This is a genomic window from Rhodopseudomonas sp. RCAM05734 (assembly GCF_052658035.1).
In genome coordinates, this window is sequence record NZ_CP199742.1 from 2,552,801 (window position 1) to 2,610,471 (window position 57,671).

General features: G+C 65.2%; 43 protein-coding genes, 1 other RNA gene, 4 pseudogenes and 1 riboswitch (2 of these 49 running past the window's edge). Of the genes and pseudogenes, 32 read left to right on the forward strand and 16 right to left on the reverse strand.

Annotation, left to right across the window (positions count from 1 at the left end):
- Positions 1-407, reverse strand: the 5' portion of a protein-coding gene (locus ACUXVA_RS12065) for an FAD-dependent oxidoreductase (protein WP_445492330.1). The gene continues 649 nt to the left of window position 1, outside the view; the window shows 407 of its 1,056 coding nt (coding positions 1-407); the start codon lies at positions 405-407; its stop codon lies off the left edge, out of view.
- A riboswitch (TPP riboswitch) is annotated at positions 395-534 on the reverse strand. It overlaps the preceding gene by 13 nt.
- A 100-nt stretch (positions 535-634) precedes the next feature.
- Positions 635-1,111: a lytic transglycosylase domain-containing protein gene (locus ACUXVA_RS12070; RefSeq protein WP_265080099.1), complete on the reverse strand. Its 477-nt coding sequence runs from the start codon at positions 1,109-1,111 to the stop codon at positions 635-637.
- 192 nt (positions 1,112-1,303) lie between these two features.
- On the opposite strand from ACUXVA_RS12070, the gene ACUXVA_RS12075 reads away from it, so the two are divergent.
- On the forward strand, positions 1,304-2,791 hold the full coding sequence (locus ACUXVA_RS12075) for a hypothetical protein (RefSeq protein WP_265080098.1): 1,488 nt from the start codon (positions 1,304-1,306) through the stop codon (positions 2,789-2,791).
- Positions 2,792-2,844: 53 nt separating this feature from the next.
- Here ACUXVA_RS12075 and ACUXVA_RS12080 read toward each other — a convergent pair whose 3' ends face one another.
- Both ACUXVA_RS12080 and ACUXVA_RS12085 read right to left on the reverse strand, forming a co-directional pair.
- Positions 2,845-4,179 (reverse strand): ATP-binding protein, encoded by a 1,335-nt coding sequence (locus ACUXVA_RS12080; protein WP_265080097.1) that lies wholly within the window; start codon positions 4,177-4,179, stop codon positions 2,845-2,847.
- A 2-nt stretch (positions 4,180-4,181) separates the two neighbouring features.
- On the reverse strand, positions 4,182-4,919 hold the full coding sequence (locus ACUXVA_RS12085) for a response regulator (protein WP_265080096.1): 738 nt from the start codon (positions 4,917-4,919) through the stop codon (positions 4,182-4,184).
- A 166-nt stretch (positions 4,920-5,085) separates the two neighbouring features.
- Between ACUXVA_RS12085 and ACUXVA_RS12090 the strand changes: the two genes are divergently transcribed.
- Together ACUXVA_RS12090 and ACUXVA_RS12095 are read left to right on the forward strand one after the other, a co-directional pair.
- A complete protein-coding gene (locus tag ACUXVA_RS12090; protein WP_265080095.1) occupies positions 5,086-5,640 on the forward strand; it encodes a hypothetical protein in 555 nt (184 codons plus the stop codon).
- Positions 5,641-5,889: 249 nt separating this feature from the next.
- Positions 5,890-6,438 (forward strand): PRC-barrel domain-containing protein, encoded by a 549-nt coding sequence (locus ACUXVA_RS12095; RefSeq protein ID WP_445492334.1) that lies wholly within the window; start codon positions 5,890-5,892, stop codon positions 6,436-6,438.
- Positions 6,439-6,527: 89 nt separating this feature from the next.
- Here the strand turns inward: ACUXVA_RS12095 and ACUXVA_RS12100 are convergent, their stop codons facing one another.
- Positions 6,528-8,075: a DUF4403 family protein gene (locus ACUXVA_RS12100; protein ID WP_265080093.1), complete on the reverse strand. Its 1,548-nt coding sequence runs from the start codon at positions 8,073-8,075 to the stop codon at positions 6,528-6,530.
- 638 nt (positions 8,076-8,713) lie between these two features.
- On the opposite strand from ACUXVA_RS12100, the gene ACUXVA_RS12105 reads away from it, so the two are divergent.
- Positions 8,714-10,813 (forward strand): methyl-accepting chemotaxis protein, encoded by a 2,100-nt coding sequence (locus ACUXVA_RS12105; protein WP_445492337.1) that lies wholly within the window; start codon positions 8,714-8,716, stop codon positions 10,811-10,813.
- Between the two features lie 6 nt (positions 10,814-10,819).
- Here the strand turns inward: ACUXVA_RS12105 and ACUXVA_RS12110 are convergent, their stop codons facing one another.
- The 5 genes and pseudogenes from ACUXVA_RS12110 to ACUXVA_RS12130 all read right to left on the reverse strand — a co-directional run bounded on the left by ACUXVA_RS12110 (position 10,820) and on the right by ACUXVA_RS12130 (position 15,896).
- Complete coding sequence (locus tag ACUXVA_RS12110; protein ID WP_445492339.1) at positions 10,820-11,515, reverse strand: L,D-transpeptidase; 696 nt, start codon at positions 11,513-11,515, stop codon at positions 10,820-10,822.
- Between the two features lie 260 nt (positions 11,516-11,775).
- Positions 11,776-12,565: pseudogene (locus ACUXVA_RS12115) on the reverse strand (ABC transporter permease).
- A gap of 67 nt (positions 12,566-12,632) precedes the next feature.
- A complete protein-coding gene (locus ACUXVA_RS12120; protein WP_265080090.1) occupies positions 12,633-13,427 on the reverse strand; it encodes an ABC transporter ATP-binding protein in 795 nt (264 codons plus the stop codon).
- A gap of 105 nt (positions 13,428-13,532) precedes the next feature.
- Complete coding sequence (locus ACUXVA_RS12125) at positions 13,533-14,546, reverse strand: ABC transporter substrate-binding protein (RefSeq protein WP_265080089.1); 1,014 nt, start codon at positions 14,544-14,546, stop codon at positions 13,533-13,535.
- A 192-nt stretch (positions 14,547-14,738) separates the two neighbouring features.
- Complete coding sequence (locus ACUXVA_RS12130) at positions 14,739-15,896, reverse strand: sensor histidine kinase (protein ID WP_265080088.1); 1,158 nt, start codon at positions 15,894-15,896, stop codon at positions 14,739-14,741.
- Between the two features lie 663 nt (positions 15,897-16,559).
- On the opposite strand from ACUXVA_RS12130, the gene ACUXVA_RS12135 reads away from it, so the two are divergent.
- On the forward strand, positions 16,560-17,771 hold the full coding sequence (locus ACUXVA_RS12135; protein WP_445492342.1) for an extensin-like domain-containing protein: 1,212 nt from the start codon (positions 16,560-16,562) through the stop codon (positions 17,769-17,771).
- A 13-nt stretch (positions 17,772-17,784) separates the two neighbouring features.
- On the opposite strand, the gene ACUXVA_RS12140 is transcribed toward ACUXVA_RS12135, so the two are convergent.
- Positions 17,785-18,426, reverse strand: coding sequence for a TetR/AcrR family transcriptional regulator (locus ACUXVA_RS12140; RefSeq protein WP_445492344.1), 642 nt, complete (start codon positions 18,424-18,426; stop codon positions 17,785-17,787).
- A 175-nt stretch (positions 18,427-18,601) separates the two neighbouring features.
- Between ACUXVA_RS12140 and ACUXVA_RS12145 the strand changes: the two genes are divergently transcribed.
- Both ACUXVA_RS12145 and ACUXVA_RS12150 read left to right on the forward strand, forming a co-directional pair.
- Positions 18,602-19,852: an HlyD family secretion protein gene (locus tag ACUXVA_RS12145; RefSeq protein WP_445492346.1), complete on the forward strand. Its 1,251-nt coding sequence runs from the start codon at positions 18,602-18,604 to the stop codon at positions 19,850-19,852.
- Positions 19,853-19,872: 20 nt separating this feature from the next.
- Entirely contained in the window at positions 19,873-21,459 is a 1,587-nt protein-coding gene (locus ACUXVA_RS12150; RefSeq protein ID WP_445492348.1) for a DHA2 family efflux MFS transporter permease subunit, read from the forward strand.
- A gap of 3 nt (positions 21,460-21,462) precedes the next feature.
- Here the strand turns inward: ACUXVA_RS12150 and ACUXVA_RS12155 are convergent, their stop codons facing one another.
- Together ACUXVA_RS12155 and rnpB are read right to left on the reverse strand one after the other, a co-directional pair.
- The gene (locus ACUXVA_RS12155) at positions 21,463-22,365 is read right to left on the reverse strand and encodes a DMT family transporter (RefSeq protein ID WP_445492350.1); all 903 of its coding nucleotides are present in this window, start codon (positions 22,363-22,365) and stop codon (positions 21,463-21,465) included.
- 92 nt (positions 22,366-22,457) lie between these two features.
- Positions 22,458-22,902: RNase P RNA component class A (rnpB, locus tag ACUXVA_RS12160), an RNA gene on the reverse strand.
- Positions 22,903-23,141: 239 nt separating this feature from the next.
- Between rnpB and ACUXVA_RS12165 the strand changes: the two genes are divergently transcribed.
- Complete coding sequence (locus tag ACUXVA_RS12165) at positions 23,142-24,107, forward strand: helix-turn-helix domain-containing protein (RefSeq protein WP_445492352.1); 966 nt, start codon at positions 23,142-23,144, stop codon at positions 24,105-24,107.
- Between the two features lie 94 nt (positions 24,108-24,201).
- On the forward strand, positions 24,202-24,930 hold the full coding sequence (locus tag ACUXVA_RS12170) for an alpha/beta hydrolase (RefSeq protein ID WP_445492354.1): 729 nt from the start codon (positions 24,202-24,204) through the stop codon (positions 24,928-24,930).
- 130 nt (positions 24,931-25,060) lie between these two features.
- On the opposite strand, the gene ACUXVA_RS12175 is transcribed toward ACUXVA_RS12170, so the two are convergent.
- A complete protein-coding gene (locus ACUXVA_RS12175; RefSeq protein ID WP_445492356.1) occupies positions 25,061-25,918 on the reverse strand; it encodes an N-acetylmuramoyl-L-alanine amidase in 858 nt (285 codons plus the stop codon).
- Between the two features lie 536 nt (positions 25,919-26,454).
- On the opposite strand from ACUXVA_RS12175, the gene rsmH reads away from it, so the two are divergent.
- The 10 genes from rsmH (at position 26,455) to murG (ending at position 40,170) form a co-directional block, all read left to right on the forward strand.
- The gene (rsmH, locus tag ACUXVA_RS12180) at positions 26,455-27,450 is read left to right on the forward strand and encodes a 16S rRNA (cytosine(1402)-N(4))-methyltransferase RsmH (protein WP_445492358.1); all 996 of its coding nucleotides are present in this window, start codon (positions 26,455-26,457) and stop codon (positions 27,448-27,450) included.
- A 2-nt stretch (positions 27,451-27,452) separates the two neighbouring features.
- The gene (gene ftsL, locus ACUXVA_RS12185; protein WP_445492360.1) at positions 27,453-27,833 is read left to right on the forward strand and encodes a cell division protein FtsL; all 381 of its coding nucleotides are present in this window, start codon (positions 27,453-27,455) and stop codon (positions 27,831-27,833) included.
- Positions 27,830-29,593, forward strand: a complete 1,764-nt coding sequence (locus tag ACUXVA_RS12190) for a peptidoglycan D,D-transpeptidase FtsI family protein (protein ID WP_445492362.1) — start codon at positions 27,830-27,832, stop codon at positions 29,591-29,593. Before ftsL ends, ACUXVA_RS12190 begins: the two co-directional genes overlap by 4 nt.
- 79 nt (positions 29,594-29,672) lie before the next feature.
- Entirely contained in the window at positions 29,673-31,130 is a 1,458-nt protein-coding gene (locus tag ACUXVA_RS12195; protein ID WP_445492364.1) for a UDP-N-acetylmuramoyl-L-alanyl-D-glutamate--2,6-diaminopimelate ligase, read from the forward strand.
- A complete protein-coding gene (locus ACUXVA_RS12200; protein ID WP_445492366.1) occupies positions 31,127-32,563 on the forward strand; it encodes a UDP-N-acetylmuramoylalanyl-D-glutamyl-2,6-diaminopimelate--D-alanyl-D-alanine ligase in 1,437 nt (478 codons plus the stop codon). Before ACUXVA_RS12195 ends, ACUXVA_RS12200 begins: the two co-directional genes overlap by 4 nt.
- Positions 32,564-32,572: 9 nt before the next feature.
- Positions 32,573-33,655, forward strand: a complete 1,083-nt coding sequence (gene mraY, locus ACUXVA_RS12205) for a phospho-N-acetylmuramoyl-pentapeptide-transferase (protein ID WP_265080074.1) — start codon at positions 32,573-32,575, stop codon at positions 33,653-33,655.
- A gap of 4 nt (positions 33,656-33,659) precedes the next feature.
- On the forward strand, positions 33,660-35,057 hold the full coding sequence (gene murD / locus ACUXVA_RS12210; protein WP_445492369.1) for a UDP-N-acetylmuramoyl-L-alanine--D-glutamate ligase: 1,398 nt from the start codon (positions 33,660-33,662) through the stop codon (positions 35,055-35,057).
- A gap of 196 nt (positions 35,058-35,253) precedes the next feature.
- Complete coding sequence (locus tag ACUXVA_RS12215; RefSeq protein WP_445492371.1) at positions 35,254-37,797, forward strand: sensor domain-containing diguanylate cyclase; 2,544 nt, start codon at positions 35,254-35,256, stop codon at positions 37,795-37,797.
- Between the two features lie 113 nt (positions 37,798-37,910).
- Complete coding sequence (gene ftsW, locus ACUXVA_RS12220; RefSeq protein ID WP_265080072.1) at positions 37,911-39,062, forward strand: putative lipid II flippase FtsW; 1,152 nt, start codon at positions 37,911-37,913, stop codon at positions 39,060-39,062.
- A 7-nt stretch (positions 39,063-39,069) separates the two neighbouring features.
- The gene (murG, locus tag ACUXVA_RS12225) at positions 39,070-40,170 is read left to right on the forward strand and encodes an undecaprenyldiphospho-muramoylpentapeptide beta-N-acetylglucosaminyltransferase (RefSeq protein WP_445492374.1); all 1,101 of its coding nucleotides are present in this window, start codon (positions 39,070-39,072) and stop codon (positions 40,168-40,170) included.
- A 72-nt stretch (positions 40,171-40,242) separates the two neighbouring features.
- Here the strand turns inward: murG and ACUXVA_RS12230 are convergent, their stop codons facing one another.
- Positions 40,243-41,148: a LysR family transcriptional regulator gene (locus tag ACUXVA_RS12230; protein WP_445492376.1), complete on the reverse strand. Its 906-nt coding sequence runs from the start codon at positions 41,146-41,148 to the stop codon at positions 40,243-40,245.
- A 110-nt stretch (positions 41,149-41,258) separates the two neighbouring features.
- On the opposite strand from ACUXVA_RS12230, the gene ACUXVA_RS12235 reads away from it, so the two are divergent.
- The 3 genes from ACUXVA_RS12235 to murB all read left to right on the forward strand — a co-directional run bounded on the left by ACUXVA_RS12235 (position 41,259) and on the right by murB (position 45,129).
- A complete protein-coding gene (locus ACUXVA_RS12235) occupies positions 41,259-42,431 on the forward strand; it encodes an MFS transporter (protein WP_445492378.1) in 1,173 nt (390 codons plus the stop codon).
- Positions 42,432-42,597: 166 nt separating this feature from the next.
- Complete coding sequence (murC, locus tag ACUXVA_RS12240; protein WP_265080069.1) at positions 42,598-44,001, forward strand: UDP-N-acetylmuramate--L-alanine ligase; 1,404 nt, start codon at positions 42,598-42,600, stop codon at positions 43,999-44,001.
- A gap of 210 nt (positions 44,002-44,211) precedes the next feature.
- Positions 44,212-45,129 (forward strand): UDP-N-acetylmuramate dehydrogenase, encoded by a 918-nt coding sequence (gene murB, locus ACUXVA_RS12245; RefSeq protein ID WP_265083823.1) that lies wholly within the window; start codon positions 44,212-44,214, stop codon positions 45,127-45,129.
- Between the two features lie 41 nt (positions 45,130-45,170).
- Here the strand turns inward: murB and ACUXVA_RS12250 are convergent, their stop codons facing one another.
- A complete protein-coding gene (locus ACUXVA_RS12250) occupies positions 45,171-45,992 on the reverse strand; it encodes a bestrophin-like domain (RefSeq protein ID WP_445492381.1) in 822 nt (273 codons plus the stop codon).
- Between the two features lie 153 nt (positions 45,993-46,145).
- Between ACUXVA_RS12250 and ACUXVA_RS12255 the strand changes: the two genes are divergently transcribed.
- The 10 genes and pseudogenes from ACUXVA_RS12255 to ligA all read left to right on the forward strand — a co-directional run.
- Positions 46,146-47,132, forward strand: a complete 987-nt coding sequence (locus tag ACUXVA_RS12255; protein WP_445492383.1) for a D-alanine--D-alanine ligase family protein — start codon at positions 46,146-46,148, stop codon at positions 47,130-47,132.
- 165 nt (positions 47,133-47,297) lie between these two features.
- Positions 47,298-47,436: pseudogene (locus tag ACUXVA_RS12260) on the forward strand (D-alanine--D-alanine ligase); the annotation flags it as partial.
- Between the two features lie 80 nt (positions 47,437-47,516).
- Positions 47,517-47,619, forward strand: a pseudogene (locus tag ACUXVA_RS12265) (cell division protein FtsQ/DivIB); the annotation flags it as partial.
- A 63-nt stretch (positions 47,620-47,682) separates the two neighbouring features.
- Positions 47,683-48,534 (forward strand): cell division protein FtsQ/DivIB, encoded by an 852-nt coding sequence (locus ACUXVA_RS12270; protein WP_445492385.1) that lies wholly within the window; start codon positions 47,683-47,685, stop codon positions 48,532-48,534.
- Complete coding sequence (gene ftsA, locus ACUXVA_RS12275) at positions 48,531-49,853, forward strand: cell division protein FtsA (protein WP_445492387.1); 1,323 nt, start codon at positions 48,531-48,533, stop codon at positions 49,851-49,853. Before ACUXVA_RS12270 ends, ftsA begins: the two co-directional genes overlap by 4 nt.
- 151 nt (positions 49,854-50,004) lie before the next feature.
- Positions 50,005-51,750, forward strand: coding sequence for a cell division protein FtsZ (ftsZ, locus tag ACUXVA_RS12280; RefSeq protein WP_445492389.1), 1,746 nt, complete (start codon positions 50,005-50,007; stop codon positions 51,748-51,750).
- A 340-nt stretch (positions 51,751-52,090) separates the two neighbouring features.
- Complete coding sequence (gene lpxC / locus ACUXVA_RS12285) at positions 52,091-53,044, forward strand: UDP-3-O-acyl-N-acetylglucosamine deacetylase (protein ID WP_265080065.1); 954 nt, start codon at positions 52,091-52,093, stop codon at positions 53,042-53,044.
- A 199-nt stretch (positions 53,045-53,243) separates the two neighbouring features.
- Positions 53,244-54,135, forward strand: a pseudogene (locus tag ACUXVA_RS12290) (outer membrane protein assembly factor BamD).
- 13 nt (positions 54,136-54,148) lie between these two features.
- Positions 54,149-55,819 (forward strand): DNA repair protein RecN, encoded by a 1,671-nt coding sequence (recN, locus tag ACUXVA_RS12295; RefSeq protein WP_265080063.1) that lies wholly within the window; start codon positions 54,149-54,151, stop codon positions 55,817-55,819.
- Positions 55,820-56,022: 203 nt separating this feature from the next.
- Positions 56,023-57,671 carry the 5' portion of an NAD-dependent DNA ligase LigA gene (ligA, locus tag ACUXVA_RS12300; protein ID WP_445492392.1) on the forward strand. It continues 514 nt past the right edge of the window, so only the first 1,649 of its 2,163 coding nucleotides appear in the window; the start codon lies at positions 56,023-56,025; its stop codon lies off the right edge, out of view.

Here is a 57,671-nt window from a genome sequence, read left to right on the forward strand (position 1 = left end):
AGTGCAGTGAGCCCCTGGGCATCAAGCCTGCGATGGTGCGACGTCATGGTGGCAAAACGCTCAAAATCGCTGCGGTCGCGCGGATGTGCCACCACCAGCGAGCCGTTGAACGGCGTCTCCGGCAGTTCCGCGCGCCACAGGTCGAGCGAGCGCAGGCCGAGCCGGGTGACCACGGGTTCCGCGACCTCCGCCTCGCACCACGGCGCCAGCATGCCGCCGGCCCAGTGGCTGGTGGCCTGGGTCATCTCCGGCGTATCGCGCTCGTACAATGTAACGTTATGGCCGGCCTGCGCGAAGGCGAGCGCCTGCCAGGCACCGGCAATGCCTGCGCCGATCACGGCAACCGGTGAATCGTTATGACGTGCGGCGGGCGCAAGCCCCCCTTGTGGAGTCGAACTCTGAAACATCCCTGTCCCTTCGCCGGCATGACCCGGATCAGGTTCAAAGGGTCACCGCGGTCTCGCTATTTGCCGGAACGGCAGATGCGAGCTTGCGGTATCTCAGCTCCTCGTCGGAGCTCCCCTCGGAACGGCTCCAATGTAAGCTCATGGGCCGGGGTGTCAACGTAGGCAGGGCGAATTGCGTCGCTTCGTGGCAGGGAACCGCCACGGCTTTGGAGATTTCGACGAGTGCTCTATTCCTTCGGCGCAACCTGCGCGCTGGCGCTGGTCAACTCGTCCAGCCGCGGCGGCAGGGCAATCGGCTCGCGATGATGGCGCTGCCGCTTGGCGGCATAGTAGTAGCCGCCGGCATAATAGGAGACGGCGCGGTTGAGGTCGCCACCCGCCGCGCGGAACGCACCGGCGAGATATTTCACCGCATAGGTCAGGTTGGTGGCGGGATCGCGCAGTCCCTCCGCGGTGCCGGTGTAGCCAAGGCCGCGCGCGGTGGCGAGCTTGATCTGCATCAGGCCGATGGTGCCGCCGCGACCGATCAGCGAGGCGTTGTACTTGCTCTCGCGCACGATCACCCGGTGCACCAGAGCCTCCGGAACGCCATTGGCCTGGGCATGGCTGGCGACCATCGCATCATAGGCGGCCTTCTGGGCCAGAGCAGGTTGGGCCGAGAGGGCGGTGATCCCGGCGAACGCCAGCAAGGTCAGGAATTTCATCAGGCAGCTTCCGAAAGGGTCTTGGATCATAGCGAATCGTTTGCGCCCGGGGGGCGTCATCCGCGGGGCGGTTTGACGGCCGAATAACGCCTTTCTGTGGCAACTTCGCTGCCGTTTTCATTCGGATTTACCAACAATTAGCCGCACCGTGGTTCCATCCGGCGCCATTTCCGGCTCGTGTCAGGTCCGCCGATGACCATTTCCATGACCCATCCCGTCGCGCTTCGCCGCACTGTGCGCGGCGGCCTGGCGCTGTGGGTCGGCGTCGGCCTCTACGGCCTGCTGCTCTATGCCGGCAACCGGCTGCTGCGCGATCCCGATACGCTGTGGCAGATCACCCTCGGCCAGTGGATCGTCGCGCACCGCGCGGTGCCGCAGGTGGACACGTTCTCCTTCACCATGCACGGCCAGCCGTGGATCTCGACCCAGTGGCTGGCGCAGGTGCTCTATGCGCAAGCGTGGTCGATCGCCGGCTGGGCCGGGCCGGTGGTACTGGCCGCGGCCGCGATCGCGCTGACCTTCGCGCTGCTGGCGCGCGAATTGACGCGGCGCCTCAGCGACAGCGCCGCGCTGATCTTCGTCGCGGCGGCGATCACGTTGACGGCGCCGCATCTGCTGGCGCGACCGCACGTGCTGGCCATGCCGGTGATGGTGACCTGGGTCGCCGGATTGATTGCCGCTGCGGACCGCCGCGGCGCGCCGTCCTTCGCGTTGCTGCCGCTGATGGCGCTGTGGGCCAACCTGCATGGCGGCTTTGTCCTCGGCCTTGCGCTGATCGCCCCAATCGCACTCGATGCCGTGTGGAATGCCGAGCGTGGTGCGCGCCGCGGGCTCATGCTGCGCTGGGCGCTGTTCGCCATCGCCGCGGTCGCCGCGAGTTGCATCACGCCCTATGGCTGGGACGCGCTGCTGGCGGCGCGAAAAATCCTCGGCCTGGGCGAGGCCTTGAAACTGATCGGCGAATGGCACGCGGTGGATTTCAGCAGCCTCGGCCTGTTCGAAATCTGCCTGCTGACCATGATCGGCCTCGTGCTGTTGCGCGGCGCCACGCTGCCGCCGTTGCGGGTCGTGATGTTGCTCGGGCTGCTGCACATGGCGCTCGGCGCCGCGCGCAACCAGGAAATCTTCGCGCTGCTGGCGCCGTTGTTGGTCGCGGCGCCGCTGGCCCCGCAGATCGGCGCCGCCAGCGCGGCGGCGGATGACGCGCCGCGGCCGTATGGATTCTACGCCGCATTCGGCGTCTGCCTGCTGGCCGCGACCGTGTTGGCCGCCTCTCTCGATCGCTATTCGCCGGACCCGCGCCAGTCGCCGGTGGCAGCGGTGACCGAGCTGAAGAAGCTGAAACTCGCCCGCGTGTTCAACGATTACGATTTCGGCGGCTATCTGATCGCCCAGGGAGTGCCGACCTTCATCGACGGCCGTACCGAACTGTTCGGCGAGAAATTCTTCATCGACCACAACAATGCCAGCGGGCTGTTGCAGCCGGAGAGCCTGTTCCACCTGCTCAGGGACTACGACATCGAGGCGACCTTGCTGCGGACCCAAAGTGCAGCAACTACGTTGCTCGACCACATGGACGGCTGGCAGAAGATCTACAGCGACGATCTCGCCACCATCCACTTGCGCAAGCCGGGCGCGGTGCACAGCGCCGAGCCGCTGGTACGGCCTGAGAAGAACTGAAGTGAGTGGGTCTCGTCTTACCTTTCCCGCAAGCAGGGAGAGGTAAGAACGTGCTATGCCGCCTTGCTGTGCATCCGCACGGGAAGCACGATGCGGACGATCAGGCCTTGCGGTTGGCAGTCGTGGAGACTCAATTCGCCGCCATGAGCCTGGGAGATGGTGCGCGCGATGGACAGGCCGAGGCCGAAACCGGAGGCCTCGTCCATGTTGCGGGCGTGGTCGCCACGCACGAAGGGTTGCAGCACGGCGCTCTTCAGGGCGTCGGAAATGCCGGGGCCGTCGTCCTCGACGTCGATGGTTGCTGCAGAGTCCGACACGGTCAACCGGATCCTGGTCGTCGTGCCGAACCGCGCGGCATTCTCCACCAGGTTGGTCACGGCGCGGTGCAGGTCGTCCGGCCGGGCCATCGCCATGGCGTGGGGCGGGCCGACATAGGCCACGGCCTGGCCCATGTCGGCGAACTGGTCGGCGACCAGTTGCAGCGTCGAGGCGATATCGGTGAGGGTCATGGCCTCCAACCTGCGGTCGTACTTCAGAACCGAGAGAACGGATTCCAGCATCGATCGCATCTGGTCGAGGTCGCGCAGCATGTTGCGGCGATGGCCATCGTCCTCGATGAATTCCGCGCGAAGCCGGAGCCGGGTGATCGGTGTGCGAAGGTCGTGGCTGATCGCCGCCAGCATCTCCTTGCGGTCGTCGATCAGCGCGGTGATGCGGTCGCGCATGCGATTGAAGGCGCGGGCGACGGCGCGGATTTCCTCGGGGCCGCGCTCCGGCAACGGTTCGGCGCCGCCGTTGATGCTGAATTCCTCGGCGGCTCTGGCGAAGGAAGAAAGAGGTGCTGCGAGCGCGCGCGCCGCCCACAGGCCGAGCAGGGTCAGGCTGACGACGACGAACAGGACGGTGGGAAACAACGGGCTGCCCCAGAACTGGTGCTGATGCCGTTCCGGCTCGCTGCTGACCGACAGTAGCGTGCCGTCCGGAAGCACGATGCCCAGCCGATGGCCCGCCTCGCTGTCGATAACGAACAGCCGGCCGTTGCTGCCGAACATCCGGCGCAGCGTGCGTCGCGGATATTCGGGACTATCGTCGGTTACGATCGCGGTGCCGAGTGGCAGGGTCTTGATGTCGAATTCCGGGAATGTCTCGCGCATCGTGGCCAGGAGCGTTGTGCGCTCGGCTGCGGGGGTGGCGCCGAGCAGCCGCACCAGCGCGACCAATCCGCCATGGCCGCGATCGAACGGCTGATTTTGCTCTGGGCGCGTCATCATGAAGATCACCGTGATCATGATGTGGATCGCCACGATCGACATCACCACCAAAGCGGTGATCTGCCCGCTGATGCGCCTGAGGTTCAGGATGTCGAAAAGCTTCGATCGCGAGATCATCGTCAGTTGATCGGGGTCGTCGTGACTGCTTCCACCGTCGGGGTGAACATGTAGCCACCGGAACGCACCGTCTTGATCAGCAGCGCATCGGCAGGATCGACCTCGATCTTGCGGCGGATACGGCTGACCAGCACGTCGATGCTACGCTCGAACGAGCCCGCGTTGCGGCCCTGGGTCAGGTCGAGCAGGCTGTCGCGCGACAGCACCCGGCCGGGCCGTTCGCAGAAGGCGCGCAGCAGATCGAACTCAGCCGAGGTCATGGCGACCCGTGCACCTGCGGGATCGCGCAACTCGCGCAGCCGGAAGTCGATGATCCAGCCGGCGAAGGTGAGCGGCGTCGCGGTCGGCGTCGCGCTGGCGTTGAGCGCCGAAGCCTGGCGGCGCAGCACAGCGTTGATGCGGGCGAGCAGTTCGCGCGGATTGAACGGCTTCGGCAGGTAGTCGTCGGCGCCCATTTCGAGGCCGAGGATCCTGTCGACGTCCTCGCCGCGCGCGGTCAGCATGATGATCGGCAGTTGCGAGCGGGCACGCACCTTGCGGCACAGGCTGAGCCCGTCCTCGCCGGGCAGCATGACGTCGAGGATCAGGAGGTCGACCCGGCGGTCGGCCATGATCTTTTCCATCTCACGGCCGTCGGCGGCGGTGGTGACGTTGCAGGAATTGGTACGTAGGTACTTTGCGATCAGCGCGCGCGTCTCGCGGTCGTCCTCGACGACAAGGATGTTCGGGGGTGTGCTCATGGCAGTGTTCTGTCCCGATTTCGACGTTGCCGCTCAAAATATTTGTTTCGAAATATTTCCGAAGATGCACTGGCAACAGCATGCAACATTTCAATCCGCGGAAACAACACCTCGTTAAGTTCGTTAACCTTAACGTCGAGGCTCCCACCACGTCACGGAGCTTCCTATGACATCCATCTCCGCCGCCTCGACCAGTAGCAACTATCTTACGCCGCTTCAGAAGCTGCAACAGGAACTACAAACGGAAGTCAATTCGGGCAAGATCTCAACCACCGACCAGAGCGCCTTGTCCTCGGCGCTCACTGACATCGACTCGTCCCTGCAAGCTGACAGGTCAAGCGGCTCCGGCAGCGCCAAGTCCGCCCCTGGCGATTTGAAATCGAAGATCGACGACCTGATCTCCGGCGAAGTATCCAGCGGCAAGTTGACCAGCGATCAGGCCAACGAACTCAAGGATGTGTTCAAGGCCGCCTTCGCCGGCGCGCATGGCCGGGCGGGCGACCAACCTGCGTCGGACGGTAGCTCTTCGACCGATGCGTCCGCCGCCTCATCGACCGATAATACGACCAGTCCCGCGGACCTGCTGAAGCAGTTGCTGGACTCGCTGCAGCAATCGCTGTCTGCCTCGGCGTCCACCTCCTACAGCTCCAGCGGCACCGCGGCGAGCAATGGCAGCACTGCGGCGTCGTTCTCGGCCCTGCTGGTCGACTACAAGAGCTGATATGGGACCACCGCGCCGACACATGCATTCGGTCATTGTCCTTCCCAGAACGGGAACGGATGATGTTGTGTTTTTACGGCGATGGAAGCCTCTGCTGCTGGTGCGTATCCATCACCGCCGCTAATGGGTTGGCAAGTATCAATCGCCCTGCTGAATAATGATGCGGGTTCCATCGCAAAATTGCAGCTTCGACGGGAACAGGGGGCGACACCCCGCGTTTCTTCCTGACAATTTCAACAGGAGGAACATATGTTTTCCAAGTATATGACGGCTGGTCTTCTGGGATCGGCAATGCTGGCCAGCGCTGCTTTCGCGCAGACCGCAACCACGACAACTGCGCCCGCCGCGACTGCGACACCCGCGGCCCCGCTGGCAGCGTCGGATGCGACCTATACCGGCAACTGGCGGGCGTCGAAAGTCGTCGGCCTCAACGTCTACAATTCCGGCAATGAGAGCCTCGGCTCGATCAACGATCTGCTGACGGACAAGCAGGGCAACATCAAGGCCGTCGTCGTCGGCGTCGGTGGCTTCCTGGGCGTGGGCGAGCATCTCGTCGCGGTGCCCTTTGACAAGATCAAGTTCGTCAATGAGCCTGTTGTCACGGCCTCTGCGGCGGGCGGCGGTGCGGCGGGTTCGAGCGGGATGACCGGTGCGCGCCCGTCGAGCACCACGACAACCGGCGCGGCACCCGCCGCGACCACCGCCAGCAAACCGAATCCGTGGTACCCGGACCACGCGGTGCTCGACGCCACCAAGGATCAACTGAAGGCGATGCCTGAGTTCAAGTATTCGAACTAATCGCTGAGCGGTTGAGGAGATCATGAAGGCGCGTCCGGGCAACCGGGCGCGCCCTTTCGTGTGTTGGCATTGACCGAAAGAAACAGACCTTACAAACCCGGTAGCGCCGTCACCGCAACACTGATGACGCCATCGGCTTCGGCAATCACCCGCAGTGTCCTTGAATCGAACGCAATGCCGGCCAGCCGCAGGCTGGTAATCTCGGCGCCGACGCGAATGCCTTCCTGGTTGGTCTGGAAGTCGGCGACCACGGCGGCGATCTTCTTTTGCGCGTTGGAGGCGAACGGCTTGAGATCGACGGTGGCGCGTTCGGCGAGTGCCTGCTGCAGATAGGGCATCGCGGCGCGCGCTGCAGAGCCGAGCAGGCCGAATGCCGCCTCGGATTCCACCGCTAGTTCCACATCGGTCAGGCGCAGCGTCTGCGCAGCCTGGTCCAGCGCGGGCTTGCCCCAGATGTGCACGGTGGCTTCGCCACCGAGGCCGAACCAGCTCTTCTTCTCCTTGGCATTGACCAGCAGCGAGATCAGCAGCCGGTCGCCGGAGGCCGCGACCGTCGCCTTCTTGACGGTAACGTCCACCGAGCCGGAGCCGTCCTCCGGGAAGGTCTTGCCGGCGAACTGTGCTTCAATGACCTTGTTGAGTTCGGTGAACGGCATGTCCACGGGCACGGCGATGTTGAGCTTGCCGGGGCCGGCCGGCACGATGCTCAGCGTCGCGGGGAACGGGCAATCCGGCTTGGTCTGGGTCGAGGTGACGCGGGTCTCGGCCTCGACGCCGAGCGTCAGCGTCACATTGCTGGCATCGACGCGCGGCTGCGCGGCGACGGCGCGGATTGGCTTTAGTTCGAGGAACAGGCCCTGCAAGGCTGCGGCGCCCTGCAGCGGGATCGAGCGGCACATCTTGGCCCATTCGCGCCGCGCATTCTGCTCGAAGGCCGGATCGTTGCGCAGCCGCTGCTGGACCGCGGCCATCTGCTCGTTGACGGCCTTGTCGATCACCGGCTTGACCTGAGCGGGGACGCTGATCCTGGCGCCCGCCATCGAGACGCTGGTGTCGCCGAGGTTGACCTGTGCGGCGAGATTGGGCTCGACGCGCCAGTTGGCGGTGAGCTGCGGCCTCGCGGTCGCCACCACATTGCCGCGGATCTCGGCATTGGCATTGATGTTCTTGATGTTGATGCTGCCGATCTGCTTGGCGACATTGCCGCCGAGCAGGCCGCCCAGCGCATTGCTGAGCTGATCCTTCACATTCGACGACAGCGCGCCGGTGACGGTGAGGTTGCCGTTCAACGGAGTCGACAGCGTCAGCGTATCGGCAGCACCGGTGGCGGCGATCGGCCCGCGCGCCGCAGTCCAGTTGATGTCGGCGTTCTGCAGCAGTTGCGGCACCGGGTTGTCGGCCTTGCCGGCAAAGCTGCGCGGCGCGCCGCGATCGGCGGCGTCGCGGATGGCGGTGAGCGGAATGGTGATCGGCGCGATGATGCTGGAGGTGCGCGGCGCCGCCGGCAGAGGCGGCAGTTGCACCAGCACGGGCGCGGGACCTGCGCTGCGCGGCGACAGGTAGTCCATCGCCTTCAAAGCCACCACGAACGAGATCGCAAGCGCCGCCGCAGCGACCAGAATCGTTTTGATCCGCATCTATCCCCCAAAGCAAGTTGGGGAGCAGTCTATAACCATGGTGCGCTGCACGCCAGTGCAGCCATGTGTCGAATGGTGATGCAGGGGGAATGTGGCGGTGCCGGCTCGCCCGGGATTGGCTATACCCGACGGCGAGGAAGATGAAGGGCATATCTGATGCCGGCATAGGACGTCAGCTCGGTTCGATCGCGTCGCGCCGGCGGTTTATCATTGAAAAGTCGGCAGCTACCCCGTCGCAATTCATCGGAATCTGACGCCGACGGCAAGTTCTCGCGATGGAGGACGTTGCCGGTAGCGAGCCCGTTCAAACGGCAATAGTCGTGCCACGAGCAGGCCGATCATGAGCCTGGTCACCGCGCTGCGTTCCGGACCGCGGCAATCCGCAGCGATGCTATGTCGCCTTGGTGACCGTAACGAACTTTCATTTGAAGGTTTCGTGCCGTCGGGATTTCGTTCGTGGCGATGAGGCATGGGCACCCAATATGATCATCCCGCATTTGCGCTTCCATCACCCAAACCGAACGCGTGTAGCCAACGTGGCCGCCAGGCTAACACTTTCGCAATGCATTAAGACTACCTTGCATCCGCGAGATTTTTGGTCGCCACGTAGTCGACGGGCCTCGCCTGAAGAGGCGCATATGCGGAACGTTCGAAACATTTCCATCAGCACGCTGCTTGGCATGATCATCGGTATCATGGGATTTCTGTTTGTTGCTGCCAATTCTGTATCGTTTATCGGCGCGATCGGAGAAAGTTCAGGCGCCCGGCGGGTTGCAACATCCGCGATCGTCAGCAAGGACCTGTTCCGCGCGCTGATCGGCTTGCGTGTCGAGCGCGGCGCGGAAATCGCGAGTCTGCTCGGCGAAGCCGCGGTCGACGAGAAGACTGTCGCGACGATTGCCGAGCCGCGGGCGAGTTTCGAGGCTGGCTACAATGATGCCCTGCGGGGACTCGCGACGCTCGCCCTGCCGGAGTTGACGCCGGCGATTGAACGCCTGAAGAGCAACCACGATATGCTGGTGGCGATGTGGCCGAAGGTCGACGCAGCGATCCGTCAGCCGAACTCGGCGCGCGACCCGGGCCTTGTCCGGGATTGGCCGAAGCTCACCCAGTCGATGCTAGACAGCATACTGGCCACCAGCGATCCGCTGGACGCATCGCTGAAGCTGGTCGATCCGATCACCGATCAATTTCTCGCGGTCAAACGCGCCGCCTGGGTGGCCCGCCTGAGCCTTGGTATGGGGGCGCTGGCGGTTCAATCGGCCGTTGCCGCCGGCAAGGAAATGAGTCCCGCTGCGGCATTTGCCTGGTATCAGGAGATGGGTCGCGCAAGCGGTGCCTGGGTTTCTGTTACCGAGGCGGCGGCTCGCAAGGATGCACCGCCAGCTTTGGTCAATGCGGTTGCCAAGGCCAGCGTCAATTTTACAGGGAGCTCGCTGGATGCGAGCAAGGCCGCGGTCAGCAGCCTTGCCGCCGGTCAGAAGCCGACGATCAGTCTTGCGGACATGCGCAGGAATGACACGGAAAACAACGGCTACGTGGTCGATGTGATCAATGTCGCGCTGGATCAGATGGTGGCGCGCGCGGACCAGCAGGCCGCGCGGGCCATGTGGACGTTGCTGACCAACGCATTTGTCCTGCTGATCGCGCTCGGGCTGTCGACCGGCGGCTTCCTGATCGTGCGGCGTCGGGTCAGTCAGCGTATCCAGGCGTTGACAGCCACCATCGACCGGCTGGCGCAGCAGGACTTTGCGGCGGAAATTCCGCCGCTGACCAACGGCGACGAAATCGGGCGCATGCAGCAGGCACTGATGGTGTTGCGGGAGAATGGCCGCGTCCATCAGACAGCAGTTGAGGCCCGCGCCGTCGAGCAGGAAGCTATCGCGCAGCGTGCCGAGACGGTCGGCCAGCAATGCCGCGCCTTCGACAGCCAGGTCGGCACCAGCCTCGTCGCCGCCGAGCAGGCCGCAGCGAAGTTGACCGACGCCGCGTCAAGCATGACCGACGCGACCCAGCGCTGCACATCCGAAGCCGGCACGGTGGCCGCCTCCGCCCACGAGGCTTCGACCAGTGCCAGCACGGTGGCCGCCGCAACCGAACAATTGTCGAGTTCGATCGCCGAGATCAGCCGGCAGATGAGTCAGTCGACGGTCATCTCCCACGACGCCATGCGCAAGGCGGAACAGGCCGACGTCACCATCGCCGGACTCGCCACGGCCAGCCAGAAGATAGGCGAGATCGTCACCTTGATCAGCAACATTGCCAGCCAGACCAACCTGCTGGCGCTCAATGCGACGATCGAGGCGGCACGTGCAGGCTCCGCCGGCGCCGGCTTTGCGGTGGTGGCATCCGAGGTGAAGAATCTGGCGACGCAAACCGCGAAGGCGACCGACGACATCACCAGGCAGATCGTCCAGATCCAGGGCATGACCGGCGACGCCGTCGCCGGCGTGCGCTCAATCTCCGCGGTGATCGGCGAGATGGGCGGCATTACCTCGGCCATCGCCGCCGCCGTCGAGCAACAGGGCGCGGCGACGAACGAGATTGCGCGCAACGTCCAGGGAGTCGCAAGCGCCGCCAACCAGATTTCGTCTAGCATCGTCAATCTGGGCGCGGCCGCCGAACGCGCCAGTCTTGTGGCGGACAACGTCGGCGACGCAGCGGATAGCATGGCGGCTCAGGCAGTCGCGCTCAGGAAGGATGTCGCAGGCTTCCTCGGCCACATCCGCGCGGCGTGACCGCGACTAGCTGCGTTTGCCCATCGCATTGTCGGCGCGGCGGTCCATCGGCAGCACGATCACCCTGGTGCCGACGTTGACGCGCGAGTACAGGTCCGCGACGTCCTGGTTGGTGAGGCGAATGCAGCCTGACGATACCTGAGTGCCGATGGTCTCCGGCATGTTGGTGCCGTGGATGCGATAAATGGTGCCGCCGAGATACATGGCGCGGGCGCCGAGCGGATTGCCGGGGCCGCCGGCCATGTGACGCGGCAGATAGGGCTGGCGCGCGATCATTTCCGGCGGCGGGGTCCACGCCGGCCATTCCGCCTTGCGGCTGATGGTCTGCACGCCGGACCAGGTGAAGCCGTCGCGGCCGACGCCGATGCCGTAGCGCATGGCCTGGCCATTGCCTATCACCAGGTAAAGATAGGTGTTGGGCGTATCGATGATGATGGTGCCGGGGGCCTCGCGGGTGGCGTAGCTGACCACCTGGCGCCGGAAGCGCGCCGGCTGCTCGATCGCAGCGCTCTGGTCTTCCACGTCGGGCGCCTGCACCTGCGGTGCCGGCTGCAGCTGGATCGGTGGAGTCATGAAGAAGGGAAACAGCGGCAGCGGCGCGGCGTTGGCGCTGCCGGAAAATGCGAAGGTGCCGATCGCCAGTGCGCCGAGGACAGCGGCAGCGCGGCGGGTGGTCAGGGTAAAGCCTGCGAGCTTGGTCATGATGTATCTCCGTTTGAGCGCCAGGTGAGCGCCGGTTCGGCGCTTCGTTGGGCAGATCACTACAAAGCGGAGGTTTCAGGCGGTTTGCGCGAAGGCGCAAAATGGTTTCGTCGCCGGGAGAACTGTTTCGTTCTCGTGTCGTCGCGCGGCGGTGTCACAGTCGCACCCATGCCTCCAACCCCGCGCGAAGCAAAGTTTCGCTGCGCGGAGAGAGGTTAAGGCAGTGCTTTTCTGCGAATAGCTTCCAATTGAATCCGCGTCTACTCGTTGACCGTCGCGTCCGGACGCCAGGTCAGCAGCCGGTTCTCGATCATGGTCAGGATCCACTCGGCGACCAGCGCCACCACGGCGATCACGATCATCGCGGCGAACACGCCGTTGGAGTCGAACGAGGCCTTGCGCAGTGGCGATCAGCAGCCCCATGCCTTCGCGGGCGCCGAGAAACTCGCCGACGATGGCGCCGACCAGCGCGAAGCCGAACGAGACGTGCAGGCTGGCGAGGATCCATGACAGCGCCGAGGGGATCACCACCGACATGGTCATCTGCCAGTCGGAGGCACCGAGGATCCTGGCATTGGCGATCAGGTTCTTGTCGGCCTCACGGACGCCCTGGAAGGCGTTGGCGAACACCACGAAGAACACCATCACCACCGCCAGCGCGATCTTCGAGGCAGCGCCGAGGCCAAGTGCGACGATGAAGATCGAGCCAAGCACCACACGGGGAATCGAATTGGCGACCTTGATGTAGATCGAGAACACGTCGGACAACAGCTGGTTGCGGCCGAGCGCGATGCCGCAGAAAATGCCCATCACGGCGCCGATCAGGAAACCGGCGCCGGCTTCGTAGATGGTCACCCAGATCTGCTTCCACAGCGGCCCGATCGAGGTGCCGTTCTGGAACCAGTCGATCAGCTTGACGACGATGCCGGAGGGCTGGCCGAAGAAGAACGGATCGATCAGCCCGACGCGGACGCCGAGTTCCCAGCCGCCGACGATGAAGACGAGCACCGCGAGCCGCAGCGCCAGCACCAGCCGGTCGTGGCGGCGCATGCGCTCGATGGCGGTCTCGAGCTTGGGGTCGGCGGGCAGGCGGGTGGTGATGCTGGAATCGGTCATGTCAGTGTCCCGCCCTTGCGCGCAAAACTTCCTCGCGCAGGTCGTCGTTGATCTTGCGTGCGATGGCGATGAAGCGCTCGTCGTAACGCAGGGTGGCGACGTCGCGCGGGCGCGGCAGGTCGATGGTATGCACCGACTTGACCCGCGCCGGCCGCGTGGTCAGCACAGCGACCCTGTCGGCAAGCAGGATTGCCTCGTCGAGGTCGTGGGTGACGAACAGCACCGCGGATTTCGCCTGCGCCCACAGCTGCAGCAGTTCCTCCTGCATCAGTTCACGGGTCTGCACGTCGAGCGCGGAGAACGGCTCGTCCATCAAGAGCACCTGGGGATTGTTGATGAAGGTCTGTGCCAGCGCCACGCGCTTGCGCATGCCGCCGGACAATTGGTGCGGATGATGGCCTTCAAAACCCTTGAGCCCGACGCGGATGATCCAGTCGCGCGCCTCGGCTTCGGCCTTGTCCTTGGCGATGCCGCGGAACAGCGGCCCGGCCATCACATTGTGCAGCACGTCGCGCCACGGAAACACCGCGTCCTGCTGGAACACGAAGCCGACGCGGCGATCGACGCCATCCACCTTCTTGTCGAACAGCGTGACCTCGCCGGCCTGCGGTCTTGCCAGGCCTGCGATCAGACCCAGCGTGGTCGACTTGCCGCAGCCGGTGGGGCCGACGATGGCCATGAATTCGCCGGGCGCGATCGTGAGGTCGAAGTCCTCCAGCGCGGAGAGCAATTCGCCGGACGGCGTCACAAAGCGCCGGGCGACGTGTTTGAGTTCGATGGCGGAGGGGGATGTCATGATCAAACTCAGCTCGTGGATGGCTAATGTTGTGCGATGGCAGTGATGCTCCCTCCCCCCTTGCGGGGGATGGGGAGCAGCGGCCGCGGCGTTCTAACCAATCAATTAATGTGTGGCGTTCGCCTTGATGACGAAATCCGTGGTGTAGGTCTTGGCGAGGTCGATGGTCTTGCCCTGCAGGTTGGGCGAGAAGCTGGTCAGCACCTTCAGGACGGACTCCGGCGCGCCTGCCGGCATCATGCCATCCGGCGAATATTGCGCGCGGCCCTCGCGCAGGCCCTGAATGTAGAGCTCCAGTTCGCCGGCATAATAGTCCTTCGGCATTTGCGCGGCGATCTCTTCCGGCGAATGGCTGTGCATCCACTTCAGCGTCTTGACCATCACATTGACCACCTTCTGCGCGGTCTCCTTGTTGGCTTCCATCCAGGCGCGGTCCATGTACAGGCAGGCCGCCGGATAGTCGCCGCCGAGCGCTGCGCGGGTGGATTCCGGAGTCCGCAGGTCGATGCCGACTTTTGCCGTGCCGTTCTTCACCGCGCGCGCCACCGTCGGTTCGGTGGTCATGCCGGAGACGATCTTGCCCTGCTGCATCGAGGCCAGGAAGGTGTCGCCGGCGCCGACCGGCACCAGCGAATAGTCCTGCGCCTTGAGCCCGGCCTTGGCGGCCAGCGCGCGGGTCAGGAAGTCGGTGGCCGAACCGAGGCCGGTGACGCCCAGCGCCTGGCCCTTCCAGTTGGCGGGGTCCTTGAGCTTGTCGGCGTCGGCAGCCTTCACCAGCACCACCTCGCCGGGGGCGACGGCGAACTGCACCACCGAGGTGATGAACTTGCCTTTGGACTGCAGGTCGATGGTGTGGTCGTAGAAGCCGACCACGCCCTGGACTTCGCGGGCCAGCAGGGCGGTGGCGGCCTGGGAGCCGGAGGTCGAGTTGAACAATTCGACGTCGAGGCCCTGTTCCTTGAAGAAGCCGAGCTGTGCGGCGAGCTTGGCGGGCAGGTAGATCTGCTTGTCGATGCCGCCGACCATGATCTTGATCGGGGTCTGCGCGGCGGCTGGCTGCGCCAGCAGCGCGGCGGCGGACAGAGCGGCGCCGATGGCCGCGGCGATAATCTTGCGCATGGACGTTTCCCTGGTGGCTTCTTCGACGCGCGGCGGCGGCTGCGGCGATCTCCGGCCCCGTCACGTGCGTCAATCTGACGGCATCAGGGCCTTGCGCCACGCGTGCTGTCAATCGGTTATTTGATCGGGCTCCGGCCGCTTTCACGCCATATCCGCGGCAATAGGAAGATGAGTCTCGGCCTGGAGCCGTCGTCAGGCATGCCCGACCGGCACGAATTGGGGGTCATCGATTGTGCGCGGGAAGCGCGCTGTGAAGGTCGTTCCGTCCTTTTCCGAGGAGGTCACCTTGATCGTTCCGCCGTGTGCGGAAACAACCTCCTTGGTAATGTACAGCCCCAGGCCGAGACTATTCGATGAAAGATGGGCATTGGGCCCCGAGGCGCCACGGACCAGAGCATCGAAGATCCCGTGCACCGCGGTTGCCGGGATCGGTATGCCGTCATTATGAACCGAGAGTGTCACTTCGTCCGGCGCGCCGGTAATCCTCACTTTAATGGGAAGGTCGCGGAAGCCATATTGCACCGCGTTGCCGAGCAGGTTTGAAAACAGCTGGCCGATGCGAGGTCTGTCCCATTCGCCTTCCGTGTCACCGGATACGTCAATCACGAAGGTGCGGTCGGGATGGGTTGCGCGCATTTCTTCGATCAGCTGTCGGGCGACAAAAGCCATGTCCATGGGCGCCCTGAAAACCTGCAGCCCGGCTCCGAGGCGCGCACGCGTCAGATCGACAAGCTGATCCAGTATCTCGGTCGCGCGATCGGCACTCACGGAAATCTGGGAGATCAGCATCATCTGCCGCTCGTTCAGCGATCCTATCCGTGCGATCAGTTCGGCCGACATCAGCATGGCGCTGATCGGATTGCGGAGATCGTGGCCGAGGATACCAAGAAACAGATTGCGGGAGCGATCCACTTTCGAAGAGTAATAACTGATGGACTCCGTCAGCTCCTGATCGATGGCTTCGTTAAAACGGGTCAAATCGTTGATGTCGTGCTGTCCGGATCCCGATAGTTGCGCGCTCCATAATTTGACGACACTGGCGCGCAGCGCGCGATACTCCGAAACCATCTGGTCCATGTTGAACCCGCCGGCCTGCCGCAACGCGGCGTGAACCTCGGCCACGCTGTTGATGGGTGGCCGCGGCTTTTTGCCGTGGGATTTCTTCACCTGCTCGGCATCGCTTTGCCAACTGTCGATATCGTCGGCGATGAACTCCAGGATGTACGTGATGTGATTGCGCAGCGACAGCGGGCTGGTTGCGTCGGAGGCCGGAGCCAGCGTTGCCGCGAACGTTTCCCATTCGGCGATGATGGGTGCCGAATTCTCGCGGATGAAGTTGGCCAGACGCATTCGATACCGTCTTTCGTAGGGAGGGAATGGACGCCGGACGGCAAACGTTCTCGCTGCTGAACTCCACGCGGGAAAATTTCTTAAGGCCAAGCTGCGGCAAGCCCACCCTAAAACGCGATGCTATTCGTCCGGCGCGCGGCAGGCTGTATCGTTTGATACATCAGCAGATCTGTCCACAAACGACGACCGGCCGGCAACCGGAATGAGAGCTGCCTCTGCACTGCTCAATAAGGGTTAGTCACAAGAGCAATAGCTGGCGGATGAGCAATCGCAATGGAACTCCCTGCTGCCGGGATCGCCCGGGCGCGGGATGAGTGGACCGCATCGACCCGACAACGTCCTAGAAGATGCCGAGCACGATTGCTCCCACAAAGGCTACCGCAAGATAGGCCGCGGCCACGCTTAGCTGACTGACAAAGGAACCCTCGGAAGTCATGCGATACTCCTTGTTCTTAACGCAGTCCAATTAACGACGGAACTGGGGAACCGTTCCTGGCGAAACAAGGGAGCGTCCCTGACCTTCGCGGACCAGGCGCGCTCGCTTCCTGGCAATCCCGTTCCTCGCTGGACTGTCTAACGACGTGGCGCTGCGGCGGCGTGGTAAATCAAACGTGAATCCTTCGCGTTGAAGAGTCCTTAAAACATTTGGATCACCTTGCGCGTATGACGCGCGGAATTCGTTTGTATCTCGTCGGCTCCGTGGTCCTTGTATCGCTTGCGGGTTGTGGTCGCGGTCTGTTCCAGACCGAGGAGCGCGAACCCTGGCGTGCCGAGGCTGAAGTCGCATGCCTGAAGTCCGGTGCCGTGAAGGAGGGAGCCGATCTCGTTCGGATCAACCCGATTTCAGGGCCGGGAGTCTGCGGCGCAGAATTTCCCCTGAAAGTGGCCGCGCTCGGCGAGAGCAACAGCAGCTTCGGTTTCGCCGATGAAACGCTGCGGCCGCCGGGCTCCGTGGGCGGTGCCGGTCAGCCGCGCTGGCCGCTCCAGCCGCAGCCGATGCCGGCGCGCCCGGCGACGGCCTATCCGAGTTCCACTCCACAGGCTGCAGCACAGCCGCCGTCATACGGTGCTGCGCCATATGGCGCAGCGGCCAATAGCGGCCCGATGTCGCTGAACCCGCCCGGCATGCCCGAGGCGGAGGACGAGGTCGAGATGCCGCCGGCGCCTGCTTCCCAGGCCGCACCGCAGCCGCGCCAGCCTTATGGGCGTTACAGCTCCGGCGTGGTTCAGAGCCCGCCGCCTGATTATGCCCAGCCGCGACTCGGGCCGGGGCCCGGCAATGTCACCGGATCGGTCGGTCCCGTCGCGCTGAAGCCAACCGCGACGCTGGCCTGTCCGATCGTTTCGGCGCTCGACAAGTGGCTGGCGGAAGCCGTGCAGCCTGCGGCGATGCGCTGGTTCGGCGCCCGCGTGGTCGAGATCAAGCAGATCTCGGCCTATTCGTGCCGCGGCATGAACGGCAGTTCGCGTGCGCATATTTCCGAGCATGCGTTCGGCAACGCACTCGACATCGCCGGCTTCACGCTGGCCGACGGCCGCAAGATTTCGGTGAAGGATGGCTGGAAGGGCGTAGCGGAAGAGCAGGGGTTCCTGCGCGACGTACAAGGCGGAGCCTGCCAGATTTTCAACACCGTGCTGGCGCCGGGATCCAACGTCTTTCACTACGATCACATCCACGTCGATCTGATGCGTCGGGCCAAACGTCCGGTGATCTGCCAGCCCGCTGCGATGTCAGGCGAACAGGTGGCGTCGCGCGTGCAAGGCCGCAGCAGCTATTCCAGCCGCGAACCCGCTTCGACGGGATCGCTCGGCCGCTGGTTCACCAAGAAGCCGGTGGCGAAGGGCCACGATGAGGAAGACTACGCCGACGAGTAGCGCGAAAGCCCTGTCAGGCGGGCTTGACCTGATAGGCGGCCAGGAACATGCGCGTCGCACTGTCGACCACAATGGCGATCTGCTCCAGCGACGGCGCCGGCTTGGCCTGGAAAATGAACGGCAGGAACAGCGACGCCTGGCAGCACATCATGAACTGCGATGCGGCCAGTTCCAGGTCCGGAATGGCGATGTCGCCGGCTGTCACGCGCGCCTCGAGATAAGTCGCCAGCCGGTTGACCGTCAGCATCACCACGTTGTTGTAGAAGCGCTGGCCGACTTCGGGCATGCGTTCGGCGATGGCCATCACCGTGCGCGTGGAGGATCCGCCGCCAGGCCGGCACAGCGGCTGGATATAGGCGGTGCCGAAGTTCTTCAGCGTGGTCTCGACGTCGCGCGTCAGATCGAAATTGAACGCCGCTCGGCCTTGCTCGATCACCTCTTCGGCGACGATCGCCTCGAACAACCCGTTCTTGTCGGCGAAGTAGACATAGAGCGTGCCCTTCGACACGCCCGCCGCCCGCGCGATCTCGCCCATGCTGGCGCCGTCGAAGCCGAGATTCATGAACACGGCGCGGGCGCCGTCGAGAATTTGTCGACGCTTGGCGCTGTCTTCGTCGCCAACAAGGGAAAGCGTCGCGGAATGGGAGGCAACCATAAATTTAGCCTGTTCGGTGAAACACCCAAAGATGAAACGGTTCGGCGATGCGTAACCGGCTATTGTGTTGCACAATGTACCTTGACCGAACCGTTCGGTCAATGTTATTGATCGCCAAGATGGATGAATGCCCGCCTGTTTGGGTATTCGCCTCAGTACATTTCAGGAGGCCTTGATGGCCGGACCGCGCGACCAAGCCGCCCGCATCCATCGTTCCGAGCCGGATATCGCCGATGGCACGGCAGTGAGGAAGGTTACCCCCGCTGCGGATGCCTCCGACCCCGCAGTGGCGGACACGGTTGCCCGCGGTCCCGCCGACACGCCTGGCCCCGCCAAGCCGGCATCTCCTACATCCGCTGCACCGGCCGCCGCGCCGAAATCCGGCAAGAAGAAGGTCGTCCTGCTCGGGATCGGCGCCGTGCTGGCGCTGGCCGCTGCGGCCTATGGCGTGAACTATTATCTGGTCGGCCGTTTCATGGTCTCCACCGACGATGCCTATGTCCGCGCCAACAATACGACGCTGGGCGCACGCGTCTCCGGCCATATCGCGGCGATCCTGCCCGGGGACAACGCGTCGGTGAAGGCCGGCGATGTGCTGTTCAGGATCGATGACGGCGACTATCGCATCGCCGTCGATGCCGCGCGCCGCAAGATCGCCACCCAGCAGGCCACCATCGCCCGTATCGGGCGTCAGGTCACCGCGATGCAGAGCGCGGTGGAGCAGGCCAGCGCACAGCAGGCATCGGCGGATGCCATGTCAAAGCGCGCCGCGCTTGATTTCGATCGGCAGGATGCACTGAGCACCAAGGGATTTGCCTCGCGCGCGATCTTCGAGACCTCGCAGGCGACGCGCGACCAGACCGCAGCCGCCGTGCTGTCGGCGAAGGCAGCGGTGGACGCCGCGCGCGACAACGTCGAAGTGACCAAGGCGCAGCAGAACGAGGCGCGCGCCCAGCTCGCCGAATTGCAGAGCGCACTCGACAAGGCGGAGCGCGATCTGTCCTTCACCGAAGTCAAGGCGCCGGTCGACGGCATCTTTTCGAACCGTCTCGTCAATACCGGCGACTTCATCTCGGCCGGGCAGCGGCTCGCCAATGTTGTGCCGCTCGATGCGGTCTATATCGATGCCAACTTCAAGGAGACCCGGCTGCGCCGCCTGAAGCCGGGCCAGCCGGTGCGCATCGAGCTCGACGCCGATTCCAGCCGCGACATCGAAGGCGTGGTGGACAGCCTGGCGCCGGCAGCCGGCGCCGTGTTCACGCTGCTGCCGCCCGACAACGCCACCGGCAACTTCACCAAGATCGTGCAGCGCGTGCCGGTCCGCATCAAGGTCCCCGCTGCCATAGCCAAGGAGAACCTGCTGCGCGCCGGCATGTCGGTCTACGTCCGCGTCAACACCAAACCGGACGCCGAGCCGGCGCATTGATCCACAGTCAGGACTGACCGATGTCCGACACCACAGCGACGCCGGGGGCTATCCCGGCAAGTGCGGCGCCGTCCGAAACGATCGCGCCGAAGCGCCTGATCGCGTTCCTGATCATGGTGTTCGGCATGTTCATGTCGATCCTCGACATTCAGATCGTCTCGGCGTCGCTGTCCGAGATCCAGGCCGGCCTCTCGGCCTCGTCGAGCGAAGTTTCCTGGGTGCAGACCGCCTATCTGATCGCCGAAGTGATCGCGATCCCGCTGTCCGGCTTTCTGTCCCGCGCGCTCGGCACCCGCATGCTGTTCGCCATCTCGGCGGCAGGCTTCACGCTCGCCAGTCTGATGTGCGGCTTCACGTCGTCGATCGAGCAGATGATCCTGTGGCGCGCCATCCAGGGTTTTCTCGGCGCCGGCATGATCCCGACCGTGTTCGCCTCGGCCTACACCGTGTTTCCGCGCTCCAAATTCCACATCGTCGCACCGATTATCGGTCTGGTCGCGACGCTGGCGCCGACTGTGGGACCGACCGTCGGCGGCTACATCACCGACCTGATGTCATGGCACTGGCTGTTCTTCGTCAACGTGGTGCCCGGCATCGGCATCACCATCGGCGTGCTGGCGCTGGTCGACTTCGACGAGCCGCATCTCGAACTGCTCGATCATTTCGACTGGTGGGGCCTCGGCTTCATGGCCGGTTTCCTGGGCACGCTCGAATACGTGCTGGAAGAGGGACCGCGCAACGACTGGTTCGGCGACACCTCGATCCTGATCTGCGCTATCCTGTGCGTGTTCACCGGCGTGGCGTTCTTCTGGCGCGTGCTCACCGCGCATGAGCCGATCGTCGACATCCGCGCCTTTACCAACCGCAATTTCGCGCTCGGTTCGATGTTCTCGTTCTGCGTCGGCATCGGCCTGTACGGCCTGACCTATCTCTATCCGCGCTACCTCGCCGAAGTGCGCGGCTACAGCGCGCTGATGATCGGCGAGACCATGTTCGTATCCGGCGTCGCGATGTTCTGCAGCGCGCCGATCGTCGGACGGCTGATGCAGAAGGTCGATCTGCGCTATCTGATCGTGACCGGACTGCTGCTGTTCGCCACCGGCACCTGGCAGATGACCTGGATTACCCGCGACTTCGACTTCTACGACCTGCTGGTGCCGCAGATCCTGCGCGGCGTCGGCATGATGATGGCGATGGTTCCGGTCAACAATATCGCGCTGGGCACGCTGGCGCCGGAGCGGCTGAAGAACGCCTCGGGCCTGTTCAACCTGACGCGCAATCTCGGCGGCGCGCTCGGTCTCGCGCTGATCAACACCGCGCTGGACTATCGCACCGATTTTCACATTTCGCGGCTGCACGACAAGGTCACCTGGGGCAACGCCATGGCGGTGGAGACCCTGAACAAGTTCACCCAATCGTTCCAGGGCAAGGGCGACGCGGCGCTGATGGCGCTCAAGCAGCTCAACCAGATCGCCCATCGCCAGGCGGTGGTGATGAGTTTTGCCGACTCGTTCTACCTGCTGACGCTGTTCTATGTGGCGCTCAGCACCATGGTGTTGCTGCTCAACAAGCCGGCCAACGCCGGCGCGGGCGGCGGCGGGCATTAGCTTTCAGACCGGGGCGACCGGCGCCGGTCGCGTCCGGCTGCGCGCACTGATCGCTACGACGCCGACCACGGCGGCGGCGAACAACACCACCTGCGGCGTGATCGCCTCGTCATTGAAGGCAGCGGCAAAGGCGAAGGTGACGAAGGGCTGCAACAGTTGCACCTGAGATACCCGGGCGATGCCGCCCAGCGCCATGCCCGCGTTCCAGGCGAAGAACCCGACCCATTGCGAGAACACGGCGACGTAGAGGAGCGCCAGCCAGGGCTCCAGCGGGATGGCCGCGAGGTTGGCCGGCAGTGTCAGCGCCGCGGCCGGCAGCGAGATCGGAAGCGCCATCACCAGCACCCAGCTGATCACTTCCCAGCCGGGCATTTGCGCGGTCAGCCGACCGGAAAATCCATAGCCGACCGCGGATGCCGCCACCGCGCCGAACAGCAGCAGGTCGCCGGCCGACAGCGCACCGCCGCCCTGGCGCAGCGCGAAGGCGATGACGATGGCCGCGCCAACGAGGGAGGCGATCCAGAATAGTGGTTTCGGGCGCTCGTGGGTGATGGCGACGGCGACGCAGGCCGTGGCCAAGGGCAGGATGCCCAGCACCACGCTGCCATGCGAGGCGCCGACGCTCTGCAAGGCCACCGCCATCAAAAACGGAAACGCCACGGCGATGCACAGCATCGCGATCGCCAGTTGCGGCCACAGCCGGCGTGCAGGCAACGGCCGGCGCAGAATCAGCAGCAGCGTCAGCGCGCACATGCCGGCAATGGCCGTGCGCAACGCGGTGAGGGCGAAGGGGGCGATGGCCGCAACGGCAATCCGTGTCGCCGGCAGCGTGCCGCCGAAGATGACGACGCCGACAAAGCCGAGCAGGAGGCCGAGTTGTCCGCGGGACAGGGCGGGGAGGGACATGCGCGAGGACTAGCGGGTTTGGCCAGGCGCGCCAAGGCGCAAAACTGGCGAGGGGCCCGGCGTGTTGCGCAGGGCCCCTCGTTCACAGAAGAAGTATCAGCCGGCCTGTAAGCCGGGTTTTGTAGGGCACCGCCCGGTTGCCCGGACGATACGTGACGGCCATTCCTCTGGGACCACATTTGCATGTGGCCTCAAGCAACCTACCCGGACGGCGAGCCTGACATCGCCCTGCAGTGTTATCGCCCGAGGCTTTCGCCTGAGGTGAGCGAACTGACTGCGTTGCCGTCCCTATTCGGTTTTGCTCCCGGTGTGGTTTGCCATGCCGTTTCCGTTGCCGGAAACGCGGTGCGCTCTTACCGCACCTTTTCACCCTTACCCCGCTTCGCCTTGCGGCTTCGCGGGGCGGTTCGTTCTCTGTGGCACTGTCCCTGGGGTCGCCCCCGCCGGTCGTTATCCGGCACCGTATGTCGATGGAGCCCGGACTTTCCTCCCCCGCAACCTTTCGGCCATAGCGGGAGCGGCCGTCCGGCCGACTGACGGGGAAGGCATGGGGGTTGCGGAGCGCGGCGTCAAGCCGGCATGGGCGCGGCGCGGCGCGAAATAAATGATCCTGATCCTGTCGTGCCGCGGCTGGTCCGTTCGGCGGCAGCGCCGGCAGATGGCGCCGGCGGGCGCTGGCCGCCACATTTCCTCGTTCGTTGCCGCGATCGGATTGACAGGCCAATGCTGTCCTCGGAAGTTATCCAGATTCTATCGTTGTCGATCGCGGGGGGCATATGACGAGCAAGGATATTGCAGCCATCCAGCAATGGTCGACGCGGTTAGTCGAGCCTGCCCGACGCCTGGACTACTGGATTGGTGCGGTCTGTGCGAGCTTTCTCGAAATGGAGATAAAGTGCTCCGCACCGTCAGACTTCCACTGTGCCCTTGAGCGCGGGCAACTGGAAACGATCGGCATCAATCATGTGCAAGGCCATGGACAGCACGTTTATCGCACGCGGCCTGCCATCGTGCGCAGCGTTTCGAATTACTACTATCTCCTGTGCAAGGTCGACTTCGAATGGGCGGCTGTGCAAAATGATAATTCCGTATGTCTGCGACCCAACGATCTCCTGCTGATCGATTCACGGTGCCCGTACGAATTTCACTTTGAGGGAACCTCGAATACATTGTCGCTTGAGCTTCCGATAGCTTGGGTCGAATCCTGGATCAGCCAGCCGCAAAAGTGCATCGGGCGACGCATCGATGGTAACGTCGGCTGGGGGCTGGCACTGAGTGCTTTCGCACGGCAGTTGTCCCCCGCGCTTGCCTTGCATAGGCCCCTGCCGGCGCAGATTCTGACCGACCAACTCGGGGCCCTGCTGGCGCTTGCCTTCGGGGCCGAAGTCCCGGTCTCCGGATCGGATCGGCGGGGCGCCGAAAAGCTACTGGCCAAAATCCAGACTGTCGTTCGAATGCGCTACGCCGAGCCGGGACTGACGGCTGCAGCGGTCGCGGCGGATCTGCATGTCTCCGAGCGAACGCTGCATCGCTGCCTGAACGGTGCGGCCCTGACATTCGGCGGTCTTCTCTCCGAATGTCGAATGTCGGCTGCGCGCCGCATGCTGTCCGAAGCCCGGTTCGATCATGTCAGCGTCGGCGGCATTGGATTGAAGGTGGGCCTTTCCGATCCGTCCCATTTCATTCGCCAATGTCGCAGATATCTCGGCACGACGCCGGGGGAATTCAGAAGGTCCCGCTGAAATTGGCGTAGATGTCCTATGACGCTGGCAGGATATGGCCATTTTTCCGAGCCCGCGCCGATATGAATTACCAACCTCACTCGGAGAACCGCTGATGACTGGGTTGTATGTTCTCGTCCACGGCGCATGGCACACCGGCGCGGAAATGGAAGCCGTTGCCGGTCATCTACGAGGGAAGGGGCACGTCGTTCTCTGTCCGACCATCGCGGGCAACAATGCTGGCGATGACCGCAACGCGATCGGTCTCGAACAGTCGATTGCGTCCATCGTCGACTATATCGAATCCAAGGATTTGCGGGAGGTCCGGCTCGTCGGCCACAGCTACGGCGGCATGATCATTTCGGGCGTTGCCGATCGACTCACGGGCCGGATCAAGCGTCTGATCTATGTGAATGCTTTCGTTCCGTTGAACGGACAATGTCTCAACGATATGGTGCCGCCTCATTATATCGGCTTGTTCGATGCCGTTGCGGCCGGAAACAACGGCGCGGTGATGCTGCCGTTTGAAATCTGGCGCGAGAGCTTCATCAACGACGCCGACATCGAGCTGGCAAAATCCAGCTTTGCCAAACTCAACCCGCATCCCTACAAGACATTTACTGACAAAATTTACCTCAACCGCCCGCTTGCCGAGTTGCCGGTTGGAAAGTCTTACGTGAACTGCCGGCAGGATACGGCGCTGCCGCATGGCTTGCCCTGGCATCCTCGTCTATCCGAGCGTCTTGGCCTGTTTCGCCTTGTCGAATGCGACGGCAGCCATGAGATGTTTTTCAGCAATCCGGTCGAGCTTGCAGATGCAATCAACAGAGCCGGCCGCGATTAGATGCCGCCGATCTCTGGCGTTCGCCTGAACTGATCGATACGCTGCAGGCGCGCCGCCGCCGCGATGAAGCGCACCAAGCCTGTCACGCGCAATGGCAGCGGAGCACCGTGCGCCGCCTCGGCGGCGAAGACTAGCGCGCTGCGACGGTTTCGGCCGGCAGGCTGCCGAGCAGCGCCTGCAGCGTGGTCAGCGTCGAATGATCGGTGATGCCGTCGACGCGTTCGGGCCGGAAATGACGCTGGAATGCGGTGACTACTTCCATGGTCGACGAATCGTACTTGCCATTCGCCGCGATGCCGTAGCCGTAGCGCGCCAGCGCGTGCTGCAGTGCCAGCACGTCATCGCCCTCGGCGCCGAACTTGATGGTCTCGCCGCGCACGATCGGTGCCGGCAGCACCCAGTGGCCGACGCCGGAATTGGCCAGCGAATGCCACGGAAACTTTTCGCCGGGATCCTTCTTGCGCGACGGCGCCACGTCGGAATGGCCGAGCACGCGATGCGCCGGCAGTTCGTGGCGCAGCATGATGCCGCGGCACAGCGCGATAACCGCGGCGATCTGCCGGCGCGGGAAATCCGGATAGCCCCAGTCGTGGCCGCGATTGATGATCTCGATGCCGATCGAGCAGGAGTTGATGTCTTCCTCGCCGGCCCAGTAGCCGACGCCGGCATGCCACGCCCGCTTCGCCTCCGGTACGGTTTGCACGATGCGGCCGTCCTCCAGCACGATATAATGCGCGGAGACATCAGTGCCGGCGGTGCACAGCCGCGCGATGGCGCCTTCCACGTCGGGCATGCCGGTATAGTGCAGCACGATCATGTCGGCGAGCCGCCCGTTGTTGCGCTCGCCGAAGTTGGCTGACGGGATGACGTCGGAGACCACCGACGAGTCGGGGGTGAAGAGGGGCAGGTCCGCAGCGCCCTTGGGAAGCGGCAGTGGGAGCAGACGCTTCGAATCGGCTCCGGGCGGAGCGTACGAGCCTGTAGCCATGGGACAACTCAAACCGGTCAGGAGAACGCGCTCCGGATCGGCCGGCAGCACTTCAGGCGCACTATCCCGGCCACGGCCGCGCCGCGCAACGGTTCCGTGACGCCTGTGCAGCTTTTTCGCCGACATGTGGACGCCGGGCACCAGTTCCCGAAGCCGCTGCCATCGACGCCAAGCGACGCCGCGCCGGCGGCCAGTGCCTTAATTCCGTTCGGTACTATCAACCCTTTCTTAACGCTAAGCGACGTTACTGAGGGGTGAACAGCCGTCCCGTGAGGGCTGGCCGAGGTCCCTTTTGACGCTCAAATCCCATGGCAACCCTGCAATTTCCATGCGGACGACCGAATTTTCCTGCGCTTCGCGCGGGCGGCGCGGCGAATCGGACCGACAATCGCGTGGTGCTGCGGTCTTTCGAGCGGAAAGGCCGGGCAGCGCGCCGACAGTTGAGGCGACATGGGCCAGTCGGTGTCCAGTTTGACGTTGCGCCTCGATGCGAAGGGCCGGGTTATGCCGGTTCCGTCCTGCTGTGGAGCGGGCGCATGATCGCGCCTGCATCACGCCATATCCCGGTGCTCGGCCACGAGGCCGTCGACTTGCTCGCGCCACGCGAAGGCGGCGTCTATGTCGATGCCACCTTCGGTGCCGGCGGCTATTCCCGCATGATTCTCGCCGCGGCGGGAACCCGGGTCATCGGCATCGACCGCGACCGCACCGCCATCGCCGGCGGTTTCGATCTGGTCGATCAATCCGGGGGCCGGTTGTCGCTGGTGGAGGACCGCTTCTCGCATCTCGCCGACGTCTGCGCCGGGCAGGGCGAACCGTTGGTCGACGGTGTGGTGATGGATGTCGGCGTGTCGTCGATGCAGATCGACCAAGCCGAGCGAGGCTTTTCGTTCCGCTTCAGCGGGCCGCTCGACATGCGCATGGGCCATGACGGGCCGACCGCGGCCGACGTAGTGGCGAAGGCATCCGAGGCCGATCTCGCCAACATCATCTATATTTTCGGCGAGGAACGGCATTCCCGTGCCGTGGCCAAGGCCATCGTCGCCGCCCGCAAGGAGGCGCCGATCCTCACCACCGACGAACTGGTCACCGTCGTTTCCAAAGTCGTCTGGGCCAAGCCCGGCGAGATTCATCCGGCGACGCGCACGTTCCAGGCGCTGCGGATCTTCGTCAACGAGGAACTCGACGAACTGCACCTGGCCTTGGCCGCTGCCGAGCGCGTGTTGAAGCCGGGCGGCCGCCTCGCGGTAGTCTCGTTCCATTCGCTGGAAGACCGCATCGTCAAGAATTTCCTGAATGAGCGCAGCAAGACCGGCGGCGGCTCGCGGCATCTGCCGGAGATCGGGCTGTCCCGTCCGCGCTTCCATCTGCTCACCAAGCGCCCGATCGTGGCGGGCGGCGAGGAAGTCAGCGCCAACCCGCGCGCGCGTTCCGCCAAGCTGCGCGCTGCCGAGCGCACCGATGCGCCGGCGCAGGATGCCGGTCCATTGCCGGGCTGGCCGACGCTCGCCACTGTGCTGAGGGGAGGCTGAGCATGCGCATCATCCACCTCCTCGTGATCGCCATGCTGGTGTTCGCCGCGGCCTATGTCTACCGCATCAAGATGGAATCCACCGTGCGCACCGAGCGGGTGCTGCGGCTGCATGCCGACATCCGCGAGCAACGCGATGCCATCGCGTCGCTGCGCGCGGAATGGGCCAAGCTCGACGCGCCGATGCGGCTGCAGGGTCTCGCCGAGCGGCACCTGGCGCTGAAGCCGATCTCCGCCCAGCAATTCGACGCGCTCAAGAATCTACCGGACCGGCCGCCGAGCTTCGCCAAACCGGGCGATCCCGATCCGATCGGTGCGATGATCGATACGATCGATCCGGACATTGTCACCGGCACCTTGCCGTCGCCGGAGGACGCGCAATGACCGACCAATCCCCCATCATACACAAGCCGGCAGCAAAACCCGTTGAGCCCTGGCGCCAGCGGCTGATCCGCAGCCTGCTGTACGGACGCAATGTCGACCGCGCGGCAAAGGCGCGGGCGCGCGTCGGCCTTGCGATGCTCACCTTTGCCGGCATCTACGGCATCATCGCGCTTCGTCTGGTGATGTTCGCCGTCGGCGGCGACAGCCATGGCGAGCGTCGCGCCGCGCGCGACGCCATCGCCACCGCGCGGCCCGATATCGTCGACCGCAACGGCGATATTCTGGCCACCGACATCAAGGCCCCCAGCCTGTTCGCCGAGCCGCGCCGCATCGTCGACAAGGATGAGGCCATCGAGCTGCTGACCGCAACCCTGCCCGATCTCGACACTGCCGAGGTGCGCGAGCGCCTGATGTCCAAGAAGGGCTTCGTCTGGCTGAAGCGCGAGATCACCGCGCAGCAGCAGCGCGACATCCACAAGCTCGGCGTGCCCGGCGTCGGCTTCCTGCGCGAGAACAAGCGGGTCTATCCGAGCGGTGCCGCGGTCAGCCACGTGATCGGCTTGGTCAACACCGACAACCAGGGCATCGCCGGCATCGAGAAGTGGCTCGATACCAACGGCCTCGCCGACCTGCATCGCGCCGGCTTTGCCTCTGATCGCCTGCAGAAGCCGATCGAGCTGTCGGTGGATCTGCGCGTCGAGCATGCGCTACGCGACGAGTTGATGAAGGCGAAAGAAAAATACAGTGCCAAGGCGGCGTCGGGCCTGGTCTCCAACGTCAAGACCGGCGAGATCGTAGCGATGGTGTCGCTGCCGGATTTCGATCCGAACAATCCTAAGGAAGCCCACGATCCCGATCGTATCAACCGGCTCACAACCGGCGTCTATGAAATGGGATCGACCTTCAAGACGCTGACGCTGGCGATGGCGCTGGACGCCGGCAAGGCCAATCTCGGCACGATGTACGATGCGCGGATGCCGCTCAGCTACGGCAAGTTCAAGATCCACGATAGTCACAACCTCGGGCGCGCCATCTCGCTCGCTGAAGTGTTTACATTTTCCTCGAACATCGGTGCCGCGCGCGTCGCGCTGTCGATGGGGGTCGAGGCGCACAAGGCTTTCCTGAAGAAGGTCGGCCAGATGGACCGGCTGCGCACCGAACTGCCTGAGAGCGCCATGCCGATCGTGCCGAAGCGCTGGGGCGAACTCAATACCATCACCATCGCCTTCGGCCATGGCATCGCGGTGGCGCCGCTGCAGGCGGTGATGGGCATCAACGCCATGGTCAATGGCGGCTATCTGATCCCGCCGACCTTCCTGAAGCGGACCGAGGAAGAGGCGCTGGCGATCGGCAAGCGCGTGGTCAAGAAGGATACCAGCGACAAGATCCGCTATCTGATGCGCCTCAACGCCGAGTCCGGCACCGCGCGTCAGGCTGACCTTTTGTCCAAGGGCTACTATATCGGCGGCAAGACCGGCACAGCCGAAAAGGTCGTCGGCGGCCGTTATTCCAAGAAGCAGGTGCTGAATTCCTTCACCGCGGTGCTGCCGATGGACAATCCGCAATTCCAGGTGCTGGTGATGCTCGACGAGCCGAAAGCGCTGCCGGAAACCCACGGCTTCATCACCTCGGGCTGGAATGCGGTCCCTGCCGGCGGCAAGGTGATCGCCCGCATTGCGCCGCTGCTCGGACTTGAGCCCCGCTTCGATCTGCCGATGGCCGACCGCCTTATTCTTGCGGCATCGAGGGTGACACAGTAGCCGCGCAGGGCGCTTTACAGTCGGTTCAAAATGCGGTTTTCCAAGGCTGGAATGCCCCCGATCTCCGAGCAGGAACAGCATGAAACTGCGCGACCTCTTCAGCGATGACGCCGCGATGGACGCGCCTGCGGGCGACGCCGCCGTCAGCGGTCTTGCCGTGGACAGTCGCGCGGTGAAGCCTGGCGATGTCTTCTTCGCCCTCGCCGGCGCCAGGACCGACGGCGCGCGATTCGTCACCCAGGCCATCGCGGCCGGCGCCGTCGCCGTGGTCGGCGATCACGCGCATATCGGCCTGCCGGTGCCGTTCGTCACCACCCCCAATCCGCGCCGCGCGCTGGCGCTGGCCGCGGCAAGATTTTACCCGCGCCAACCCGCGGTCATCGCCGCGGTGACCGGGACCTCGGGCAAGACCTCGGTCGCGGCTTTCGCGCGGCAGATCTGGGAGCGGCTCGGCCACGTCGCCGCCAGCATCGGCACCATCGGCCTCGTCTCGCCACAGCGCACCGTCTATGGCTCGCTGACCACGCCGGACCCGATCGCGCTGCACCGCCAGCTCGACGAGATCGCGGGCGACGGCGTCACGCATCTGGCGGTCGAGGCCTCGTCGCACGGTCTCGATCAATATCGCCTCGACGGCATCCGCATCGCGGCCGGCGGCTTCACCAACCTGTCGCGCGACCACATGGACTATCATCCGACCGTCGAACATTACCTCGCGGCCAAGCTGCGGCTGTTTCGCGAACTTGTCGTCGATGACGGCGTCGCGGTGATATCAGCGGATCACGACTGTTCGGCGCAGGTGATCGCCGCGGCGCGCGGGCGAAACCTGCGCATCGTCACTGTGGGCCGCAACGGCGATGGTGCAGGTGCGGGTATCCGTCTCGTTGCCGCCGCCATCGACGGCTTTTCGCAATTGCTGACGCTGCAGCATTGTGGCCGCATGCATGACATCCGGCTGCCGCTGGTCGGCGAATTCCAGATCGAGAATGCGCTGGTGGCAGCCGGCCTGGTGATCGGCACCGGCGGCGACGCCGCCGAGGTGCTGGCATCGCTCGAGCATCTTGAAGGGGCAAAAGGCCGGCTGGAGCAGGTCGGCACCCACAACGGTGCGCCGGTGTTCATCGACTACGCCCACAAGCCCGACGCGCTGGCCAAGGCGCTGGACGCGTTGCGCCCATATGCGCCGCGAAAGCTGGTAGTGGTGATCGGCGCCGGCGGCGACCGCGACACCGGCAAGCGGCCGCTGATGGGCGCCATCGCCGCGGAGAAGGCCGACAGCGTCATCGTCACCGACGACAATCCGCGCAGTGAAGATCCCGCCGCGATCCGCGCGGCCATTCTCGCTGCCGCGCCCGGCGCGGTGGAGATCGGCGACCGCGCCGAGGCCATCAGGGTGGCCATCGCCGGGCTGCAGCAGGGCGATGCCTTGCTGATCGCCGGCAAGGGCCATGAGATCGGACAGATCGTTGGCGATCGCACGCTGCATTTCAGCGATCACGAAGCCGCTGCGGCGGCGCTTGCTGCGAGGGGCGCATGAGCGACATCCTGTGGACGACCGAAGCGATGGCCGAGGCGATGCGCGCCGAGGCCAGCGGCCCTTTGCCGGCCGGCATTACCGGTCTGTCGATCGATACCCGGACCATCGCGCCGAACGAGGCCTATTTCGCCATCAAGGGTGACGTCCATGACGGTCACGCCTTCGTCGATACGGCGCTGAAGGCCGGCGCCGGGCTCGCGGTGGTCGAACGCGCACAGCGCAGCAAATTCGCCGCCGACGCGCCGCTGCTGGTGGTCGATGACGTGCTGGCGGCGCTGGTCGATCTGGCCCGCGCCGCGCGCGCCCGGCTCGGCGCGCAGATCATCGCGGTCACCGGCTCGGTAGGCAAGACGTCCACCAAGGAAGCACTGCGGCGCGTGCTCGAAGCCCAGGGCGAGACCCACGCCTCGGTCGCGTCGTTCAACAATCACTGGGGTGTGCCGCTGTCGCTGGCGCGCTGCTCGGAGACCGCGCGCTTTGCCATCTTCGAAATCGGCATGAACCATTCCGGCGAGATCGAGCCGCTGGTGAAGCTGGTGCGACCGCATTTCGCGGTCATCACCACCGTCGAGCCGGTGCATCTGGAGTTCTTCGCCGGCATCGAGGCCATCGCGGACGCCAAGGCCGAGATTTTTTCGGGACTCGAGCCCGGCGGCACCGCCATTCTCAACCGCGACAACGGCCAGTTCGACCGGCTGCAGGCGCAGGCGACGAAGGCCGGCGTCTCGCGCATCGTGTCGTTCGGTACCGACGAGAAATCGGAAGCGCGGCTGCTCGATGTGGCGCTGCACCCGACCTGTTCGGCGGTGCATGCCAGCATTCTCGGCCATGACGTCACCTACAAGGTCGGCATGCCCGGCCGCCACATGGCGATGAATTCGCTGGCGGTGCTGGCGGCGGCCTCGCTGATGGGCGCCGACCTGGCGCTGGCGGCGCTGACCCTGTCGCAGGTGCAGCCGGCGACCGGACGCGGCGCCCGACACGTCCTGGAACTCGCAGGCGGCGAGGCCACCCTCATCGACGAGAGCTACAACGCCAATCCGGCCTCGATGGCGGCGGCGCTCAATGTGCTCGGCGCTGCCGCCATCGGTCCGCACGGCCGCCGCATCGCGGTGCTCGGCGACATGCTGGAACTCGGCCCCCAGGGCGCCGAATTGCACCGCGGACTGCTGGGAGCGATCCAGGCCAACAACGTCGATCTGGTGTTTTGCTGTGGTCCACTGATGCGCCAGCTGTGGGATGCCCTTTCCTCCGGCAAGCGGGGCGGCTATGCCGACAGTTCGGCAGCGCTCGAATCGCAGGTGCTCGCCGGAATCCGGGCCGGCGACGCCGTGATGGTCAAGGGCTCGCTCGGCTCGCGTATGAAACCGATTGTTACCGCGCTCGAAAAGCGCTTTCCCGGCAAGGCCGCGCTCGAAGATGCCGCGGTATAGGCGGTCTGAATGTTTTACTGGTTGATCGATATTTCCGGCAGCGTCCCGGTCTTCAACGTGTTCCGCTACATCACCTTCCGCACCGGCGGGGCCATGGTGACCGGCGCGCTGTTCGTGTTCCTGTTCGGGCCGTGGATCATCGACAATCTGCGGCTGCGCCAGGGCAAGGGCCAGCCGATTCGCAGCGACGGGCCGCAGTCGCATCTGGCCAAGGTCGGCACCCCGACCATGGGCGGGCTGATGATCCTGTCGGGCCTCGTGGTGTCCACTTTGCTATGGGCCAATCCGCGCAATCCCTATGTGTGGATCGTGCTGGCGGTAACGCTCGGCTTCGGTTTCGTCGGCTTCTATGACGACTATCTGAAGGTGACCAAGCAGACCGAAGCCGGCTTCGCCGGCCGCACCCGTCTGGCCATCGAGACGGCCATCGCGGCACTGGCCTGCTTTGCCTTCGTCAAGCTTGGCCGCGATCCGCTGTCGAGTTCGCTGGTGATTCCGTTCTTCAAGGACGTGATCATCAATTTCGGTTGGTTCTTCGTGATCTTCGGCGCCTTCATCGTGGTCGGCGCCGGCAATGCGGTGAACCTGACCGACGGCCTCGACGGCCTGGCCATCGTGCCGGTGATGATCGCCGCGGCGTCGTTCGGCATGATCTCGTATCTCGCCGGCAACGCGGTGTTCTCCGACTATCTGCAGATCAACTACGTCGCCGGCACCGGCGAACTGGCGGTGCTGTGCGGCGCGGTGCTCGGCGCCGGCCTCGGCTTCCTGTGGTTCAACGCGCCGCCGGCCTCGATCTTCATGGGCGATACCGGCTCGTTGGCGCTGGGCGGCATGCTCGGCTCCATCGCCGTGGCCGTGAAGCACGAGATCGTGCTGGCTGTCATCGGTGGCCTGTTCGTGCTCGAAGCCGTGTCGGTCATCGTGCAGGTGGCCTCGTTCAAGCTGACCGGCAAGCGCGTGTTCCGGATGGCGCCGATCCATCACCATTTCGAGCAGAAGGGCTGGACCGAGCCGCAGATCGTGATCCGGTTCTGGATCATCTCGGTGATGCTGGCGCTGGTCGGCCTCTCGACGCTGAAGTTGCGGTGACGCCTTGATCCCGGTCACATCCTTCGCAGGCAAAACGGTCGCGGTGTTCGGCCTCGGCGGCTCGGGCCTCGCAAGTTGCCATGCGCTGAAGGCCGGCGGCGCCGAAGTCGTGGCTTGCGACGACAGCATCGACCGCATGGTCGAGGCGGCACAAGCCAATTTCATCACCGCCGACCTGCGTACCGTATCGTGGGCCAATTTCGCCGCCTTGATCCTGACGCCGGGCGTGCCGCTGACCCATCCCGCGCCGCACTGGACCGTGCTGATGGCGCAGGCCGCGGGCGTCGAGGTGATCGGCGATATCGAGCTGTTCTGCCGCGAGCGCGCGCTGCATGCGCCGGACGCGCCGTTCGTGGCCATCACCGGCACCAACGGCAAGTCGACCACCACGGCGTTGGTCGCGCATCTGATGCGCGAGGCCGGCTTCGACACCCAGATGGGCGGCAATATCGGCACCGCGATCCTGTCGCTGCAGCCGCCGGCGATGGACCGCGTCCATGTGATCGAGCTGTCGTCCTACCAGATCGATCTCACGCCCTCGCTCAATCCGAGCGTCGGCATGCTGCTCAACGTCACCCCCGATCACATCGACCGCCACGGCACGCTGGAGCACTACGCCGCGGTGAAGGATCGCCTGGTGGCGCAGGTGCAGGCCGGCGGCACCGCACTGATATCTGTCGATGACGACTGGTGCCGCAACGCCGCCGACCGCATCGAAGCCGCCGGCAAGCCGGTGATCAGGGTTTCGGTGCAAGCGCCGCCTGCCGACGGCATCGTTGTCGACCACGATACCATCTACCGCATCGAAGGCGGCGAGCGCACAGCCATCGCCGATATCGCCGGCATCGGCTCGCTGCGTGGTGTCCACAATGCACAGAACGCCGCCTTCGCCGCCGCCGCGGTGCGCGCGCTCGGCGTCGGCAATGACGTGCTGCAAAAGGGGCTGCGCAGCTTTCCCGGTCTGGCCCATCGCATGGAGCAGGTCGGCCATCTGGGCGCTACGCTGTTCGTCAACGATTCCAAGGGCACCAATGCCGATGCCACCGCCAAGGCGCTGGCCTCGTTCAACGACATCTTCTGGATCGCCGGCGGCAAGCCGAAAGAGGGTGGCATCGCCAGTCTCGCCGAATTCTTCCCACGCATTCGCAAGGCCTATCTGATCGGCGAAGCCGCCGCCGATTTCGCCGCGACCCTCGAGGGCAAGGTGCTCTACGAGATCAGCGCCACGCTGGACAATGCCGTGCCCGCCGCCGCGCGCGACGCCGAGGCCGCCGGACTGATCGATGCCGTGGTGCTGCTGTCGCCGGCCTGCGCCTCGTTCGACCAGTTCCGCAACTTCGAGATCCGCGGCACCCGGTTCCGCGATCTGGTGCTGGCGCTGGATGGCATGAAACCGGCGTAAGCCAGCGAGCTCTTGCCGACATCCTCCATCACGGCCGCCGCCGAATTAATGCGCAATTAACGCTGCGCTCAACTGCCCCCTCGGCTGGCCGGGCGGATCGGCGACCGCAACCAATTCTCAAGCTGAAAATCGGTATCATCCTGCCGGATGACCTAGGGGTGTGCACCCCGGAAGTGGCGGATCTGGGGATACCGAAATGACCTTGCGTGGCTTGCTGACGCTTCAGACGCAGCGCACAATGCTGGTAGTGGCGGTCGTGCTGGGAGCCGGATTGGCGGCCACCTTCGCGGCCCGCTATCTGTCTGAACGGGCCGCTGTCGCCGACGTGCAGCACCGCTTCAGCGCCGATGCCGAAGAAGTTTCCCGGGCGATCAGTCAGCGCCTCCATACTCATGCTGAAGTGCTGGTTGGCCTGCAAGGCCTATACGCCTCGATCGGTCGCGTCGATCGCGCCCAGTTCCGCCGCTACATCGATGTGCTGGAGCTTGGCCGTCGCTATCCCGGTTTCCAGGCGTTGCAGGAATTGCGTCACGTCAGACCGGATCGCCTCGAGGCGTTTGTCGACGAAGTGCGCGCAGACAGGAGTGTGGAACTCGATGGCGTGCCGGATTTCTCCGTACGCCCGCCGGGACCGCGTGCGATCTATAACATCGTCGAATTCGTTGAGCCGATCGCCGGCAATGAAAACGCACTGGGCTTCGACGCCGGTGCCAATCCTGCGCAGTTGGATTCCCTGCGACGTTCGGCCGAGACCGGGCGCATCGTGGCCACGCCGCCGGTGAAGCTGGTGCAGGATACGTCCGGCGGGTTTGGCTTCATCATACGCGCGCCGATCTATCGCAACGGTGAGCCTGTGCAAACCGTAGCGCAGCGCAACGCAGCGCTTTTTGGCTTTGTGGCTTCGGTCTACCGTATCAACGATCTGATGAACGGCATTCTCGATCCCCGCACGCTGAAGCAGATGCATATTCAGGTGGTCGACCGCGGCTATGCCACGCCGACCAGCACGGGAGCGTTGATCGGCGAGCCGGAGAATCCGACCGGCCCGGCAACGCTGATGTACGACAGCGTCGAGAACAATCTCGGTCTTGCCGCGCAGGTCGAGCGTCCGGCAGGCATTTCAACGGAGCGTTCGCTGGTCGTGGGCGAGCGGGTGTGGCGTGTGATCTTCACGCCCAATCCCGGTCCCGCCTATCAGATCAGTCCCCTGGCTTCGAATGTGATCCTCGGCAGCGGCCTCGTGATCAGCGTGCTGGCGTTGCTGCTTGTCGTCATGATGATGGACGGCCGGCGCATGTCGGGGAATCTCAGCCGCCTGCGTGCCGAACAAAGCGCGCTGGTCGATAATCCTCTTGCCGGCATCCTGTTCACGGCCGGGCACGACATCCTGCGCGGCAACAATCGCATCGCCGAATTTTGCGGCCGCGGGGCCGAGACGTTGCCCGGCAGGAAGATCGGGGAGTTGCTTGCAAGCGAGGACGATCTGGCTGCCTTCGATGCCGCGCTCGCCAGGATCCGGAACAGCGCTGTTGTCACTGAAGTCTCCCTGCGCCTGCGCCGCGAAGATGGATCGATCCTCGAAGTCGATGCCTATGGCAAGCCGCTGGCGAGGGGCGCCATCCTCTGGGTGATGCAGGACAAGACCGCTGCCCTGGCCGCGGAATCCGAGCGGCGTGCGCATGGGCTGGCCATGGAACAGGCCAACGCACAGTTGGCGGCCTCGCTGCGCTCCGCCGAAATTCGTGCCAAGGAGATTGCACTGCTGACCGAGCTCTCCGGCGTGGTGCAATCCTGCCAGACGCGCGATGAGGTTTTCGCGGCAGTCCAGACTTACGCCGGCTTTCTGTTTCCGGAGGAAGCGGGTGCGCTGTACTACTTGAACGATGCGCGTACGACCGTTCAGCGCGGCGCCCATTGGGGGGCGCTGCAGGCTGACGTCGTCTCGTTTCCCGTCGACGATTGCTGGGCGCTGCGGCGCGGCACGACGTTTCCGATTTCCGAAGCCAGTCAGGGCCTCACCTGCCACCATGTGGGCGAGTGCGACCACGGCCGCATGACCTTCGTCTGCCAGCCGCTCATCGCGCAGAACAATCTGCTCGGGCTGTTGTATCGCGAGCACCCCGCAGCGTTCCGCGCCGGCGCCGACCAACTCGCTACCATGCTGGCCGAGCAGGTCTCGCTGGCGATGGCCAATCTCGAATTGCGTGAGTTGCTGCGGCAGCAGGCGCTACGCGATCCGTTGACCGACCTCTATAACCGCCGTTATCTCGAAGACGCGCTGACCCGTGAGACGACGCGCTGCACCCGCGATGGCGAGTCGCTCGCGGTGGCAATTCTCGATATCGACCACTTCAAGAGTATCAATGACAGCCGCGGCCATGAGGCTGGTGACGCCGTCCTGCGCGCTCTGAGCCGAATCCTGCGGGAGGTCACCGGCGAGGCCGACGTCGTCGGCCGCTTCGGCGGGGAGGAATTTCTGCTGATCATGCCGGGGGCGACGCCGGAGACCGCGCGCTTGCGACTGGAGCAGATACTGGACGCGGTGCGCGGCATGAGGGTGGCGCTGCCCGGCGGCGTGCTGGACGGCGTGACCGCTTCGGTCGGCATCGCGGTGATGCCGCTGCATGTGGCACGCGGCGAAGATCTGATGGGGGCGGCGGATGTGGCGCTTTACCGCGCAAAGGCCGACGGCCGCGACCGGGTGACGGTCAGCGATCAGGTAGCGGAAGCCGCGGCATAGGGCAGGCGAACGCCCGCGGCCTGCCCCGTGAAGGTCAAAAAATCCACACTTCATTAACCCTCTGGCAACCACGATGGCGCACCAATGGAGATCATCTGCCCGCAGGACCGCCCATGATCTCCCGTGAACAGCGCACCCCCTTCAGCGAGTGGTGGTGGACCGTGGACCGCCTGCTGCTGGCGGCGATCATCGCGCTGATGCTGGCGGGCGTCATCCTGTCGCTGGCGGCCTCGCCGCCGGTGGCGACAAGGATCGGGCTCGACCCGTTTCACTTCTTCAATCGCCACGTCCTGTTCCTGATCCCGTCCTTCATCGTGCTGATCGCCGTCTCGTTCCTGTCGCCGCGGCAGATCCGGCGCGGCGCGCTGATCATCTTCGCGATCTCCGTCGTGCTGATCGTCGCGACGTTGCTGATCGGTCCCGAGGTCAAGGGCGCCAAGCGCTGGATCACCATTCTCGGTGTCAACATCCAGGCCTCGGAATCCGCCAAGCCGTCCTTCGTCGTGGTCGCCGCCTGGCTGTTCTCGGAGTCCGCGCGCAAGCCGGACATGCCGGCGACCTCGATGGCGGTGGTGTTGCTGCTGATGCTGGTGTCGCTGCTGGTCCTTGAGCCGGACTTCGGCCAGACCATGCTGATCCTGATGGTGTGGGGCTCGCTGTTCTTTATCGCGGGGATGCGCATGGTCTGGGTGTTCGGCCTGGCGGCTACGGCCGCGGGCGGCCTGTTCACCGCCTACCTGTTCGTCCCGCATGTCGCCGGCCGCATCAAGCGCTTCATGGATCCGGCCTCCGGCGACACCTTCCAGGTCGACACCGCGATGGAGGCCTTCGGCAATGGCGGCTGGTTCGGGCTCGGGCCGGGCGAGGGCATCGCCAAACGCAGCCTGCCGGACAGCCACACCGACTTCGTGTTCGCGGTCGGCGCCGAGGAATTCGGCATTCTGCTGTGCCTGGCTTTGCTGGCGCTGTACGCCTTCATCGTGATCCGCGCGCTGTCGCGCGCTTATGCGACCGAGGATCTGTTCACGCGCTTTGCGGCGTCGGGCCTGGCGATCCTGTTCGGCGTGCAGGCGTCCATCAACATGGCGGTCAACCTGCATCTCATTCCCGCCAAGGGCATGACGCTGCCGTTTCTGTCCTATGGCGGCTCCTCGATGATTTCGCTCGCCTACAGCGTCGGCATGCTGCTGGCGCTGACGCGGATGCGGCCACGCACGGAGGTGGAGTCGATCAGCGACGCCAACGCCGCGCCCACCTACGCCTGATGATCCCATGAGCGACGCGCCCCTCATCCTGCTCGCCGCCGGCGGCACCGGCGGCCACCTGTTTCCGGCCGAGGCGCTCGGCGTTGCGCTGATGAAGCGCGGGCTGAGGGTGCGCCTCGTCACCGACTCGCGCGCGCTGAAATACAGCGGTCTGTTTACCCGCGACACCATCGACGTGGTGCCGAGCGAGACGTTGCGCGGCCGCAACCCGATCGCACTGGCGCGCACCGGAATCATGCTCGCCGCCGGCACCGTCATGGCGCTCAACCTGATGCGTCGCGTGAAGCCCGCCGCCGTGATCGGCTTCGGCGGCTACCCGACGCTGCCGCCGCTGTTCGCCGCACGGCTGTTCGGCGTGCCCACCGTCATCCACGATTCCAACGCGGTGATGGGCCGCGCCAACCGCCTGCTGTCCGGCCATGTCAGTGCCATCGCCACCTCGTTGCCCGGAGTGCTCGACCGCGATCCCGAATTGTCGAAGAAGACCACCACGACGGGCACGCCGATGCGCCCGGCAATTCTCGCCGCCGCGGCCGTGCCCTATGCGGTGCCGGATCTCACCGGGCCGCTGCGCCTGCTGGTGGTCGGCGGCAGCCAGGGCGCGCGGATCATGGCCGACATCGTGCCGTCCGCTATCGAAAAACTCGAACCGGCGCTGTGGCACCGGCTGGTGCTGACCCAGCAGGTCCGCGACGAGGACATGGCGCGGGTCCGCGCGGTCTACGACCGCCTGAAGATCAAGGTCGAACTGGCGCCGTTCTTCAGCGACCTGCCGGCGCGGCTCGCCGCCAGCCATCTGGTGGTGTCGCGCTCGGGCGCCGGTACCGTGGCCGAGCTCGGGGCCATCGGCCGGCCCTCGATCCTGGTGCCGCTGCCCGGCGCGCTGGATCAGGACCAGTTCGCCAATGCCGGCGTGCTGGTCGATGCCGGCGGCGCGTTGCGTATCGCGCAGCCGGATTTCACCCCGGATCGCCTTGCCGCGGAAATTTCGGCGCTGGCCGCCGAACCGGCGCGGCTCACCGCCATGGCGAAGGGCGCGCGCACCGTCGGCAAGCTCGACGCCGCCGATCGCCTCGCCGATCTGGTGGCAAAGGTCGCGGGGATCTGAAAAGAACTCGTCGTTCCGGGTTCGGTCGGGCCGCGCCCTCGCGCCCCGGAACGACGGCGGTTGGCCGGTGAGCTATAGTCGCACCTTCTCCACCAGATAATCCAGCAGCGCCCGCACCCGCGCCGGCAACTGACCGCCGTGGCCGACGAACACGGCATGGACAGGCTCGATATCGCCGGGATTGAAATCCTCGAGCACGAGCGCCAGCCGACCGCCCGCGATATCGTCCTCGACATGGAAGCGTGTCAGCCGGGCGATGCCCATGCCTGCGAGCGCCAGGTGCTGCATCGCTTCGCCGTCGCTGACCAGTGCATTGCCCGACGGAATCACGGTGATCGTCCTGCCGTCCCGCTCCCTGAACGGCCAGCCGTTCTTCCATTTGCTAAAGCCGAAATCGAGCAGGTTGTGTCCGGCAAGATCGTCCGGCGTGTTCGGCACGCCGCGCTCGGCGAGATAAGCGGGCGAGGCGACGACGACCATCCGGCTGTCGCCGAGCTTTCGCGCGAGCAGGCGCGACTCGCGCATGGCGCCGACGCGAATGGCGACATCGGCTCGCTGCTCCAGCAGATCCACCACGGTGTCGGTCAGCGTCACCTCGACTTTGATATCGGGATAGCGGCGGGCGAAATCCGGCAGCAGCGGCAGCAGCCGGTGCAGCCCGAACGGCACGCTGGTGTTGACGCGCAGCAAGCCGCTCGGCGTCGCCCCGACCGCCGCCTCGCGCTCGGCGGTGGCCATGTCGTCGAGCACGCGCACTGCGCGCTCATAGAACGCGCTGCCTTCCGGCGTCAGTTGCAGCTTGCGGGTCGAGCGGTTGATCAGGCGCACGCCGAGCCGGGCCTCGAGCCGCGAGATCAGCTTGCTGACCGCCGAAGGCGACATTCGGAAGGCCCGGGCGGCTGCGGAGAAGCCGCCGAGTTCAACCACCCGTGCAAAAACCTCCATCTCGCCGGACCGGTTGACGTCAAGGCGTGCCATGGTGATTTCAATTCATAAATGTTGTTCCAACAACGTGTCTAACTCATGAATGACATTCGGTCCAGTTTACATGCAGGAGCATGTTGCTCTGCAGCACATTGGAACCCGTCATGCCTCTCGCACTTTATGCGCTTACCGCCGGCGCCTTCGGAATCGGCGTCACCGAATTCGTCATCATGGGATTGCTGATCGAAGTCGGCGGTGACCTCCACGTGTCGATTCCGGCCGCGGGGCTGCTGATCTCCGGCTACGCGCTGGGCGTGGTGCTCGGCGCCCCCATCATGACCGTCGCCACCAGCCGCTGGCAACGCAAGACCGTGCTGCTGGTGCTGATGGGCATCTTCACGGCGGGCAACCTCGCCTGCGCCCTGGCGCCGGATTACTGGAGCCTGATGGCGGCGCGGGTGGTGACCGCCTTCGCCCACGGCACCTTCTTCGGCGTCGGCTCGGTGGTGGCCACCAGCCTGGTGGCGGCGAACAAGAAGGCATCGGCGATATCCATCATGTTCGCAGGCCTGACGGTCGCCACCATTCTCGGCGTGCCGTTCGGCACCTGGCTCGGACAGGCCTATGGCTGGCGCGCCACCTTTTTCGCGGTGACGTTGGTCGGACTGGCCGCCCTGACCGCGGTGGCGTTGCTGGTGCCGCCCGTCAAGGCGCCGCAAGAGCACAGCAAGCTGTCGGATGATCTGGCGGTTCTGGTTCGGCCGCAGGTGCTGCTGGCGTTCCTGACGACGATTCTCGGCTGGATCGGCATCTTCGCGCTGTTCACCTACGTTGCCCCGATCCTGACCCGCATCTCCGGCTTTAGCGACGCCGCGGTGTCGCCGATCCTGCTGGTGTTCGGCGCCGGCGCCATTGTCGGCAACCTGCTGGGCGGCCGCTTCGCCGACCGCTGGCCGGCGGGCAGCGTATTCGGCAGCCTGCTGCTGCTCGCCGCGGTGCTGGCCTCCGTCAGCCTTGCCGCCCACAACCAGGTCGCCGTCGTCATCGCCATTGCGCTGCTTGGCGCCGCAGCCTTCGCCACCGCCGCGCCGCTGCAGATGGCAGTGCTGCACAAGGCCGAGGGCGCCGGGCAAAGCCTCGCTTCCAGCTTCAACATTGCCGCGTTCAATCTTGGCAATGCCATCGGCGCTTGGCTCGGGGGTGCGGTGATCGCCCATGGCGGGCTGAATGCGGTACCTTGGGTGGCCGCCATCGCGCCGCTGGCGGGAGTCGCGGTGGCCGTTCTGGCCAACCGCATGGACGGTGCGCCAGTGCCGCGTCCCGCCGCGGCCGAGTAGGGGCTGCCATCACAAAAGGGGCCGAAATCCGGCCGATCCCGCTGGGAAATCGACATTTAAGTGTCATGGCCGGGCTTGTCCCGGTCATCCCTGTCTTGCATGAAGGAGGCAGATTCGCAGACGTTGGCCCCGCTCGGGTCACGACGCACAGAGACGAGAGCCCCCCATGAGACTGCCCCGCGAGATCGGCCCCATCCACTTCGTCGGGATCGGCGGCATCGGCATGAGCGGCATTGCCGAAGTGCTGTGCAACCTCGGCTACACGGTGCAGGGCTCCGACGCTTCGGAAAGCGCCAACGTCAACCGGCTCAGGGAAAAGGGCATCAAAGTCACCGTCGGCCACAAGGCCGACAACGTTGCCGGTGCCGATGTGCTGGTGGTCTCCACCGCCATCAAGCGCGACAATCCAGAACTGCTGGCGGCCCGCGCCCAGCGCATCCCGGTGGTGCGCCGCGCCGAGATGCTGGCCGAACTGATGCGGCTGAAAAGCTGCGTGGCTATCGCCGGCACTCACGGCAAGACCACGACCACCTCGATGGTGGCCGCCTTGCTCGATGCCGGTGAACTCGATCCCACCGTGATCAACGGCGGCATCATCAACGCCTACGGCACCAATGCGCGGCTCGGCGCCGGCGACTGGATGGTGGTGGAGGCCGACGAGAGCGACGGCACCTTCCTCAAGCTGCCCGCCGACGTCGCCATCGTGACCAACGTCGATCCCGAACATCTCGATCACTTCGGCACCTTCGAAGCGGTGCAGGACGCGTTCCGCCACTTCGTCGAGAACGTGCCGTTCTACGGCTTTGCGGTGATGTGCATCGACCATCCGGTGGTGCAGACCCTGGTCGGCAAGATCGAGGATCGCCGCATCATCACCTACGGCACCAATCCGCAGGCCGACGTGCGGCTGCTCGACCTGCATCCGGCCAATGGCGGCTCCGCCTTCAGGGTGGCGTTCCGCGACCGCAAGGCCGGGACATCCCATGAGATCGCCGATCTGGTGCTGCCGATGCCCGGCCGCCACAACGCGCTCAACGCCACCGCCGCCATCGCCGTCGCCCATGAGCTCGGCCTCACCGATGACATGATCCGCAAGGCGCTGGCCGGCTTCGGCGGCGTCAAGCGCCGCTTCACCAGGACCGGCGAGTGGAAAGGCGTCACCATCATCGACGATTACGGCCACCATCCGGTGGAGATCTCGGCGGTGCTGCGGGCGGCGCGGGAATCCACCGAAGGCAAGGTCATCGCCGTGGTGCAGCCGCATCGCTTCACCCGCCTGCAGTCGCTTTTCGAGGAATTCTGCACCTGCTTCAACGACGCCGACACGGTGGTGGTCGCCGAAGTCTATCCGGCCGGCGAGGCGCCGATCGAAGGCATCGATCGCGATCACTTCGTGCTCGGCCTGCGCGCCCACGGTCACCGCCAGGTGATCCCGCTGCAGGAATCCGCGGCGCTCGCGGGCCTGATCGCCGGCGTCGCCAAACCCGGCGACACCGTGGTCTGCCTCGGCGCCGGCAACATCACGCAGTGGGCTTACGCGCTGCCGGGCGAGCTGAAGGCGTTGGGGTAACGACTGCGATGGTCGACGCGCTCTCCACACGCGCAGTCGCGCCCCCTCTCCCCCGGGCGCAGCGAAGCTGCGTCTGGCGGGAGAGGGTGGGGGAGAGGGGGCGCCACACGCTCCGTCGCCCGCGGCTCCCCCTCTCCCGTCTTCGCTTCGCGAAGCCACCCTCCCCCGCAGGGGGGAGGGGACCCAAACATGACCAGCTTACCGGGCAGCATGACCTTTCCCGACCTCAGCGCCGACTTGAAATCCGCCATGCCCGAACTTCGCGGTCGGCTGCTGGCGAATGAATCGCTGGCGCCGCTGACCTGGTTTCGCGTCGGCGGCCCGGCGCAAGTCCTGTTCACGCCTGCGGATGAGGACGATCTCGCATACTTCCTGTCGCGGCTGCCGATGGACATTCCGGTCACCGTGGTCGGCGTCGGCTCCAATCTGATCGTGCGCGACGGCGGCATTGCCGGCGTGGTGATCCGCCTCAGCCCGCGCGGTTTTGGCGCGACGACGGCAGAGAACGACATCGTCAGCGCCGGCACCGCTGCGTTGGACAAGCGCGTGGCGGAGACCGCGGCGGCCGCCAATATCAGCGGTCTCGAATTCTACTTCGGAATTCCCGGCTCGATCGGCGGTGCGCTGCGCATGAATGCCGGCGCCAATGGCGGCGAGACGAAGGACGTGCTGATCGAGGCCACCGGCATCGGCCGCGACGGGACGAAACACGTGTTCAACAACGCCGCGATGCAGTTCGTCTATCGCAACAGTGGCGTCGACCCGTCCATCATCTTCACCTCTGCAAAATTCCGCGGCGTGCTCACTGAGTCTTCGATGATCCGCGCCAAGATGGATGCGGTGCAGGCGCATCGCGAGACTGCGCAGCCGATCCGTGAAAAGACCGGCGGCTCGACCTTCAAGAACCCGCCCGGCCACAGCGCCTGGAAGCTGGTCGACGCCGCCGGCTGCCGCGGACTGCGCGTCGGCGGCGCGCAGGTGTCGGAAATGCACTGCAATTTCCTGATCAACACCGGCGATGCCACCGCCGCCGACATCGAGACGCTAGGCGAGACCGTGCGCGCGCGGGTACTGGCGCAATCCGGCATCGACCTGCACTGGGAAATCAAGCGCATAGGGGTCGTGTAGTGTTGTTCCTCACCTCTCCGCGTTGGGGAGAGGTGAGGAGGCTACTTCGCAGCAGGCGCCACTGCTGGCGCGGGCTCGACCGGCGCCACCACATCGCTCAGCGCCAGCAGCCGCTGCAACGGTGCCGGCGATACCTGGAACGTGCCTTGGAACGGATGTTCCTGCAGCGCGATCAGCCCGAGTGCGACGATGGCGGCGGTGCCGAACACCGTGAGAGCGGCGAGCATCGCGCGCGGTCGTTCGAGATGCACGAGCGCCAGTCCCACCTGGGTCATGACGCCGAGGATCAGCACCGAAATCCACTTGATGTCGTTGGTGCGGTCGGACGACAGGCTGAGCCGGTCACCGCGCGCGGTGCCGACGCGGACCGCTGCGCTCAGCAACGCGGCATGAATCGCGCCGCTGGCGTCCTTGGTGATGGCGGGGTCGCTGACCTCGCGCAGCAGCGTGTCATAGGCGGCACGGGTCTTCGCCGAACTGCCGGCCTCGACCATCTCCGGCCATTCTTCCTGCACCGCGGAGCGGGCGTAGTCCTTGAGCGCCACGCGGATGGTTCGCATGTCGGTCACCGACGCCACGCTCAGCGTATAGATGTTGCGCAATTCGCCGGCCTCGGTCTGCACCGCGCGCAGCGCCTGGCGGTTGCGGTCGCCGATGTCGTTGGCGAGAAAGCTGGTCAGCAGTCCGAACAGGATCGCCAGGCAGGAAAAGAACGGCGCCACCACCCCGATCAGGGACTGGATGCGGCTGCGGAGCGGCGAGCGGAACGTCACGCCGGCCAGCGCCAGCGCCGTGCCATAGTAAAGCGTGCAGAGCGCGGCGAAAATGCCCAGCGTGGGCAGGTCGAGCCAGGCCTTGAGCATCGATCGGGTCTCTCCCGCTTGGGACAATGGGGCAGGGGTCGCGTTGCGGACGCAAATCAGCAATATCTGACTCGTGCCCGGGAATGCTATTGGCCGACGGGCATGGCTGGGGCTGAATCGGGGCATCGATCGATGACGGAACGGGATGAATCAATGCGGATCACGATTCTGTTCGGCGGTCTGAACAAGGAGCGGCTGGTCTCGGTGGCCACCGCGCAGGCGCTGCACGCGGCGCTGCCGGAAGCCGAGCTGTGGTTCTGGGACGCCGACGACCGCGTCTACGCCACCCGACCGGAAACACTGCTCGGTCATGCGCGTCCGTTCGAAGATCCGTTCAAGCCCGCCTGCGCCAGCATTGGGCTGCTGGCGCAGGCGCTCGACCAGGCGAAGGCGGAAAATCGCGTGCTGGTGCTCGGCCTGCATGGCGGGATGGCCGAGAATGGCGAGTTGCAGGCGATGTGCGAGATGCGCGGCATCCCGTTCACGGGCTCCGGCTCGGCGTCGTCGAACCTCGCTTTCGACAAGGTGGCGGCCAAGCGCTTTGCCGCCATCGCCGGCGTCACCGTCGCGCCTGGCGTGGCGCCCGACCAGATCGACGAGGCTTTCGCCGCGCACGGCCGGCTGATCGCCAAGCCGGCCCGGGACGGTTCGAGCTTCGGCCTGATCTTCGTCAATGCGAGCCAGGATCTGGTCGCGGTGCGCCGGGCGGCGAAGATCGAGGAGTATGTGATCGAGCCGTTCGTCGCCGGTGTCGAGGCCACCTGCGGCGTACTGGAGCAGGCAGACGGTTCGCTGATCGCGCTGCCGCCGATCGAGATCATCCCGGCGGATGGCGGCTTCGACTATCATTCGAAATATCTCGCCTCGGCGACGCAGGAAATCTGCCCCGGCCGGTTCAGCCCAGAGATCAGCGCCGTCATAATGGATTTCTCGGTCAGGGCGCACCGAGCGATGTCGTGCCGCGGCTATTCGCGGTCGGATTTCATCGTGTCGGCCAATGGCCCAGTCTATCTCGAAACCAACACCCTGCCGGGCCTGACCAAGGCCTCGCTCTACCCCAAGGAGCTGAGAGTCCAGGGCATCAGCTTTGTCGATTTCCTGCACGGCCAGATTGCAATCGCGACGAAGCGGGTGGGGTGACCTACTGGGCTGTCGTCGCCCGCGAAAGCGGGCGACCCAGTATTCCGAGACGCCGGCGACGATGCTGATATGCCGCCGCTTACTGGGTCACCCGCTTTCGCGGGTGACGACACCCGGCACGGCGGCCCCCCGGTTCCATCCGACTCATCCGCAACACTCCGGCTAAAGTCTTCTGAAACCGCATCTAATCATGTGCTGCCCCGGGCAACTTTACACTTTGTTTACCAGGAAGTCCGAAGGTTAACGCTGGCGGCGCATGTGGCGCTTGGCTGCCGGTGCGCGAGCCGTGCGGAGTTCCGCGACGACTCATGCAGCGACATTCGGGATATCACCTGGGCCATAGCCCGCAGCGGATGCGGGCATAACATGTAACGAGCGCGTGCAATGGATGGTGGAGGACGCCTCTCTCGATCGGTGAGATCGCTGGGGCCCCAAACTGACCTGAGATTGGCTGCCATTGGCGCGGCCATACTGCTGCGCGAGCAGCCTGGCGCCGCTTGCCGATTTTCTTGCCCGTTGTTCTGCCCGTTTCCGGGCTCCGAAGCGCGTCGTGCGCGAACAGAGCCCGAACAAATACATCGCGCTGCTCGAGCGCTACGTTCCGCGCCGCGTCGGCATCGCCGCGACCATCCTGATGCTGCTCGGCAGCGTCGGCTTCGGCGTGGTCAGGGGCAACCATCTCGACGAACTCATTGCCACGCTGAGCGATGCCCGCAATGCCGCGGCCAACGCCGCCGGCTTCCGCATCGCTTCGGTGACGCTCAACGGCCGCAAGCAGCTGACCCAGGACGAAATCCTCGCCATCGGCGGCGTCAACGGCCGCTCGTCGCTGCTGTTTCTCGATGCCGCCACGGTGCGCGACCGGCTCAAGGCCAATCCGTGGATCGCCGAAGCCAACGTGCTGAAGCTGTATCCAGACCGGTTGCAGATCGACGTCACCGAACGTACCGCCTTTGCGCTGTGGCAGCAGGACGGCCGCCTCGCAGTGGTCGCCGACGATGGCGCCGTGCTGGAGACCTACGTGTCGCGCCGTTTCACCTCGCTGCCGCTGGTGGTGGGCAAGGGCGCCGACACCCGCGCCAGGGATTTTCTCGCCTTGCTGGATCGCTATCCGCAGGTGCGCTCGGTGACCAAGGCCGCGATCTTCGTCGGCGAACGGCGCTGGAATCTGCGGCTCAAGGATGGCCTCGACATCAGGCTTCCGGAAAACGACGTCGGCAACGCGCTCGCGATGCTGAGCAAGCTCGACAAGGAAGACCGTTTGTTTTCGAAAGACATCGTGGCCATCGACATGCGGCTGCCTGACCGGCTGACCGTGCGGCTGTCGGAAGATGCCGCCAAGGCCCGCGACGATCTGTTCAACAAGGCCAACGCCGCCAAGAAGAAGGCTGGCGCCGCATGACCACGCTCGATCGCAACCAGGCGCCGAAAACCCGCGCGATGGCGACCAACCGCACCGCGCTGGTTGCCTCGCTGGATATCGGCACCAGCAAGATCGCCTGCATGATCGCACGGCTGAAGCCCTGCGCGCCCAACGAGGCGCTGCGCGGCCGCAGCCATGCGGTGGAATTGATCGGCTACAGCCAGATCCAGTCGCGCGGCGTCAAGTCCGGCGCGGTGGTCGATCTCGGCGAATGCGAACAGGCCGTGCGCCAGGCTGTGGCGCTGGCCGAAAAGATGGCCAAGGTCCGGGTTGAATCGGTTTTGCTGTCGGTCTCGGCCGGCCGGCTGCAGGGTCAATTGATCGAAGCCTGCGCCGACATCAAGGGCGGCGCGGTCACCGCCGCCGATGTCAGCCGCGTCACCTCGGCCGGCATGCATCATGCCACGCCACCCGGCCGCACCGTGCTGCACGCGCTGCCGGTCGGCTATCAGCTCGATGGCGTCAAAGGCATTCGCGATCCCCGGGGCATGGTGGCGCGGCAGTTCGGCGTCGACATGAACGTCGTCACCGCCGACGCCACCGTCGCCAAGAACCTGATGCTGGTGGTCGAGCGCTGCCATCTCAATGTCGAGGCCATGGCGGCGAGTCCCTATGTTGCAGGTCTTGCTGTCCTGACCGACGACGAGGCCGATCTCGGCGCCGCCGTCGTCGAGATGGGGGCCGGCACCACCACCATCGCCACCTATTCCAGCGGGCGCTTCGTTCATGCGTCAGGTTTTGCGGTCGGCGGGCAACACATCACCATGGATCTGGCGCGCGGTTTAGGTGCGACGATTGCGGATGCCGAGCGAATCAAGACGTTATATGGCACCGTGCTGACGGGCGGCTCCGATGCGCGCGAACTGCTGTCCGTGCCGTCGGCAGGCGACAATGACCGCGACACGCCGCAGGTCGTATCCCGCGCCACAATCGCCAACATCGTCCGGCAGCGCGCCGAGGAGATTTTTGAAATGGTCAGGGACCGACTCGCGGATTCCCCTTTTGCGGCAGAGCCGCGGGCGCGGGTTGTGTTGTCGGGCGGCGCTTCGCAGCTCACCGGACTGGTCGATCTCGCCACCCAGATTCTCGGCCGTCCGGTTCGCATCGGCCGTCCGCTCGGTTTCGGCCGGCTGCCGACCGAGGCCAAGAGCGCATCCTTCGCAGTGCCCGCCGGGCTCCTAGTCTATCCGCAATTCGCTCATCTTGAACATGTCGAACCGCGGCATACGCGGCAGCTCAAGACAGGGACCGACGGCTATTTCGGAAAGGTCGGACGATGGCTTCGCGAGGGTTTCTGATGAAATTTTGCCGACCCTTCCTTTTTCCTTCCTTCGCGCTTTCGGCCTCCGGCCGCGGGCATGACCAGACAACGCGCGCGTAATCGAGAGGCAATCACATGACACTTAATCTTACCCCCCGGATATCGCCGAGCTGAAGCCCCGCATCACCGTGTTCGGCGTCGGCGGCGCCGGCGGCAATGCCGTCAACAACATGATCACCGCCGGTCTGATGGGCGTCGATTTCGTCGTCGCCAACACCGACGCGCAGGCGCTCACCATGTCGAAGGCCCAGCGCATCGTGCAGATGGGCACGGTCGTGACCCAGGGCCTTGGCGCCGGTTCGCAGCCTGACGTCGGCGCCGCCGCCGCACAGGAAGTCATTGACGAGATTCGCGATCACCTCTCGGGCGCCAACATGGTGTTCGTGACCTGCGGCATGGGCGGCGGCACCGGCACCGGTGCAGCCCCGGTGATCGCCAAGACCGCGCGCGACATGGGCATCCTCACCGTCGGCGTGGTCACCAAACCGTTCCACTTCGAAGGCCAGCGCCGCATGCGCACTGCGGAGGCCGGCATTGCCGAGCTGCACAAGGTGGTCGACACGCTGCTGATCATCCCGAACCAGAACCTGTTCCGGGTCGCCAACGAGAAGACCACCTTTGCCGACGCCTTCGCGATGGCCGACCAGGTGCTCTACTCGGGCGTCGCCTGCATTACCGACCTGATGGTCAAGGAAGGCCTGATCAACCTCGACTTCGCCGACGTCCGCGCCGTGATGCGCGAAATGGGCAAGGCGATGATGGGCACCGGCGAAGCCACCGGCGAGAAGCGCGCGCTGACCGCCGCGGAAGCCGCGATCGCCAACCCGCTGATCGACGATTCCTCGATGAAGGGCGCCCGTGGCCTGCTGATCTCGATCACCGGCGGCAAGGACCTGACTTTGTTCGAGGTCGACGAAGCTGCTACCCGCATCCGCGAGGAAGTCGATCAGGACGCCAACATCATTGTCGGCGCGACCTTCGACGAGACCCTCGATGGCGTGATCCGCGTCTCCGTGGTCGCCACCGGCATCGACCAGACACTGCTGGCCCGCAATGCCGCGGGTCCGGCTGCTGCCGCAACCGCTGCGGTCGCTGCGCCGGGCGCCCCGGACAACCGTCTGGCCGAGCTCACTGCACGCCTGCGCGCCGACAACCAGCGCGCCGTCGCGACCACCGCGCAGAAGACCGATGCACCACGTCCGGCTGCACCGGCTCCCGCTCCTGAACAGCGCCCGGCCGCCAGCAACCATGAACGTGCAGCCCTGGCAGCGATCGCCGCCGCGGTTGCACCCGAGGCCAACCGGCCGGTCGCTCAGGTCTCGTCCCAGCCAGCCTCCTACGGTGACGTGACGGTGCGCCCGATCGCGCAGAAGCCGTCGCTGTTCCCGGAGCGCGAAGCGCCGCGCGCGGAAGCGCCGGAGCCCGCCGTTCCCGAGCAGTTCATCCCGCAGCCCGCCGAACGTGCCCCGGTGCGCGCGCCGCGGATGCCGAAGTTCGACGAATTGCCGATGACCGCGCAGAACGAGATCTGCCAGTCCCGCGGCGAATCGGACGAGGATCATCCGCAGAAGGTCCGGATGTCGCTGCTGCAGCGCTTGGCCAATGTCGGTCTCGGTCGTCGCGACGACGAATCCGAGCCGCCACTGGCCGGCCGCGCCGCGGCTCCTGCCATGGCCCCGATGCCGCCGCTGCCGGAACGCAAGCCGCAGCGCAGCGTCGCTGAGCAGATGGGCCAGGATCCGGTATCGGAATATGCCCGACGCCCCGCGCCGCAGGGCCTCGACAGCCACGGCCGTCCGGCACCTGTTGCTCCGGCGCCACAGGGTGACGACCATCTCGATATCCCGGCCTTCCTGCGCCGCCAGTCGAACTGAGATTTGTTACAATCGTGACGACCGCGAGGTCCCGGCTGCATCAGCCGGGACCTTTGCTTTTGGCGACGTCGATACAGAGTGAAATATTAAGTGCCTGATTTTAATAGATAAAGAGACGTTTTCTATGTTGCTCGGCGGTGCAAAAAGTGCAAAACCGGCGGCAAGTTAGGTAAACGCTTGGCGCGATTGCGGCAGAGGTTGGGTAACAATCGGTAAAAAAGCGTGAGTTGGCGCACTTTGTGGCAGTCGGTATGGTCAATCCGACTCGGGGACACTTGAAGGCGATCGCCGGATACCGGTTTGGCTCGAATTCGAGTGGGTCATCAGTGGGTGGTTACGAATGAAATTTAGTCGGCAAACAACGCTCTGGTCGCAGGCCACCGTCACGGGCGTCGGCGTTCATTCCGGTTCCCCTGCCAGCCTGACTATCGGACCTGCCCCCGTCGACTCTGGTTTCATCTTCATCCGCACCGGCCTCGAAGGCCCCGACCGCGAAGTTCACGCCGACGCCAAATCCGTCATCTCCACCGAATTCGCCACCGTGCTCGGCGATCGCGACGGCCCGCTGGTCTCCACCGCCGAACATATTCTCGCAGCTTTGCGCGGCATGGGCGTCGACAACGCCACCATCGAAGTCGACGGGCCGGAAGTGCCGATCATGGACGGCTCCGCCGCCGCCTTCGTCGCCGCCATCGATCAGGCCGGCATCGTCGAGCAGGCGGCGCGCCGCCGCTACATCCAGGTTCTCAAGCCCGTGCAGGTCGCCATGGGCGACTCCTTCGGCGAATTGCGGCCCCACGCTGCGGGCTTCCGTGCCGAAGTCGAGATCAATTTCGCCAATCCGGTGATCGGCCGCCAGACCTACACCCTCGATCTCAATCCGCAGAGCTTCCGTCGTGACATCGGTCGTGCCCGCACCTTCGGCTGCATGAACGACGTTGCCCGCCTGTGGGACGCCGGCTTTGCGCTCGGTGCTTCGTTCGAGAATTCGGTGGTGTTCGACGATGACCGCCTGCTGAACGCCGAAGGCCTGCGCTATACCGACGAATGCGTGCGCCACAAGGTGCTCGACGTGGTCGGCGACCTCGCACTGGCCGGCCTGCCGCTGCTGGGTGCCTATCGCTCGGTCCGCGGCGGCCACAAGCTCAACCACGCCGTCCTCACTGCTCTGATCGCCGATCGCTCGGCCTGGAAGATCGTTGAAGCCGAACCGGCCCGCCGTCCGCGCGCCGAAGTCGCCAGCGGAATGCTCGGTGGCATGGTCGCCCCGGCCTTCGGCCCGGACGTTTCCTGAATCATCCACTGTAACCATAACCTGCCGTATTGCACCGGCCTTCGCCTTAATCCGGGCGAAATGCCTGCGTATCCGGTTAACTTACGGACATTATTCGGCTAAACAGCGCATGGTCTGGTTTCGGGACCGCCGCGCTGTTCCGGTATGTCCATGATCGTGCGCATGGCACGGGCAACGCATCACGAGCGTCAGGTCATCAATGTCGGCACAGCGTATCACGCGCGGACTGCGCAAGTTCTCAGCCTTCCACGGTCAGCGGCTCCGGCTGGCGTCGCTGCTGGTGATGGCTGTTCCGCTGAGCGGCTGCGGCACCGGTGCGATCTGGGACAAGTTCAGCACCAAGGACGACACCTACACCGAGGAGCCGGCCGACAAGCTCTACAATGAGGGCCTGTACCTCATGAACCAGAGCAAGGACCCGAAGGCCGCGGCGAAGAAGTTCGAGGAAGTCGACCGCCAGCATCCCTATTCGGAATGGGCCCGCAAGTCGCTGCTGATGTCGGCCTATGCGGCCTACGAATCGGCCGACTACGACACCTGTATCGGTTCGGCGACGCGCTACGTCACGCTGCATCCCGGCAGCCCCGATGCCGCCTATGCGCAGTACCTGATCGCCGCCTCGCACTACGACCAGATTCCAGACATCTCGCGCGACCAGGGCCGCACCGAGAAGGCGATGGCGGCACTTGAGGAAGTGATCCGCAAGTACCCCACCTCGGAATATGCCACCTCTGCCAAGAAGAAGCTGGAAGGCGCCCGTGACCAGGCTGGCCGGCAAGGAAATGGAAATCGGCCGTTACAACCTGGAAAAGCGCAACTACACCGGCGCCATCAACCGCTTCAAGACCGTCGTGACCCAGTACCAGACCACCCGGCATGTCGAGGAAGCCCTGATGCGGCTGACCGAGGCCTATATGGCCATCGGCATTGTCGGCGAGGCGCAGACCGCCGCCGCAGTGCTCGGCCACAATTTTCCTGACAGCAGATGGTACAAAGACGCTTATAATCTTGTAAAGTCGGGCGGACTCGAACCGAGCGAGAACAAGGGCTCTTACCTCAGTAAGGCCTTCAAGCGATTTGGCCTCGGCTAGGAACTGACCTCTCATGCTGGCCCGTCTTTCGATCCGTGACATCGTCCTGATCGAACGGCTCGATATCGAGTTTTCCCGCGGTCTGGCCGTGCTGACCGGGGAGACCGGCGCCGGCAAATCCATCCTTCTCGATGCCTTCGCGCTGGCGCTTGGCGGTCGTGGCGATGCCAATCTGGTGCGCCATGGCGTCGAGCAGGGCCAGGTCACCGCCACCTTCGACATCGCCAAGGGCCACCCGGCCGCGGTGATTCTCGCCGCCAACGGGTTTGAAGACACCGGCGAAATGATTCTGCGCCGTGTGCAATTGGCCGACGGCCGCACCCGCGCTTTCATCAACGACCAGGCCATATCGGTGCAGACCCTGAAAGCGGTCGGCGCCGCTCTGGTGGAAATCCACGGCCAGCACGACGAGCGCGCTTTGGTGGACGCCGCCACCCATCGCCGGCTGCTCGATGCCTTTGCCGGGCTGGAAAAGGACGTGGCGGCGCTGGAGACCCTGTGGGACGCCCGCAAGGCCGCGCTGTCGGTGCTCGACGAGCACCGCGCCAACATGGAGCGCGCCGCCCGCGACGCCGATTATCTGCGCCACTCCGCCGACGAGCTGAAGAAGCTGGCGCCCAAGGAGGGCGAGGAGACCGCTTTGGCCGAGCGCCGCACCGGCATGATGCAGGGCGAGAAGGTCTCTGCCGACCTGCGCGAGGCGCAGGACGCCGTCTCGGGCCATCATTCGCCGGTGGCCACTTTGGCCGCCGCGGTGCGCCGCCTGGAGCGCCGCGCCGGCAGTGCGCCGGATCTGGTGGAGCCCGCGGTCAAGGCTATCGACATCGCCATCAACGCGCTGGAAGAGGCCGACCAGCACCTCACGGCTGCGCTGATCAAGGCCGATTTCGATCCCGCCGAACTGGAGCGAATCGAGGAGCGGCTGTTCGCGCTGCGCGCTGCCTCGCGAAAATTCTCCACCCCGGTGGACAACCTCGCGGCGCTGGCCAAACAGTATTCGGCCGATGTCGCATCCATCGATGCCGGCGCCGGCCGGCTGCAGGCGCTGGAACGCGCCGCCGCCGAGGCCGATGGCCGCTATGCCGCGGCGGCTTCCAAGCTGTCGATGGCGCGCACCAAGTCTGCCGAAAAGCTCAACAAGGCTGTCATCGCCGAACTGGCGCCGCTCAAGCTGGAACGCGCCAAGTTCATGACCCAGGTCGAATCGGACGCCAAGAGCCCGGGTCCGCAGGGCATCGACCGCGTCGAGTTCTGGGTGCAGACCAATCCCGGCACCCGCGCCGGCCCGCTGATGAAGGTGGCCTCCGGCGGCGAGCTGTCGCGCTTTCTGCTGGCCTTGAAGGTGGTGCTGTCCGATCGCGGCTCGGCGCCCACTCTGGTGTTCGACGAGATCGACACCGGCGTCGGCGGCGCGGTGGCCGACGCCATCGGCGCGCGGCTGGCGCGGCTGGCCGGTAAGGTCCAGGTGATGGCCGTCACCCACGCCCCGCAGGTCGCCGCCCGTGCCGACCAGCATCTGCTGATTTCGAAGGATGCCCTCGACCGCGGCAAACGCGTCGCCACCCGCGTCAACACCCTGGCCGCCGACCCCCGCCGCGAGGAGATCGCGAGGATGCTGGCGGGTGCGGAGATCACGGCGGAGGCACGGGCAGCGGCGGACCGGTTGCTCAAAGGCGCGGCCTGAAGCTAAGCACGCGGCTGTCAGCGCCCGGCCGGCGCGCAATTGCGCGCCAGGACCGGGCGACCCAGTAAACGCCCGCGTCGCGGCTCTATCACCACGGTTCGCGTTTACTGGGTCCCCCGCTTTCGCGGAGGACGACAGCGGAGATTGCGGAACCAATTCGTGCTCCGTCTTTTCTCACCGCGCACTTCATCGTATCCATAGGCATGACCAAGACACCAAAGTCCAAAGCCACCCCCCCGGACATCGCCACCCTCACCAAGGCCAAAGCCAAGGTGGAACTGATGCGGCTGTCGCTGGAGATGGAGGCGCACAACGTCGCCTACTATCAAAAGGACGCGCCCAAAATTTCCGACGCCGAGTACGACGCGCTGCGCCGCCGCGTCGAGGCGATCGAGGCCAAATTCCCCGAGCTGGTCACCGGCTCATCGCCGACCCTGACCGTCGGCGCCGCACCCTCGCGCGCCTTCGCCAAGGTGCAGCATGCGGTGCCGATGCTGTCGCTGGGCAATGCCTTCAGCGACGAGGAGGTCGCCGAATTCGTCGAGCGCATCCAGCGCTTCCTCCGGATCGACGAGGTGCCGGCGATCGTCGCCGAGCCGAAGATCGACGGGCTGTCGCTGTCGTTGCGCTACGAGCATGGCGAGCTGGTGCGCGCCGCCACCCGCGGCGACGGCTTTACCGGCGAGGACGTCACCGCCAATGTCCGCACCATCGACGACATCCCCAACAGGCTGAAAGGCAAGGCCATCCCCGCGGCCTGCGAGCTGCGCGGCGAGGTCTACATGCTGAAGAGCGACTTCCTCGCGCTCAACAAGCGTCAGGAGGAGGCAGGCGAGGACCCCTTCGCCAATCCGCGCAATTCTGCCGCCGGCTCATTGCGCCAGAAGGACGTCGCCATCACTGCGTCGCGGCCGCTCAAATTTTTCGCCTACGCCTGGGGCGAGATGTCGGACTATCCGATCGACGAGCCGACCCAGCACGGCATGTTGAAATGGCTCGATCACGCCGGTTTCACCGTCAATCCGCTGATCACCTTGTGCCACGGTGTCGAGGACGCGCTGAAATTCTACCGCAAGATCGGCGAGGAGCGGGCGTCGCTCGGCTATGACATCGACGGCGTGGTCTACAAGGTCGACCGCATCGACTGGCAGGCCCGGCTGGGCTTTGCCGGCCGCGCGCCGCGCTGGGCGATCGCGCACAAGTTCGCTGCGGAGCAGGCCACGACCGTGCTGGAAAAGATCGACATCCAGGTCGGCCGCACTGGTGCGCTGACCCCGGTGGCGCGGCTGACGCCGGTCACCGTCGGCGGCGTGGTGGTGGCGAACGCGACGCTGCATAACGAGGACTACATCAAGGGCGTCGGCAATGACGGCCAGCCGATCCGCGACGGCGTCGATATCCGCGAAGGCGACACCGTGGTCATCCAGCGCGCCGGCGACGTGATCCCGCAGGTGGTCAGCGTCGTCATGGAGAAGCGTCCAAAGGACGCGAAGCCGTTTGCCTTCCCGACCAAATGCCCGGTCTGCGGCAGCCACGCCATCCGCGAGAACGGCGAGGTGGTCACTCGCTGCACCGGCGCGCTGATCTGTCCGGCGCAGGCGGTGGAGCGGCTCAAGCATTTTGTGTCGCGGCTGGCCTTCGACATCGACGGGCTCGGCGACAAGCAGATCCAGGAATTCTATGACGACGGCCTGATCATGCATCCGGTCGACATTTTTACCTTGGCCAAGCGCGACGCGCGCGCAGAAAAGAAGCTGCGCGACCGCGAAGGCTTTGGCGAGGTCTCGGTGCGCAACCTGTTCGCCGCCATCGACGCGCGCCGCAAGATCGAACTCAACCGGCTGATCTTCGC

Bases quoted from the DNA above. Each gene is read 5' to 3' on its own strand.
- mraY (WP_265080074.1), top strand. From the start codon at position 32,573: ATGTTTTACTGGTTGATCGATATTTCCGGCAGCGTCCCGGTCTTCAAC.
- ACUXVA_RS12105 (WP_445492337.1), top strand. From the start codon at position 8,714: ATGCGGAACGTTCGAAACATTTCCATCAGCACGCTGCTTGGCATGATC.
- ACUXVA_RS12195 (WP_445492364.1), top strand. From the start codon at position 29,673: ATGAAACTGCGCGACCTCTTCAGCGATGACGCCGCGATGGACGCGCCT.
- ACUXVA_RS12140 (WP_445492344.1), bottom strand. From the start codon at position 18,426: ATGGTTGCCTCCCATTCCGCGACGCTTTCCCTTGTTGGCGACGAAGAC.
- ACUXVA_RS12120 (WP_265080090.1), bottom strand. From the start codon at position 13,427: ATGACATCCCCCTCCGCCATCGAACTCAAACACGTCGCCCGGCGCTTT.
- ACUXVA_RS12250 (WP_445492381.1), bottom strand. From the start codon at position 45,992: ATGCTCAAGGCCTGGCTCGACCTGCCCACGCTGGGCATTTTCGCCGCG.
- ACUXVA_RS12095 (WP_445492334.1), top strand. From the start codon at position 5,890: ATGTTTTCCAAGTATATGACGGCTGGTCTTCTGGGATCGGCAATGCTG.
- ACUXVA_RS12230 (WP_445492376.1), bottom strand. From the start codon at position 41,148: ATGGCACGCCTTGACGTCAACCGGTCCGGCGAGATGGAGGTTTTTGCA.
- recN (WP_265080063.1), top strand. From the start codon at position 54,149: ATGCTGGCCCGTCTTTCGATCCGTGACATCGTCCTGATCGAACGGCTC.
- ACUXVA_RS12150 (WP_445492348.1), top strand. From the start codon at position 19,873: ATGTCCGACACCACAGCGACGCCGGGGGCTATCCCGGCAAGTGCGGCG.
- ACUXVA_RS12155 (WP_445492350.1), bottom strand. From the start codon at position 22,365: ATGTCCCTCCCCGCCCTGTCCCGCGGACAACTCGGCCTCCTGCTCGGC.
- ACUXVA_RS12125 (WP_265080089.1), bottom strand. From the start codon at position 14,546: ATGCGCAAGATTATCGCCGCGGCCATCGGCGCCGCTCTGTCCGCCGCC.
- ftsA (WP_445492387.1), top strand. From the start codon at position 48,531: ATGACCACGCTCGATCGCAACCAGGCGCCGAAAACCCGCGCGATGGCG.
- ftsW (WP_265080072.1), top strand. From the start codon at position 37,911: ATGATCTCCCGTGAACAGCGCACCCCCTTCAGCGAGTGGTGGTGGACC.
- ftsL (WP_445492360.1), top strand. From the start codon at position 27,453: ATGCGCATCATCCACCTCCTCGTGATCGCCATGCTGGTGTTCGCCGCG.
- ACUXVA_RS12100 (WP_265080093.1), bottom strand. From the start codon at position 8,075: ATGCGGATCAAAACGATTCTGGTCGCTGCGGCGGCGCTTGCGATCTCG.
- ACUXVA_RS12165 (WP_445492352.1), top strand. From the start codon at position 23,142: ATGACGAGCAAGGATATTGCAGCCATCCAGCAATGGTCGACGCGGTTA.
- ACUXVA_RS12235 (WP_445492378.1), top strand. From the start codon at position 41,259: ATGCCTCTCGCACTTTATGCGCTTACCGCCGGCGCCTTCGGAATCGGC.
- ACUXVA_RS12200 (WP_445492366.1), top strand. From the start codon at position 31,127: ATGAGCGACATCCTGTGGACGACCGAAGCGATGGCCGAGGCGATGCGC.
- ACUXVA_RS12145 (WP_445492346.1), top strand. From the start codon at position 18,602: ATGGCCGGACCGCGCGACCAAGCCGCCCGCATCCATCGTTCCGAGCCG.
- ACUXVA_RS12070 (WP_265080099.1), bottom strand. From the start codon at position 1,111: ATGAAATTCCTGACCTTGCTGGCGTTCGCCGGGATCACCGCCCTCTCG.
- murC (WP_265080069.1), top strand. From the start codon at position 42,598: ATGAGACTGCCCCGCGAGATCGGCCCCATCCACTTCGTCGGGATCGGC.
- ACUXVA_RS12090 (WP_265080095.1), top strand. From the start codon at position 5,086: ATGACATCCATCTCCGCCGCCTCGACCAGTAGCAACTATCTTACGCCG.
- ACUXVA_RS12135 (WP_445492342.1), top strand. From the start codon at position 16,560: ATGACGCGCGGAATTCGTTTGTATCTCGTCGGCTCCGTGGTCCTTGTA.
- ACUXVA_RS12130 (WP_265080088.1), bottom strand. From the start codon at position 15,896: ATGCGTCTGGCCAACTTCATCCGCGAGAATTCGGCACCCATCATCGCC.
- lpxC (WP_265080065.1), top strand. From the start codon at position 52,091: ATGAAATTTAGTCGGCAAACAACGCTCTGGTCGCAGGCCACCGTCACG.
- ACUXVA_RS12080 (WP_265080097.1), bottom strand. From the start codon at position 4,179: ATGATCTCGCGATCGAAGCTTTTCGACATCCTGAACCTCAGGCGCATC.
- rsmH (WP_445492358.1), top strand. From the start codon at position 26,455: ATGATCGCGCCTGCATCACGCCATATCCCGGTGCTCGGCCACGAGGCC.
- murG (WP_445492374.1), top strand. From the start codon at position 39,070: ATGAGCGACGCGCCCCTCATCCTGCTCGCCGCCGGCGGCACCGGCGGC.
- ACUXVA_RS12170 (WP_445492354.1), top strand. From the start codon at position 24,202: ATGACTGGGTTGTATGTTCTCGTCCACGGCGCATGGCACACCGGCGCG.
- ACUXVA_RS12110 (WP_445492339.1), bottom strand. From the start codon at position 11,515: ATGACCAAGCTCGCAGGCTTTACCCTGACCACCCGCCGCGCTGCCGCT.
- ACUXVA_RS12175 (WP_445492356.1), bottom strand. From the start codon at position 25,918: ATGGCTACAGGCTCGTACGCTCCGCCCGGAGCCGATTCGAAGCGTCTG.
- murB (WP_265083823.1), top strand. From the start codon at position 44,212: ATGACCTTTCCCGACCTCAGCGCCGACTTGAAATCCGCCATGCCCGAA.
- ACUXVA_RS12215 (WP_445492371.1), top strand. From the start codon at position 35,254: ATGACCTTGCGTGGCTTGCTGACGCTTCAGACGCAGCGCACAATGCTG.
- ACUXVA_RS12075 (WP_265080098.1), top strand. From the start codon at position 1,304: ATGACCATTTCCATGACCCATCCCGTCGCGCTTCGCCGCACTGTGCGC.
- ACUXVA_RS12255 (WP_445492383.1), top strand. From the start codon at position 46,146: ATGCGGATCACGATTCTGTTCGGCGGTCTGAACAAGGAGCGGCTGGTC.
- ACUXVA_RS12190 (WP_445492362.1), top strand. From the start codon at position 27,830: ATGACCGACCAATCCCCCATCATACACAAGCCGGCAGCAAAACCCGTT.
- ACUXVA_RS12085 (WP_265080096.1), bottom strand. From the start codon at position 4,919: ATGAGCACACCCCCGAACATCCTTGTCGTCGAGGACGACCGCGAGACG.